Genomic DNA, 54,335 nt, shown 5'->3' on the forward strand with positions numbered 1-54,335 from the left:
GACCAAACGTAGCAGCGTGGTCATGGTCGCTTTCTCGAAGGAGACTCTCCGGGATTCTCGGCACTCGGCAATTTGTCGCAGCCCATGCAGTGTTCGCAGCTGAGCGTGCGGCACAACCAACCTTTGACCTGAAGCCAGTACGTGACCATGAAGATGTGACGCAGCCCGGCCAGTGCCAGAGACGCATGTAGCGTCAAGCCGGCGTTTGTCGGCCCGAAGAACAACGTTTGGTTGCGAGCCATAACGACGAAGCCGCTGATGGCGATCGCCGAATAAATCAGTTTGCCGAGGATGCCGTCTCTCACCTTCCCGCTCAGCACGCACCAGGTAGCCCATAGCGCGATAAGGCCGCAAGCAATGGAGTTGATCAGTTCGAAGTTCATGGTGGATTACCTCCGCCGAACCGCTGGCGAATCAGCGCCCAGAGGTCAGCGGCTTTGATGGCGCGGTTAATCGCCGACAGTAGGGAGCCGCCGAATGTGCCCAGCAGAAAGCCAACCCCGGCGACGATGTTCGGCTCGGTGACGCCGAGGTAGTTGCTAACCATGCCGGTCAGGTAAAGGGCACACGCGACGCCGGTGATCAGAAAGATCGCCCATGCTCGCCAGTCGGTTAGGTCATCCTTGTGCCACCAGCTGGCGACGATGGCGCCAATCAATCCTGCGATGAGCCATTCGGCTTTGTCGATCAGGCGATGCAGAAGATCCATGCGCTCGACTCCGACTCAGCATGACTTGATTAGGATCGGCTCCAGCAGCACTCCCAGCTCGGGGCAATGGGTGTGGTGGAGCCGAAAACGAAAAAACCCCGGCAAATGCCGAGGCTCGAAAGGGGTGAAAATACGACCGTGACAGTCACGCCAACCATGCAAAACGCTGCTTTTCCAGTCGTGGCAAAATAGCGGCTCAAATATTTGGAGAGCACCATGAAGGACGACGGTAGCAGCACAACAGTTGGTGAATTGCTCGACTCCCTGAAGGAATTACCAAGGGACACAAAAATACGATTCCAGGGTGGGCTGAATTTTTACCGCTTGAAGTGGCGCGCGCACGATCTAATACAGGTTGAATTCAATGAGCCTGTATCGGATGCGATGCGGTACTACTTCAAAACCCACAAGTAAATTTCAGGCATAAAAAAGCCCGACTCAGTGGTCGGGCTTTCGTGTTCGCATCCTAAAGACGCAGAACCGCAATGTGGAAAACTATATTCTCATTTTCTCGGGCGTTCAAGCTGCTTCCGCAATCAATTCCGCTTCGTTGAGAATCACCCAAGCCGAGGTGATTGCAGCATCACGCTCGGCCTCCAGCCATTTGCGGATATCCGACCGCCACCGGTAAAGCGTTTTTTCAGGGGTCGGCGTGTCCGCGTTATCCCAAGTATGCAGAACCATGAACGCCTCAGGCAGTCGCGGCGTCGCCCAGGCCGTGACGCACTTCGTCCTGAACAGGTGGTGGGACTTCCCGGGTGCCGAGCGCGCCAAGTGGGCGATGGCCGCAATCCGCTGCTGCTGGGTCGAGCCGTCCAGATCCACCATAAAGTGAGCCACCAGCACTTGCCAGTGATGAGACGCCAAGACCCGGCGCAGTAGCGACCGAGTCATGCTGTCCTGGGTGAGCTGGTCGAATCGATCCATTGGGCATGGGTTATCAGCGCGCTCCGCCTCCCAGGCTTCGGGCTTGTACTTGTTCTGCCAGCCAGCACCCTTGTGCAGTGAAATTGAGTCGACGTTCATCGCTCGCATTATGCCGTGCTCGGCACTTCGGTAGACCGTCATCAAGCAGCCCTCCGGATGCGGCGTGGTGGCGGGTTGTCGTCCAGGCCCAGCAAGTTGCGCAGCAGGCGGTCGGCGGCCTTGCTCTTGGCATTCCCTTCAGCCACCCACCGCTTGCAGTAATCGCCGAACCCGATGTTTACGCGAGTGGCGTGCCAACTGGCGACGATATCCAACAAGCATGCCATTGCAGCGGCACCGCCGATTTTCTCCTGGGCCAGGCCTTCACCGGCGATCTTCAAAAACTTTCGCTCGTGCTCGAGCAGGCTTTTGCGCGGCAATGCCGCTGTCACGTTACTCATTGCCGTCTCCTGGCTGGTTATCGGGGCTGATGCTGGCTGTGGCCTTGGAAGCCGTTTTGTTTAAAAACCTCCTCCCTTGGGATGGATGCTTATTTTCTCTAGAGGCCACGGATTCAATGGCCTGTACGCGATTTACTTCGTTCTTCTGTCCTCTATATGTCTCGGAATGCAGCACCGCGAAACCATGCTGATCGAGGTGCTGATGCCATGCCTCCAAGGCCTTGCGCTTCATACCCTCGGCGGTGGTGTGAATGTAGGTCGCGTCGAGATCCTTCATGGCGTGGTTCAACAGCATTTCACCCACCATGTAATCAACCCCAAGGTCTGCCCACGCGGTGCGGGCCACTTTGCGAAGGTCATGGCTCGACCATTCTCCTTTGCTCACACTGGCGAACACGGTGCACGCCTTGCTGGGGCTCAACGCAGATCCGTTACTGCCGGGGAACAGGAAAGGCCCGGTGTAGCGATTCGCTGCTTGCTTGGCGCGGTAACGCTGTAGGAGCGAACACGCCTGATCGGTCAACGGCAGGGTGTGCTCGGCTTTTGTTTTGGTGTCATCTACCGGGATGAACCACTGTCGCGTGGTGAGGTTGATGTTCCTCCATCGCGCTAGGCGGGTCTCCCCGAGCCGTGTGCCGTGACAAAGCATCATCATTGGCAACATGGCCGCCACCGGCACGGCTTCGAACTGCTCAGCGAATACCTGCAGGAGCGGAGGCAAATCATCACCTCGCAAGCGCGCTGGCTTTGGCCTGATCCGCGTCCGGACGAAGTCAGTGAACTTGAGGTCGGCCATCGGATTCGTGTCCAACAGCGCCAGGCGTGCGGCTTGCCGGAACGCAACCGCCAGCACTCCGTAGACCGAGCGCACGAACGACAGAGCGAACTGCTCCTGCATGGGCCACATCAGCAGACGATCAAGGGTAGGACGGTCAAAGTCTGCTAGGGTGATGTCCGCCAAATGTGGCACCAGGTGGCAACGCAGCGCTGATTGAGCACTGGCCTTCCGCTTGGCAGACAAACCGCGATCGCGACTCATGCGGTCGGTGTACCAAGCCAGCAAGTCGCCGACGGTCTTCCACGCGCTGATGGTAGAGGCTGCTTTCGGATCAGCCGACCGTCGAGTCAGGATGCTCGGCAGCGTGGCCAGCATTGCCCTGGTGCCGATTCCCGGATAATCACCAGCCTTGCCCCACCTGCCGGCGATGACGACGTGCCAAGCGCCTCTGCTGCGATCCACGGTCGAATAGCGAAAGCGCAATTCGCGGTACCGAGGATCACGCAGCTGGCGGATGTCCGTGTTGGCGTGTCGACGGATCTCGGCATCACTCAGGGCGACAGCCAATGTTTTCGGTGTAAGGGTCATGACCGCGCCCTCCCCTTGTACTGACTGGCAAACGGCCTCTGCATCTCTACCTCTTCGTTGGAAGGTTCGCGGCCGGCGAAATTAACGAAACGGGCGAACTGGCCTTGCTGCTGGACCAGGCACGAACTGACCGGCGCATGTCTGCACTTGGGCATGATCAATTCGGTAACGCCGTTCTGGCCCTCCTCACTGTCCATGTCGCGGTGAACCAGGATGATGCAGTGAGCGTCCGCCTCGATCTGACCAGAGTCGCGCAGGTCTGAAGCTATCGGCTTCTTGCTTGGGCGCTTGGTGGAGTCGCGGTTGAGCTGGGCCAGCAGAATCACTGGCACGTTGAGTTCCTTGGCGATGTTGACTATCCCCGTCGAGATCTTGCCCAGCTCGGCGGTGCGGTTGAACGCCTTACCGTCCGACCCAATCAGCCCGATGTAATCGATCACGACCACATCGAGCCCATGGGCGCGTTGAACCTGACGGCAGATGCTGCGGATCCGCGCGACCGTGAGGCCTGACTTGTCGCTGACGTACAGAGGGGCATCCATGAGTTTGCTGACTGCCGAAGTCAGTCGAGGCCAGTCCTCATCCTGCAGTTGCCCGTCGTCGAGTTTTCGCAAGTCGACGCCGCCAATCGATGCCAGCGCGCGGTTGCCCAACTCCTCCTCCGGCATTTCTAGAGAGAACACCATTCCAACACCGGCGCCAGAACAGGCGACGTGTTGGGCGATCTGCAGACCGAGCGTTGTTTTACCGCTGCCCGGCAGACCAGCCACGATGGTGACGGTCTTCTTGCGCAGCCCGCGGATCATTTTGTCCAGTTCCACCAATCCGGTGGAGAGCCCTGATTGCACCTCCCCGTTGAATTTGGCATCGATGATGTCGATATTTCGCGCCACCACTTCGTCCATGCGCTTGTAGTCTGGCTCGCCGGTGTCGAGGTCGCGCAAATCCGCCATAGCCTGCTGGGCGCTTGCGATGATCTCGGCCACGGGCTTGTTCTCGCTGGCAGAGTCGCGCACGGCATCAGCAGCATCCACCAGGCGCCGCAATACCGCCCGCTCACGGACAGTCCGCGCGTAGGCTTTCCAGTTAGCGGTGCTGGGGGTGTTCTTCGCCAACTCGCCGGCGTAGGCCAGGGTGATATTGCCGCTGGGCAGATACGGCTTGAAGCCGTGCAACGTCACCGGATCAATGGGCGCACCGGTGCTATGGAGTTCAATCATCACCTCGAACAGAGCGGCGTTTTCGGGGTCGTGAAAGTCTGCCGTGGCCACACTGGTGGTGATCGAATCGAACAGGTTGCCGTCCAGCATCAGGGCGCCAAGCAGAGCGTGTTCAGCTTCATCGCTGTACAGCTCGCGATAGTCGTTCATGCGCGCCTCCGCTCGGATTCCCAGGTGAACCCGGCCAGCAGCGCTTTGTTCTCGCGCAGCCGGTCAAGCGCTCGCTCGCCAATGTATTGGCCAAGCCCCTTGGCATCCATGTTCGACACCACCACCGTCGGCCTGAGCAACTGATACCGGCGATCAAATACCTCATGCAGCACCGCCAGTTCATAAGCGGTGCCGGCCTGGGCTCCGACCTCATCGATCACCAGCAGGTCGAAGTCGGCCAGCTCGGCAATCACTTCGCGCTCGCTGTAACCGGCATCGCGCGCCATCGATCCTTTGAACACCCGGATGATTTCGGCCGCCGAGGTGATGACCGCAACAGCGTCGAGATGGCGAGTAACCTGCTGGACGATACTGCTAGCCAGGTGCGTCTTTCCCGTGCCGACGTTGCCGCACAGCAGCAGATTGCGACCGTCGCGGTAGTGCTCACCGAAGTTGTCGGCATAGCCCTGGCAGATCACCAAGGCCTGACCCATGGTGGAGTTATCAACGCGGTAGTTGGCAAACATGCTGCCGGCAAAGCGTGGCGTAATGCCGGAGCCGATCAGCGCGGTGTTGATCCTCTCGGCAGCGGCGTGAGCTACCGCCTGCTTGTGCTCTTCGGTATCGACAGGCGAGATACGAAGGGCTTGCCACTGGCACGCCTTGCACGGGCGGACCTGCGTCGAGCCATCGAACTGCTCGACCTCCGAACGGCCGACATCGCCGTGCACCGGACACGTCCCAGAGAACAGGCGGGCCACGGGTTGGCGACGGAAATTAGAACGCTGGGCCATTGTCGCCTCCTTCGTACATGTCGGGGGTGTGGGTCGGCAGGTTGGTGTAGGACGATTGCTTGCCGGTGGAGGCCGGCTTGAGCACGTCAGACCATCGCTCGCCGTTGAGCCAGGTCGCGGCGTTCGGGATGTAGCGGCCGCCGTCCTTTGTCCAATCCCCGGAAAGGCAGTGATCGCCTAGAGCAGCAATCAGGGTTTGGCGTAATTCGACTTCAGGATTTAGCTTCGTCCAGGCCTTGAGTGCCTCCTTTCGGCTCTTTTTCTTCGGGTACAACTTCCAGAACTGTTCAAACCCCTCATCTGAAAACACTTTTCCATCACCAGATGCCGAAGGGGTTTTAATGCTCTTTGTATTGTTGCTGTGTGTATTGCTCCCCTGCGTGTTTTCCGAAGGGGGTTCGCCGTCTTTTCCGAAGGGGTTCGCAGCGTTCCCCGAAGGGGTATTCGGGAAACCGAAGGGGTCTACTAGTCGCAGTCGACGCTCCACTACTCGCTTGCCCTCGCGGATCAACTCCACCCGCAGATGTCCCTTATCAACAAGCCCGCTGATGATCTCCGATACCCGAGAGATAGACAGGTCGAAAAATTCGGCAAAGTGTGCATTGGTCGCGTAGCAGCCACGCGGACCGGTCTCCAGGCTGGATATCTCTCCCAGCATGACCTTCTCGGTTGGTGACAGAGTACGGTCCAGCCAACGCTCGGCCGGGATCCACACGCCTTGAAATTTGCGCGGTGTGTCGACGGTCATAGATCAAGCTCCCGGCAAACGCGGCGGATGAAGTCGTCATACCCTTCAACCATCACCAGTCCCTGGCTCTCCAGCGCCTCGCGGTAAGCCTTGGCACTGCCGTAAAGCACCCAGCGATCGCGCTCGGGCAGACTCTTGAAGTGTCCGTAGTAAGGCCAGGGGCCAGCGATTACCGACACCGGGCCTTTTTCGGCGGTTGTTGTATGCGGTCGGATGTTCATTGCATGGTCTCCCAAGCAGGGAGTTGCTCAACATCCGGCTCCAGCACCAACTTCTGTAGGCGGACCTGCATCACTGCTTTGCGCAGTGTTTCTGCATCCATGCCCGTGAGGCGCCGAAGAAGAACACGCAACGCAACGCAGGCATGTGCTACCTCGAACTTCGCATCGTGAAGGCTGTCTTCGCAGGACTCATCGTCAAAAAGGATCTCTTGTGCCAAGTCCACACCGATCCAAGCCTTGTAGGCCAACTGATCATCGGTGAATTGTTCCATGTGAGCGTCGTTGCTCTCCGTCGGCTCAGACGATTGTGGCGTTTTGTTTTCGCTCATGCGGAAGTCCTCAGGCGCAGCTTGAATCGGCCTTGCTCAATATCAGGATGGGTGGCTCGTTCTGCGGTGACGAAGGTGCACTCGGTGGCGAAACGGTCGAAGCGTCGGGTGATGTCGGCCTTGGGCCAGATCGCATAGGGCTGTCCGCCATCGTCAGCGTGCTTGCTGCGCACCATGGCGAACGGCAGCAGCGCGCCGTGGATGTCGCGCATTACGGCGTTGATGACCCAGGGCGGGATGCCGTGGCGCAGGTTGATGCGAGCCCGGATTGAGGTCATAGACTCGAAGCCGGCCGGCATTGAGTCTAGGTAGCGGACTTGCTCGACATTCGTCACGCGGTTTTCGATCCCGGCCACCACCCTATCTGTCTGATCCTGGCGTCGCTCCATGTCCACCAGCACCTGGGCGTTGGCCAGCAGTTGCTCGGCTGGAGACATCGGACGCTGATAGCTTCCGGTCTTTCGGATGGTCGGCAGCACATCAGCAACCACCCACTCCTCGAAGGCTTCGGCCGCCGGCATTTTCGAACGCATGACTAGGCGATAGACATCGCGCTCCGGCATGACCTTCGTCATCTGATCGCCGCCAGCAGAAGGGATGAGGATTTCCCTCACCCCTTTGCAATGGGTGCGAACAGCCTCGTGAGGATTGGCATACTCGAGCAGATCAGCGACATCCTTCGCGATGAACCAGGGTTCGCCCTGCCCGTCTGTGATGATCCGGATATCAGAGCCTTTGAAGTTGAATGGGATCAGGCTCATTGGACACCTCTGCCAACGCTCTCAGACTCAGCGATCAGCGAGGCAAACTCGTCGCCGCGGACCATGAGCTCGGTGCCAATCAAACGCAGGCCGGCGGCCAAACCACCGACGACGTAGCCATCGAGCGCTTGCTCGCAAAGTTCAGGGTCGTGAGCGCCGACAGTGCCGATAAACTTCGCCAGTGCGTCGACGAAGTAACCGGCCTGACTCATTGCCTCAGCCTCGATCTTGAGGCGGGCAAAAGGGATCAAGGTCATGGTTGCACCTCCACCGGAGTACGCGACACGTTTTGAATATTGGTGTTTTGTGTCGCGACCAAAGGCCCGTCGAGCTCTTTCTGCCAATCCTCAATCAGGCAGTCGAAGCTGTTTGCGTGATCCATGGCTACCAGTGCGCCAAGCGCTGCAAGCCGGGCTGTGTCCGAATGCGCCTGAGCACCTTTCTTGAGTGAGTTAAACAGCGACTCAAGCTGCTGAAGAGTTTCGCGAGCGCCACGCAACGCATCAAGGGCATCTTCTGCGATTGCTCCGGCCAATCGGATCGCGGCACTCATGCTTCACCGCCCTGGCGATTGCCGAACTCGACGCTAAGAGTTCCGGAGTCGACGAAGGCCTTGGCCGAATCGATCAAGTACCGAATGCCATAGATTTCGTTCGCATCCATGCCGCCTTCAAGCAGGCGGTCAAGGATGCTCGTTGCCGCCACCAGCAGGTTGCTTGAGGAGCTGAGGGCTTCGCTGACAGGCATTCCGGCACGAACTTCAAGCAGCCCATGCGATTTGTCCAAACTGTGAAAGGTGTGAAAAGGCGCTTTACTTGTAAGAAGGAGCTCTTGCGCCTTTGATGGCGTGGTGCTATTTTTTGGGTGCATGAATTCGTCCTCCACAGACGAAGAAGTACTAAACACTCCCGGCAAGGAGTGGATTAAAGAGCCCGCCGACGAAGCGGGCTTTTTTGTGCGTGTCGTTTAGGGGAACCCATCGTTCCACGTCACAAAAATATGCAACCCCCTCCCCTGAGAGGGTTATTCGCTACCCAGGACGGGCGAGCGGGATTGACGAGTACGAGCGCATAAAATGCTGTCCTTGAGTTGTCCTGATCCGATTGAAGCGGCAAGTGCCAGACAATGGAAGGCCCGGAAGAGGGCCTATTGCCGACAAGGTTGCCTTTCCAGAATTAGAGCAACCACTCAAAACGATGTCAGAAAATCCAGCGCTAATCACATTTCAAGCTCACTGGATGGATGAACAGATCCGTCAGACCCAGGTGCGGGCAGCGGCAATTCAGCGGAAGATTCACCTAGCTTGTGGCGAGCTTCGACCTGAGCGATCAGCTCACACAGCGAAGAGGCCTTGATGGCGCCGTGCGAAACGACCTCAGCAAGAAGCGCTTTTTCAGGGCTAACCTTTTGGGCTCCAGATAGCCAATAGGAAACTGTGGCCTGAGAGACACCAAGCGCCCTACCTGTCCTAGCCTGGCTACCAAAGTATTCGATAAGTGAAATTATTTTTTCAGCCACAAGAAAGGCCTCTGATAAGTCTTTTTATAGACTGCACAGAAGCAAACTTCTTTGCAACCCCATAAGTATTTTTATAGGATGAGCGGATGAATCTATCAGAACGCTTGAAACTCGCTCGGAAGAAGGCCGATCTGACACAGTCAATGCTTGCCGAGAAGGTCGGCATCGCACAGACCGCTATCAGCCAGCTCGAATCCGGTAAAACACTCAGGTCTTCGTACCTGATTCAGATCGCGCAGGCGTGTGGTGTTAATAGCGTATGGCTGCAATCTGGCGAGGGTGAAATGGAAGCGCCTGAAGACCAGACAGCATTAACTCACGCTGCGCTGAACGAGATATTCACCGGCGAACACGATGAGGATGCACATTTAAATTTTGCTATGCGCGAGAGAATTGAGGCCCTGAAGACAGCCAGCCGATACGCGCCATCAAACTCTCTACTCAATGTGGAAATACCGTACCTGATTGAGTTCGATGACCCCGGAATTCCAGGCCGGACGAAGGCTGAAGTGAGCGCTACCGCGAGTGTTCACCTGAGCGAAGATATCCTCAAAAAACAGGGCGTCGATAACGTCAATAGCATTGCCGTGGCCGTTTCTGGAAACGCAATGAGCCCAGTACTGAATGACGGAAGCACTGTCGTAGCCGATATGGGCGATACCATGATCGTGGACGGCAACATGTACGTTTTTGAGCATATGGGGCTGATTAAGGTTCGAGTTCTCTACCGACTCCCAGGGGGTGGGATCAGGGTCAGGAGTTACAACTCCGCTGAGCATCCGGACGAATTCTACTCCTACGAAGAAGTGATCAAGTCCCAGATCATCGTGATGGGCAGGGTTTTCTGGGGCGCCACGTTCTTCTGATACCTCGCACTGCACTCGAAAGCCCAGCCTTGCTGGGTTTTTTTTTGCCCGACTAACAGCATAACAAACCGAATTATAAAAATACTTCTTGCGCGAAAATATCAACGTGCTTATATTTTGACCCATCGCAACGCATCAATGGAGATGGGCATGAGCACGGTAATCAACTTCGGCAAGCTGCAGGGAACAACCGGCGTTCTTGCTGAACAAGAGCTGCGTGCTGCGCTCGCGGTCTGCGCGGGCCTCGCCAACAAGGAAATCGCCAGGGTTGTTGGGTGTGCTCCCGGCACCGTCAAAAAATCCATTGAGCGCATCTTTTACAAGCTTGGCGTAAGCAGCCGCTCGGCGATTCCCGCCGAACTCTTCTACCGTGGCATTGCGCGGCATTTGGTGGTGCTCGTCTGCGCAATCCTCACCGGCCATGCCGCGATTACTGACGACCACATGAGCCGTATCCGTCGCACAGGCGAGCGCCGTATCGAAACCCGTGTGGCTGTCCGCCGGATTGAGGTCGCTCTAACCGCTTAACCCAAAACCGATTTTTGCGAAAGCCAACAACGCGGCCGGGATTCGCTCGGCCTGGAAAAAAGGAGTAACCCCATGTTGATTCTCACCCGTCGAGTCGGCGAAACAATCCGCATCAACGACGACATCAGCGTCACTGTACTTGCCGTCACCGGCCAGCAAGTGCGTATCGGTATCACCGCGCCGGCCGCAGTCGAAGTTCACCGCGAAGAGATCTACCAGCGCATCCAGGCAGGTGTCCCACAGGTGAAAGGGGAAGCCCATGCCTAACTCACTCAAGCGACCGGTGATCGACCGAATCAGCATCGTGCTGCGCCCAGCTCATGGTCAGACACTGGAGCAGATCCAGCAGCACATTCAACTTGGTGCCCACGTTTCCATCGGCCGCGGATTGGCAGTAATAGCTGGAGCCAGCGACCGGGATGTGGTGACGCCAGCGATGGACGCTTCAGAGTTCTGCATCGACGATCACATCCAGATGGCTGTCGACGCAAACCGATACCGCTGGTTGCGTGACGGTGCGCTGGGTACTGGGTGCGCCAACGTGCCGATGGTGCGAATTGGGATGGGTGATCCGGTCGGCGGCGCCGATCTTGACCGAGAGACGGATGCGGCGCCTCTCAACTGGCCGATGGCGGATGACTTCGCGAATGAGGTGAGGGCATGAAGGTCTTGATCGTTTTCACCTTGCTACTCGCCTCCGGCCAAGCCAGCGCCTTCCAGGCCGAGCAAGTCATCAGCGTCCAGCACGACAGCCAGCGCGGCGTCACTTGCTGGATCGTGAACAACACCGGCATCAGCTGCTTGCCGGATAGTTCGCTCCCATAGAAGGCCACCCCATCAAGTGAGGCAGGCCGGGCTTCTCCGGTCAATTCAGCGTCGGACAAAGGCCAACCAGCGAAAACCCCGCTCCCACAGGATGAGAGGTTCCAGCTATGAGCGCGAGAGCACATAGGCCCACCGCCACGGGCAATGAGTTCGCCAGTTTGGGCGCGCGACTCGTCCGGCTCGGTCATGCGTTGCAGGAGCCAAGCACCACGGTACATGAGTTGGTCGCTTTGGCTATGGCGTGCGGCATCAAGCTAAAGATGCGTGCGATTGCTGAGTCGGAGGGGCGCAACGATGGCTAAGACAATTTTGCGGGTTCGCCAGGGCGCGATCGCCTACTACCTGAACGAGTCATCCACCGGCGCCAAGAACACTGGCCGGCGCTTCATCCTGAGCCGGACCAGTGACCATGGGAAGACGAAAGACGGTTGGGTCAAGGTCAACACTGGCGAGCACCAGGCGCTGGTGGATATTGCCGTAGATGCAGATCGGTTCGCCGCCTGCGCCTGCCTGTACGCAAGCAAGCCGCATCGTCCACACGTTGACCGTCACCACATCCGTGGACTGGCAGGCAAATGGGAGGGAGTGGCATTTCCAGCGCGCGTGACGCACGGTCGTGACGCGACACAAAACACGCATAACGAAAACGTGTCGCGACACGCAGGGGGTGACTGATGGGGGCTGCTGAAAAATTGCCCGAAGAGGACGGCCACGACAAGGTGACCGAGAAGCGGATGGCAGAGCTGGTGGGCACCACGGCGAAGGCGCTGCAGCGAAAGAGAGAGCGGAAGATTATTCCACAAGGCGTCTGGTCGAAGATTGATGGCCGGATCATGTACAGCAAAAGGAGATATGACGAATGGATAGAAAGCCTGTGGACCTGCCAGCCGGTGTTGAGCTTGTCGGCCGGTCAATCCGAATTCGCTTCTCCTGGAACAAGAAGCGTTGCTGCGAGACGCTCCCCTACCCTCAAACCCCGAAAGGAATCGCAGCTGCGGCGAGCCTTCGTACTCAGGTAAAGCAACTAGACAAGCTCGGCGCGCTGACCCCGCAGAAGTACGCCGAGATATTTCCGGGCACGCGCAGCTCAGAGGTCCAGAGCGTGCCGATTTTTTTCGACTATGCCCAGGACTGGCTCGACAGTCTCCAGATCGTCGAGAGCACGCGGAAAAATTACCGCTCGACTCTTCAAAACTATTGGGTGCCCTACCTGGCCGACAAGCCAATCGACAAGATCACGCCCGTGATCATGCGCAAGGTCGTCAATGACATTCAGTGGACTTCACCTGTCCGTCGAAAAAACGCAATCAGGTTGGTGACGACCATCTTCACCCAGGCCGTCCGCGACGAACTGATCGTCCGAAATCCGGCTGCTTCGATTCCGCCTACAAGAGTACCAAAGCGAGATCTCGATCCGTTCTCGCGCACCGAAGCTGATTTGATGATTGCCAAACTGTATGAACTGACGAGTGGTTTGCAGCAGATCTACGCCGTGTTTTTCGAGTTCTCCTTTTACACCGGCATGCGCCCGGGAGAGGCGATGGCTCTACGCTGGGCGGAAGTTGATATGCGCAAAAAAACTGCCCGCGTTTGTCGTATCCGCATATACGGAAAGATTCAAGAGCGAACCAAAACTAAGACATCGCGAGAAGTTTTATTGAACGATCGTGCATTCAAGGCGCTCGAAAAAGCCAGGCCACTTACAGCGGCGCGTTCTGATTATGTGTTCGCGCCGGAAGGATCGGGCGATAGAACAGAACTGTTCATCCGGTCTGAAACTGGTCCAAAACGCTACTGGTTGAGCGCGCTGCGAAAGTTAGGAATTCGGCATCGCAGGATGTATGACACGCGCCATACGTACGCAACGATGTGTTTGATGTCAGGCATGAACCCAGCATTCATTGCCGCGCAACTTGGACACAGCGTTCAAATGCTGCTTTCGACGTACGCCAAGTGGATCAGCTCGCCGAGCGATTGGGCAGAGCTTGAGAAGCTGGACAAAGTGGAAGGTGGTACAAAAACGGTACGAGCAAATCACCAGTAGCGACACACATGCCGAAATACAAAGGGCTTACAGTACATGTGCGGATTAGCTGGCGAGTTACGCTTTGATCAACAACCTGCGGACCTCGCGGCCGTTGAACGAATCACCCATCACCTGGCCCCTCGCGGTCCGGATGCGTGGGGCTTCCACAGCCAGGGGCCGATTGCCCTAGGCCACCGTCGCCTGAAAATCATGGACCTGTCGGACGGCTCGGCCCAGCCGATGGTCGACAACCAATTGGGCTTGTCCCTGGCCTTCAACGGCGCGATCTACAACTTTCCGGAACTGCGCACCGAGCTTGAAAGCCTCGGTTATGCCTTCTATTCCGGCGGTGACACCGAAGTGCTGCTCAAGGGTTATCACGCCTGGGGTGAAGCGCTGTTGCCGAAACTCAATGGCATGTTCGCCTTCGCCATTTGGGAGCGCGACGCCAAGCGTCTGTTTATCGCGCGTGACCGTCTCGGCGTGAAGCCGCTGTATCTGTCGCGCACCGGCCAGCGCCTGCGCTTTGCCTCGGCGTTGCCGGCGTTGCTCAAGGGCGGAGACATCAACCCGATCCTCGACCCGGTGGCGCTGAATCACTATCTGAATTTCCACGCGGTGGTTCCCGCCCCGCGCACTTTGCTGGCCGGCATCGAAAAACTGCCGCCCGCAACGTGGATGCGAATCGAGGCGGACGGCAGCACCGAGCAGAAAACCTGGTGGACCCTGCCCTACGGCCCAAACGCCGACGAGATGAACCTGACACTCGAAGACTGGCGCGACCGTGTACTCGACAGCACCCGCGACGCGGTGGCGATCCGTCAACGTGCCGCGGTGGACGTCGGCGTGCTGCTGTCGGGCGGTGTCGATTCGAGCATGCTGGTGGGCCTGTTGCGTGAAGTCGGCGTGGAAAACCTGTCGACCTTTTCCATCGGTTTCCAGGATGCTGGCGGCGAACGTGGCGATGAGTTCCAGTATTCGGACTTGATCGCCAAGCACTACAACACGCAGCACCACCAACTGCGCATCGACGAGAAAGAAATCATCGAACAGCTGCCAGCGGCGTTCCGCGCCATGAGCGAGCCGATGGTCAGCCATGACTGCATCGCCTTCTACCTGTTGTCCCGGGAAGTGGCCAAGCATTGCAAAGTGGTGCAGAGCGGCCAGGGTGCGGATGAGCTTTTCGCCGGTTATCACTGGTATCCGCAAGTCGATGGCGCTGACGATCCGTACGCTGCCTATCGCGATGCGTTCTTCGACCGCAGCTACGAGGATTACGCCGCCACCGTGCAACCGAAATGGCTGACGGCAAATGACGCTGCCGGCGACTTCGTGAAGGAACATTTCGCACAGCCCGGCGCCGATGCAGCGGTGGACAAAGCCCTGCGCCTGGACAGCACGGTGATGCTGGTAGACGACCCGGTCAAACGCGTCGACAACATGACCATGGCCTGGGGCCTGGAAGCGCGGACACCGTTTCTTGACTATCGCCTGGTGGAATTGTCAGCCCGGGTGCCCGGCAAATTCAAACTGCCGGATGGCGGCAAGCAAGTGTTGAAAGAAGCCGCGCGGCTGGTGATACCGAGTGAAGTGATCGATCGCAAAAAAGGCTACTTCCCGGTGCCTGGCCTGAAGCATTTGCAGGGCGATACGCTGAACTGGGTGCGCGAATTGCTGCTTGATCCAAGCCAGGATCGCGGCCTGTTCAACCCGGCCATGCTCGACCGCCTGCTGACCGATCCGCAAGGCCAGTTGACCCCGTTGCGCGGCTCCAAGCTGTGGCAATTGGCGGCCTTGAACCTGTGGCTCAGTGAACAAGGAATCTGATCGATGAAACCTCACGCCACGGCGTATAGCCAACGCCTGTTGCGCGGCCAGGCGCCCTCTTATGAACGCTTGCAGGCGCGCCTGGCCGAAGACGGCAGTGAACTGGGCGCGGCGCCGATTGCCGTGCATTGCGGCTGGGGTCGGTTGCTGATCGGCCATACATTTCCGGATCCGGCGAGCCTGGCCCAGGAGCTGCTCAACGAGCAGACCGGTGAGCGCGACATCGCCTTGTACGTTGCGGCGCCCCAGCAAGTGTTGGGGCTGGAGCCGGCTCAACTGTTTCTCGACCCCTCCGACACCTTGCGTTTGTGGTTCAGCGATTACCGTCAGTCAACCCGGGTTTTCCGCGGCTTTCGTATTCGCCGGGCCCAAAGCGAGACTGACTGGCAGGCGATCAATCAGCTGTACCAGGCGCGCGGCATGTTGCCGATCGATGCGAATCTGCTGACCCCGCGACATCAGGGCGGCCCGGTGTATTGGCTGGCCGAAGATGAAGACAGCGGCGCGATCATCGGCAGTGTCATGGGCCTCAATCATCACAAGGCGTTCAACGATCCGGAGAACGGCAGCAGCCTGTGGTGCCTGGCGGTCGATCCGCACTGTTCGCGACCCGGTGTCGGTGAAGTGCTGGTGCGGCACTTGATCGAGCACTTCATGAGCCGTGGGCTGAGTTACCTCGACCTGTCGGTTTTACACGATAACCGGCAGGCGAAAAGTCTTTACGCCAAGCTCGGCTTTCGCAACCTGTCGACCTTTGCCATCAAGCGCAAGAACGGCATCAATCAGCCGCTGTTTCTGGGCCCTGGCCCTGAAGCCGAGTTCAATCCGTATGCGCGGATCATTGTCGAGGAAGCCCATCGACGCGGGATTGATGTGCACGTCGATGACGCCGACGCCGGGATGTTCACCCTCAGTCATGGTGGGCGTCGGGTGCGTTGCCGCGAATCCCTGAGCGACCTGACCAGTGCCATCAGCATGAGCCTGTGCCAGGACAAAAGCCTGACGCACAAGGTGCTCAAGGCCGCCGGTTTGAACCTGCCCTCGCAGCAATTGGCCGGCAACGCCGATGAAAATCTTGCGTTTCTCGACGAACACGAGCAGGTGGTGGTCAAGCCACTGGATGGCGAGCAGGGTCAAGGCGTTGCGGTGGATTTGCAGACCATCGAAGACGTCCAGCAAGCGATCGAAACCGCCCGCCAGTTCGACAACCGTGTGCTGCTGGAAAGCTTCCACGAAGGTCTCGATTTGCGGATTGTGGTAATCGGTTTCGAGGTGGTCGCCGCGGCGATTCGCCGGCCCGCCGAAGTGGTGGGAGATGGTCAGCATTCCATCGGTGCCTTGATCGAAGCGCAGAGTCGGCGCCGGCAGGCAGCCACCAGCGGTGAAAGCAAAATCCCGCTGGACCATGAGACCGAGCGCACGTTGCAAGCGGCGGGTTATGACTACAGCAGCATTCTGCCGGCCGGAGAGCATCTGTTCGTACGGCGCACGGCGAATCTCCATACCGGTGGCGTACTTGAGGATGTCACGGCGATTTTGCATCCGACCCTGGTCGATGCCGCCGTGCGGGCTGCGCGGGCGCTGGACATTCCGATGGTCGGGCTCGACCTGATGGTGCCTGCCGCCGATCAACCGGAGTACGTGTTTATCGAAGCCAACGAACGCGCCGGACTGGCCAACCATGAGCCGCAGCCGACGGCTGAGCGGTTTGTGGATTTGTTGTTTCCGCATAGTCAGCCGGCGGGTTAGCTCCCTCCATGATCATTCCCACGCTCCCGCGTGGGAATGCCTCACCGGACGCTCCGCGTCCGCTCTTGGGACGCGGAGCGTCCCTGGCTGCATTCCCACGCAGAGCGTGGGAACGATCAGCGCTCAACTCATCAGGAGTTTCCATGACCCGCAAAATCCCGGAACCAGATCTCAACTACCTGCAAAAAGTCCTGCTGGAAATGCTCGCCATTCCCAGCCCGACCGGGTTTACCGACACCATCGTGCGCTACGTTGCCGAACGTCTCGAAGAGCTGGGCATCCCCTTTGAGATGACCCGGCGCGGCACAATCCGCGCGACCCTCAAGGGCAAGAAAAACAGCCCGGACCGGGCGGTTTCAGCTCACCTTGACACCATCGGTGCGGCGGTTCGCGCGGTGAAAGACAATGGACGCCTGACCCTCGCCCCGGTCGGTTGCTGGTCCAGCCGTTTTGCCGAGGGCAGCCGCGTCAGCCTCTTCACCGACAACGGTGTGATTCGCGGCAGCGTGTTGCCGCTGATGGCTTCCGGGCACGCGTTCAACACCGCCGTGGATGAAATGCCAATCAGCTGGGATCACGTCGAGTTGCGTCTGGACGCTTACTGCGCCACCCGCGCCGACTGCGATTCCCTGGGGATCAGCGTTGGCGATTTCGTCGCCTTCGACCCGCTGCCGGAATTCACTGAAAGCGGCCACATCAGCGCCCGTCACCTTGACGACAAGGCCGGCGTTGCGGCGCTGCTGGCGGCGATGAAAGCGATCGTCGACAGCGGTGAAGAGTTGATGATCGATTGTCATCCGCTGTTCACCATCACCGAGGAAACCGGCAGCGGCGCGGCCGCCGCCTTACCGTGGGACGTCAGCGAGTTCGTCGGCATCGACATCGCACCGGTTGCGCCCGGCCAGCATTCCAGTGAGCACGCTGTGAGCGTGGCAATGCAGGACTCCGGCGGTCCTTACGACTATCACCTGTCACGGCACCTGCTGAGATTGGCCAGTGAAAACGAGTTGCCGGTGCGCCGCGATCTGTTTCGCTATTACTTCAGCGATGCGCATTCGGCGGTCACCGCCGGGCACGACATTCGCACCGCCCTGCTCGCTTTCGGCTGCGATGCCACCCACGGTTACGAACGTACGCACATCGACAGCCTGGCGGCCTTGAGCCGTCTGCTCGGTGCCTACATCCTGAGCCCGCCGGTATTTGCCAGTGATGCGCAGCCTGCGAAAGGTTCGCTGGACCGGTTCAGTCATCAGATCGAGCATGACACGCAGATGGAAAGCGATACGCGAGTGCCTTCGGTGGATAGTCTGGTAGGCCAGCGAACAGATAGCTGATCCACGTATTGCGTCGCTTGGGCGATCGCCATCGCGGGCAAGCCCGCTCCCACAGGTTTAGCGTCCATCTGGACATAGTGATCGGCGCAAAACCTGTGGGAGCGTGGCTTGCCCGCGAAGACGTCAGATCAGGCAACACATCAGCTTGATGCTAGCCGCAACCGATCATTCGCCGTAGCATCGCGACATTGTTTAGCCGAGGTGCCTATGCTGATTCCCTACGACCAACTTGAAGTCGACACCCTGACCCGCCTGATCGAGGATTTCGTGACCCGCGACGGCACGGACAACGGTGACGACACGCCGCTGGAAACCCGCGTATTGCGTGTTCGCCAGGCATTGACCAAGGGTCAGGCGCTGATTGTTTTCGATCCGGACAGCGAGCAATGCCAGTTGATGCTCAAGCATGATGTGCCAAAGCACCTGTTCGACTGAGGCGCTCAGCGACCTTTGGTTTTCGCCAGTTTGATCTGGATGCGGTCATAGACTTCGGCCCGATGCACATTGACGTTTTGTGGCGCTTCGACGCCGAAGCGCACACTGCCGCCGTTGACGGCGATGATGCGCACTGAAATGTTGTCACCGATGGAAATCATCTCGCCCACAACGCGACTGAGTACAAGCATGGCATTCATCCTTCAGGGTTAACGGCCCTTGAAGATGCCCGTCACACAGCCGCGCTTCAATGCAACGACGGCAAATCAGTCCCGCCCTACAGCGCAGGACGACCCCCCCTTACGGAAACGTCTGACAATTCCTTTGAATACCGCTTCAGGATGCTGAGAAACGCGGGCCGAACAGAATCACGCTGGCCCCGATCACGCACAGCGCCACGCCCAGCCAGTCCGAGCCCAAGGGACGAATGCGCTCGACCACCGCCAGCCAACCGATCGACGCGACGATGTAAATGCCCCCATAGGCGGCATAGGCGCGACCGGCATAAGTCGCCTCGACACGGGTCAGTAACAGCGCGAACAACGTCAGGCTGAGCAGCGCCGGCACCACCCACCAAACGCTTTTACCTTGGCGCAGCCACATCCAGAACGCGAAGCAGCCGGCGATTTCGAACAGCGCCGCGAGAAAAAACCACAGGTAATTGAGCATGCAGACGTCTCGTGAGGATGGCCGGTTGCGGCCACCCTAACGACGGTGTTGCGCACGGGCAAGTTCAGCCTGCGTTTTGTTTGGCCTTGGCGCGCATTTTGTCGGCCATGGTGGTCATTTCGTTGTAGAGCAGTTGCGGGTTTTTCTGCTTGAGCGCCCAGGCCATGCGGCCCTGTTCATGGGGCAGGATCATGAATTCACCGGCGGCGACATGCTCATAGATGTAATCGGCAATGTCGGCCGCGGTGATCGGCGAACTTTCCAGCAACTTGCCAACCTGGGCTTTCATGGCCGGGGTCGGGCCACGGAAGGAATCCAGCAAGTTGGTCTGGAAGAACGACGGGCAAACCACGTGCACGCCCACTTCCTGCTGCGCCAGTTCGACCAGCAGGCTTTCGGACAAGGCCACCACGCCCGCCTTGGCCACGTTGTAGTTGCTCATGGCCGGGCCTTGCATCAGGGCGGCCATCGACGCGATGTTGATGATCTTGCCTTTGCTTTTTTCCAGCAGCGGCAGGAAGGCCTTGCAGCCCTTGACCACGCCCATCAGGTTGATTGCGATCTGCCAGTCCCAGTCTTCCAGGGACAGTTCACTGAAGAACCCACCCGAGGCCACGCCGGCGTTGTTGACGATGACATCGATGCCGCCAAGTTTCTCTTCGCACGCCTGAGCGAAAGCCGTCAGCTGGCTGTAATCGCGTACGTCGCAACGCTGGATAAAACCGTCGCCACCCGCGTCACGAACCAGTTTCAGGGTTTCCTGCAGACCGGGCTCGCTGACATCCGACAAGGCCAGCTGCCAGCCTTCACGCGCCCAACGCAGCGCGATTTCGCGACCCAGGCCTGAGCCCGCGCCAGTGATCATCATGCGATTTTGCATAGCAAACAGCCTTGTTGTTCCGGGGAAGATGCGCTGAGTGTAGCGAAGGACATTGCGCGACCCACGCTCCATCAGATTGCTGAATGGTCCGAGCAAACCACGGGAGCGCCCGAATCAACTAACACTGCAAAAAACGAAATAAAGGTTTCTTCGAAAAACATTAAAAAAACTTGGAATTTTCTGACACTCGCGAGAGTCGGATTTTGTAAGCGGCTCGGGATTATCACCGTCCAGCTGACAGTTAAAAGCTAGGTCAATCCAGAACACTTCCAACAAGGAAATAGACATGGGCACAATTCTTATCGTAATTCTGATTCTCCTGCTGGTAGGTGGTTTGCCGGTCTTCCCACACTCCAGAAGTTGGGGTTATGGCCCGTCAGGTATCATTGGCGTGGTGTTGGTGGTGCTGTTGATTCTGCTGTTACTTGGCAAGATTTAAAGGTTTAACACGCAAAAAAAAGAGGCCCTTGAAGGGCCTCTTTTTTATTGCGCCGAAAACTTAGTCCGGCTTGCCGTCAACCACACCGGCGGTGTTGTCGATCAGGCTTTTGGTGGCCGTCTGAATGAACGACTCAAGCTTTTGCTTCAGCGCCGCTTCGTCAGCCGACGCCGGAATCACTTCACCTTTCGGATTGGCACCCAGCTCGTACTGATAAAGCTTGGGCGGCATTTCCTTAGGCAGTACCAACACACGATCCGCGGTCAGCAACGCTACGGTTTGATCGCTACCCGATGGCTTGATCACGCCGAAGCCCTTGTCGCCTTCCGGTAGGTTCAGCAAGTCACGACCCCAGCACTGGTGAATCACGTCGCCGCCGATTCGACCCATGATGGTCGGCACAATGTCGATCTGAGTGCCCACGGTGTGGTCAACCTGACCGAACTTGTCTTGCACGCTCGGCCCGATCAGCAACATCGGTACGTTGAAACGGCCCAGGTCCATCTCGGTGATTTGCTGCTCGTTGCCGAAACCATGGTCGCCGACCACCACGAACAGGGTTTCCTTGAAGTACGGCTCTTTACGCGCCTTCTCGAAGAACTGACCCAGCGCCCAGTCGGAGTAACGCATGGCGGTCAAATGTTCGTTGAGGCTGCCACGGTCGGTCACGCGCTCGACCGGCAAAGGCGTCGGCAAGGCGTACGGCGTGTGGTTGGACAGGGTTTGCAGCAAGGCATAGAACGGTTTTTTGTCCTTGCCATCGCGGGCTTTCAACTCTTCCAGACCCCGGTTGAACATGTCCTGGTCGGACACGCCCCAGGTCGGGTCGGAGAACACCGGGTTAACGAAGTCGTTACGCCCGATGAAGTTGGTCATGCCCTGGTTGCTGAAGAAACCCGACTGGTTGTCCCAGGCGAAGTCGCCGTTGTAGACGTACACATCGTCGTAGTCACGGGCGCTGAGCAACTGTGGCAGGCCGGACAGTTTGTGGCTGCCTTCCGGGGTCTGCATCAGGTATTCGAAACCTGGCAGGTTCGGGAAGCAGGCCATGGTGGCAAACATGCCCTGGTGGGTGTGGGTGCCGTTGGAGAAGAAGCGATCGAACAGCAGACCTTCTTTCGACAGTTTGTCGAAGTAAGGCGTGACGTTACCCGGACGACCCAGCGCGCCCACCGAATGACCGGCGAAGCTTTCCATCAGGATCACAACCACGTTCTTGATCGGCAGGGTCTTGTCAGCGGCCGGGGAGTAGTTACGACGCACGGCCGCGGTTTCGCCATCCACCAGTTTGTCGCTTGGGGTCAGCAACATATCGCGGACGGTCTGCTGGGCCAGTGGCTGTTCTACTGTGGCTTTCCAGATGTTGTCGCGTTCTTCGGACATCCGGCTCTTGGCCGCCGCGATCAGTGACAGCGTGCCGTTAAGGCCCAACTGGTTGGCGAAGTTCGAGTCGGTGGTGTAGACGTCACCCCAACGCATCGGCGGGCCCTGACGCAGGGTGCCACGAGCAGCGACTACGCAGACCAGCAGGCAGACTATGAATACGACGCTGCGCGCATACCACGGGGCGATCTGGCGCGTGCCGATGCTGCCGCCGCTGAACGGACCGCGTGGACGGGTCGCACGGTCGGCGCCCTTGAATGCGAGGGTCAGGATCAACGTGCCGAACGCCCAGGCCAGCAGGTAGCGAACCACGGGAAAACCATACCAGAGCATGCTCATCACGGTTTTCGGGTCTTCCTTCACGTACTGGAAGACCAGGCCGTTGAGGCGCTGGTGAAACTCGCGGTAGAAATCCATCTCCATCAGGCCGAGGAACAGCGCGATGCTCGAGGCAATGGTCAGCCAGAAGCGGAAGAACCCGCGAGCGGCCATGGCCCGGGCGCTGAACAACGCCAGAATCAACGGAATGCTGAGGTAGACCACCAGGCGCAGGTCGAAACGCAGGCCATTGGCGAACGCCTCAAAAAAGGTCGAGGCCGGTGTGTCGAGGATCATCTCGCGGTTGTAGACCAGCAGCGCGACGCGCAGCAGGCTGAACATGACCATCATGACCAAGGCGCACAACAGCGTGTAGGCCAGATGCGATTTGACGGTCGGTTGCAGCAGGCGACTAGAGGCTCGCTGCTGATTCAGGGCGTCCGGGATTGCCATGTCGTTTTAGGACCCATTGGAAGTTGAAGTTTCAAAAGTAAAGCGGCGCCCTGCCCTCTGTTGGCCATTTCTCGGCCCCGGGGCTTGCGCGGTGCGCAAATGTTGCACGATCACCCGCAGCATTGCCATTGATAAGTGCCCGCAATGCTGACGCGGGCGAATTGTCTTGGAGGCATTGTGAAAATTTCGTGCAACGCATATCCGGAAACAAAATAAACCGCCGCCCCTCATAGAAAACGCAAACGCCCCGAAAGATCGGGGCGTTTGATGAAACAGCGCGCGGTTACTTCTCGGCGCGTTCTTTCAGGGCTTTGAGCGTGTTGAAAGGCGCATCGACCACGAATTTGTTGGCGACCATCGATGGGATGCTGCCGCCTGGCTCGGTGTGCACCTGGTAGGTCACCTCGACCTGGTCACCCTTGGGGACGAACTTCCAGAAACCGTCGACCTTGGTGACCCGCACGAAACCCTTTTCCTCAGGAATGTACTTCGGCACGCCTTCGAGCTTGCGGGTCAGGCTGCCATCCGCACCTTCGGTGGTGGTGATATGCAGCACCGAATCACGAGGAGTGACCGGCCACGGGGTGTTGAATTGGGTGTAGGTCCAGTTCTGATCACCTTCGTGCTTGAGCAGCTTCTGGGTCTTGCATTCGTGAATCCAGGCGCAGGCGCCAGACACGTCTTCCTGCAGCGCGCGCAATTTGGCCATGGTGGTCTTCATCAGGGTAACGCCCTGGTAGGCCTTGTAATCGGAACCGGCCACTTCGCTCAGGGACACCTTGATGCCGTCTTCATTCTTGGCAACTTTCCAGTCCTCGGCCTGGGCGGCCGTGGCGGCCAGCACGACCGTCAAACCACACAGCACAGCCATACGATGCAGCGAACCCATAGTGTTATTCCTTATTGTTGAAGTTCCGTTCGTAGAACACATCACGCAGCCGTCATTTGCTCCCACCAACCCAACAGCTTGATCGCTTCGTCACCGCTGCTTCCGCAGACTTCGACGTCGGCCTCAAACGCCGAGCACACGGCAGGACGTTTTGGATCGCCGAAAATGCTGCACAGGTTATCGACAGACAGTTGGACGCAACGTTCTCCAGCGGCTTTGCCACCGGGCATACCGGGAATCGGTGAACTGATGGAAGGGGCAATGCAACAGGCGCCACAGCCTTCACGGCATTTCATGACGACGAGCTCCTCGCGACGGGCGATGTGTTGATAGACGAGGCACAGAGTAACCGCTAAAACAGTTGTTTAAAATTACCTGAGCCGGGGTTTTTTCGCCGAAACGGACGTGACTGACCAGTCTCCGACAAAGCGTCTGGCCAGCAGGTCACAGATGGGAAGAAATTACCGCTTGAACTCGAATTCCAGCGCCGCGCCTTCGACTTCACGGCGCTCTTCGTTTCGCAGTTGCAACTGCATTTCGTTGCTGATCAGCCTTCCATTGAGCTGAAACGGCGCGCTCTTGTCACCGAACATTTGTGGCAACACAGCGTCGCGCCGTGGCAATGGGACCGTACCGATCGGTTTTAGCTCCTCCGCCATGTCCTGGGGCAGACTCAAATCCAGGTCGACCGTAGGAAGCTTGGTTTTCACGACCTCACTGGCGGGTTTGGACTTGGAGGCAATCGGCGGTCGTTTTTTCCCCACTGCTGCTTTCTTTTTGACCGGCGCGGTGTTCTTTTTGACCGCAGCGGCTTTCTTGACGACCGCTGATTTTTTCGAGGCTTCGCTGCTGGCTGCCGGTTTTTCCTGAGTGGAAGCCGCCATGACGCCTTGGGCATGAACGGTCATGAAGAGACAGATCGATAGGCAGACGGCAGGAAAAATCGGTTTCATGGACCCAACGACGCTAACGGCAGAGGGCCATATGCTCGCCTGTTGTACGCAACAAGACAAGCACGTGTACGAAACGACCAGCCGTTCTGTCAGAAGCCGCCGGCCATCTCCTGGCAGAGCTGGGTGGCCAGCATCCCCAACGTCATCAATGCGCGTTCGGCTTCACGGTTCCAGGGCGTGCCGCAGTTCAGGCGAATGCAGTGATTGAACTGCTCGGTGTTACTGAAAATCAGCCCCGGCGCGATGCTTATACCCTGCTGCAACGCCCGTACATGCAATTCCTGAGTGTTGACCCGCCCCGGCAAACTGACCCACAGAATGAAGCCGCCCGTGGGCCGGGTCATCTGCGTGCCTTCCGGGAAATACTGCTGAACGGCCAGCTGGAAGGCGCTGAGGTTCTTGCGGTATTCCTGACGGATGTAACGCAGGTGACGGTCGTAACCGCCATTCTCCAGGTAGGCGGCGATGCCCATTTGCGTGACGCTGCACGCCGAATGCGTACTGAACGTCTGCAAACGCTGAATCTCTTGCTGGTATTTGCCGGCGATCATCCAGCCAATCCGCACGCCGGGTGACAGGGTTTTGGAGAAGCTTGAGCAATAGATCACCCGATCCAGCCTGTCGTAGGCTTTAAGCGATTTGGTCCGGCCTTGTTCGAACATCAACTCGCCGTAGATATCGTCCTCAACGATCTGGATATCGAAATCCGAGGCCAGGCGCAGCAGTTGTTTCTGCCGCTCCTCAGGCATGGTGCCGCCCAGTGGATTACTCAGACGAGTGGTCAGTACCAGCGCCTTGATCGACCACTGGTTGGCCGCCAATTGCAGGGCTTCGAGGCTCATGCCGGTGGCCGGATCGCTGGGGATCTCGATGACTTTGAGACCCAGCAGGTCGGCCAGTTGCAGCAAACCATAATAAGTCGGCGACTCGGCGGCGATCAGGTCGCCCGGCCGGGTCAGCACACGAAGCGACATCTGCAGTGCATCGACACAGCCGTGGGTGATGACCACTTCGGACGGATCGACCACCACGCCGGCATCACGCATGCGAATCGCCACTTGTCGGCGCAACGGTTCAAAACCGGGGCTGAACATGTAGCTGAAGGCACGCGGGCTATGGAAGCGGGTGACCTTGGCCAATTGCTGATGCAAGGCGCGAACCGGCAGATAGTCGACGCTCGGCACCGCTGCGCCCAATGGGAAAACGCCTTCGCGACGGGATTCGACCAGCACTTGCTGAATAATGCTGCTGCGGGTGACCAGACCGGGCCGCTCGACTCGGGCAATGTCCGGCGTTGGCGCCGTCAGGGCCGGCGTCTGGTGCACGTAATAACCCGACTGCGGTCGGGCGCGGATCAACCCTTGATCCTCAAGATTGGCGTAGGCCTGCAAAACGGTCGCGTGGCTGACGTTGAGCTGCGAGCTCATCTTGCGCACCGAAGGCACACGTTCCCCCGGTTGATAGACACCACGACGGATGTCTTCGGCCAGTTGCTGAGCAATACGTTGGTAGAGCAATAGATTGGTCATGACGCAGCACTCGATTTCACGGGCATTTTATTCTTGTGTGAAACAATACCGGAACAGTTTAGAAGTGTACTGGGACAGTTGCCACAATAGTCGACCGTACAGTGCAGTGTCAGCAAAAACTGTACTGCTTTTATTGGCATGGCGAGAGGCAATTGGCAGGTACAAAAAAACCCGGCACTGTCGGGCAGGCCGGGTTTTCCAGTAACGCAGCCCTTATCGGGCGGCGCCGAGCTGGCCTTTTTCGTCGGAGAACACAATTTCCACCCGACGGTTCTGTGCGCGACCACGCTCGGAAGCGTTCACGTCCACCGGGTATTCATCGCCGTAACCTTCGACTTTGATACGTTTGTCGTCGATACCCAGATCGATCAGCACGTCTGCCACCGATTGCGCACGGTCACGGGACAGTTTGAGGTTGTCCTGCTTGCCGCCCGTGCTGTCGGTGTAGCCCTCGATCCGGACCACACGCTTGGGATTGAGCTGCAGGAACTGAACGATCTTCAGCACCACGCGGTTCGCCGAACTCTTCAGCTCCGCTTCGCCGGTGTCGAACAGCACATCGCCCAGAGTCATCACCAGACCACGGTCGGTCTGTGTGGTTGCCAAGGCAACAATCTGTTCTTCGAGCCATTTGCCCTGCTGCTGCACGCTGAGCAACTTGGACTCGCGCAGGGCCAGTTGCAGGCGCTGACGTTCCAGTTCGAGCTTCGCCGCACGCTCTTCGTTGAGTACCTGATTGGTGTGCTCACGGGCGATTTCGCTGTAGCGCTGGCTCAGGTAGGCGTAATGCACCACATCCGAGCCGCTGCCCCAATAGCTGGAAAGGCGATCGGCGCGGGCCAGGGACTCGCCGGCACGGATCACGTCCTTGGGCGCGATTCGCAGCACATTGGAGTCTTCCTTGACCTTCTGGAAATCAGTTCCGGCCTGTTGCAGCACGGCCTCGCTGTGTTGGCCGGCGCAGCCGTAAAGGCTAGCGCAACCTGCCAGGATCAAACCGCTGAGTGCTTTGGACTTGAGGCTCATTGGGCATCTCCCAGTTGCTTGCGCAGACGAGTGATGCGGGTGTTGAGCACGTTCAGCTGCTCCTCGCTCTTGAGGGTCAGCACCTTGGCTTCGGCCAGGCGCGCGTCCAGTTCGGCTTGTTCGGCACGCATACGCGCATGTCTGTAGGACTGATCCGTCATGTCGCCCTGGGCACGGGAAAACTTGTCTTCGGCCAGTTTCATCTCCGGCACTTCTTCGGAGGTGGCGCCCACGGCTTTGGCTTGTACGAGCGCCTGTTCGGTCAAGCGTATTTGTTCATTCGGCGCCGGATCGGCTGCACAACCCGCCAGAGCCAGAACGGCCAGGGCAGCGAAAAGAGGTCGAATACTCACTAAAAATCCCTACTGTTTTGGGGTACTGACGGGTAGTTGCGGTGGCTGCTGTTGCTGCTGCGCTTTCCAGCGTTCGATATTGCGTTGCAGCACGGCCTCCGTCAGTCCGGACGCGGGCAATTCTGTCATCTTTTTGGCCAGCTGTCCGCGCAACCACGGATCGTTGCAAGCGGAGTTATGGGAAACCGCGAGGAACAGGCCGGGTTTGTCGACCGGTTGGGGGCGAGCGATCAGGTCGTTGGCCATGCTCAGGGTTTGCGCGGCGGCCATGCCCGAGTAGCGTCCCGCGAGGACAAATTCCACCTCGCCCAACAGCAATTTCTGAAAGGCCTGGGTCAGGTTCGGCGTACGCAAGAGGGTCAATTGCTGCTCGGCGAAAGTGCCGAATGCCTGGGTCATTCGAGACTTTTCCGACACGGCACCGGGATGGCCGTGGAGGTCTTGCACTTCGTTGTAGAGCAATGCTGAGTCTTTTCGAGTCCAGACCAGATAATCGTTTTCCAGCAGCGGCGGATGGATGTAGTCCAGGGTGGCCAGCTCGCTGACAGTCAACGGCGCATCAGCAAGCATGTCCATGCGCCCGCTGCGCACCTCGTCCAGGGCCTGGGCGCGTTTGCCGGCGTAAAGCAGTTCGACCTTGATGCCCAGCTCACCTGCCACGTGTTGCAACAGGTCAGCACTGGCACCGATCAACTGCTTGGGGTTTTGCGGGTCTTGCCACAAGTACGGCGGCGCGTCCGGGCTGCCGGTCACCACCAGGCGTTCGCACTTGCCGGCGGCCACGGCCAACGCCGGCAGCACCGTCAGCCCCAGCAGTAATGACCAGCCACACACGCGGCGCAAATCCATGGCGACACTCTCCCACTCAAATCCGGAACAAAAAAAAGCCCGACCAAAAGGTCGGGCTCTTTATAAGTCAAGCGACTGGATTAGACCAGCTTCTCGAACTCGGGGATGGCTTCGAACAGGTCTGCCACCAGGCCGTAATCGGCCACCTGGAAGATCGGCGCTTCTTCGTCCTTGTTGATCGCAACGATCACTTTGGAGTCTTTCATGCCGGCCAGGTGCTGGATCGCGCCGGAGATACCGACGGCGATGTACAGCTGTGGAGCAACGATCTTGCCGGTCTGACCGACCTGCATGTCGTTGGGTACGAAACCTGCGTCGACCGCGGCGCGGGAAGCACCGACGGCAGCGCCCAGCTTGTCGGCCAGGGCGTACAGGTGTTTGAAGTTGTCGCCGTTCTGCATGCCGCGACCGCCGGAGACGACGATTTTGGCAGCGGTCAGTTCCGGACGATCGGACTTGGCCAGTTCTTCACCAACGAAGCTCGAAATACCCGCATCGTGAGCAGCAGCAACCGCTTCAACAGCGGCCGAACCACCTTCAGCAGCAACCGGGTCGAAACCGGTGGCACGCACGGTGATCACTTTGACCGCAGCGTTCGATTGAACGGTCGCGATCGCGTTACCGGCGTAGATCGGGCGCTTGAAGGTGTCAGCGCTTTCAACCGAGATGATCTCGGAGATCTGGTCAACGTCCAGCTGAGCGGCAACGCGCGGCAGGATGTTTTTGCCGTTGGAAGTAGCGGCAGCCAGGACGTGGCTGTAGCCCTTGCCCAACTCTGCAACCAGCGGCGCGACGTTTTCCGGCAACTGGTGAGCGTAGGCGGCGTTGTCGGCCACCAACACTTTCGTCACGCCAGCGATTTTCGCAGCGGCTTCAGCCACGGCGCCAACGCCCAGGCCTGCAACCAGAACGTGGATGTCACCGCCGATTTTGGCGGCAGCAGCCACGGTGTTGAGCGTGGCCGGGGCCACTACTTTGTTGTCGTGTTCAGCAATAACCAAGATAGTCATTTAGATTACCTTCGCTTCGTTTTTCAGTTTCTCGACCAGTTCAGCCACCGACTTGACCTTGATACCCGCGCTGCGTGCAGCAGGCGCTTCGACTTTCAGGGTCTTGTTGGTGGAGGCGGTAGAAACGCCCAAAGCGTCCGGAGTCAGCACTTCGAGAGGCTTCTTCTTGGCTTTCATGATGTTTGGCAGGGACGCGTAGCGCGGCTCGTTCAAACGCAGGTCGGTGGTGACGATGGCCGGCAGTTTCAGGGAAACCGTCTGCGCGCCGCCGTCGACTTCGCGAGTCACGGCAACGGTGTCGCCGCTGATTTCGACTTTCGAAGCGAAAGTGCCCTGACCGTAGCCGCTCAATGCAGCGAGCATCTGGCCAGTCTGGTTGTTGTCGCTGTCGATGGCTTGTTTGCCAAGGATCACCAGCTGAGGCTGTTCCTTGTCGACAACAGCTTTCAACAGCTTGGCAACGGCCAGCGACGTCAGGTCTTCGGCGGATTCGACGAGGATGGCGCGATCAGCACCCAGAGCCAGCGCGGTGCGCAGTTGCTCTTGAGCGGTGGTCGGGCCGATGGAGACGACGACGATTTCAGTCGCAACGCCTTTCTCTTTCAGGCGTACGGCTTCTTCCACTGCGATTTCGCAGAACGGGTTCATCGACATCTTGACGTTGGCGAGGTCGACGCCGGAATTGTCCGCCTTGACGCGAACCTTGACGTTGTAATCCACAACGCGTTTGACAGCTACAAGAACCTTCATGGATTCCTCGTTACTCTCCGGTGAAAAGAAAGTCGCCTAGGCGAACCTGGCGGTTTGATGCTCATCGGCGCAAGGGCACCTCTAAAAACGCTGGCAGGTGTATCGGGTGAACCTTGCTCACGAGGCGAATGACCGTTCGTCAGAGGTGACCGACAAGTCATTCATGATCGCGGCGTGTAAACTGCGCACCAAACCTGCGCGGCGCATCACCTTGTACTGCCATCGCCCTGTCTTTAGAGGTGCTCTTGAAACCTACAGTCAGCCTACGGCGAGCGCAAAACCGACCGTATCTTGACCGGAACGCCTATTCCGGTCAATACGGCAAAATAGCCGTTCATAAGCCGCGTGACTTTGATTTCTCTGGCCTTGAGCCAATTCAAACAAACGTTTGTATTGGACGCTAGGAGTGGTGTAGATATAATGCGCCACCCAGAGAGAAAGGTGGTCTATCGATTGTCCTGTTCCGCGCATTGCGCAGGAATTCATGGATGCGACACCAAACCTCCAATCAGAAAAAAAACTGTTGAGCCTTGAGTAGGAGATAGCCTGTGGAACGCGAATACATGGAATTCGACGTGGTCATCGTCGGTGCCGGCCCCGCGGGTCTTTCCGCCGCCTGCCGCTTGAAGCAGAAGGCTGCTGAAGCCGGCAAGGAAATCAGCGTCTGCGTGGTCGAAAAAGGCTCCGAGGTCGGTGCGCACATTTTGTCCGGCGCGATCTTCGAACCCCGCGCCCTGAACGAATTGTTCCCGGACTGGAAAGAACTTGGCGCGCCGCTGAACACGCCGGTTACCCGCGATGACATCTTCGTGCTGAAAAACGCCGACAGCGCGCAAAAAATTCCTGACTTCTTTGTGCCCAAGACCATGCACAACGATGGCAACTACATCATCTCCCTGGGCAACCTGTGCCGCTGGCTGGCTCAGCAGGCCGAAAACCTGGGCGTAGAAATCTACCCTGGCTTCGCCGCTCAGGAAGCGCTGTTCGACGAGAACGGTGTGGTTCGCGGGATCATCACCGGCGATCTGGGTGTTGACCGCGAAGGCAATCCGAAAGAAGGCCTGTACACCCCGGGCATGGAACTGCGCGGCAAGTACACGCTGTTCGCCGAAGGTTGCCGTGGCCACATCGGCAAGCAACTGATCAAGCGCTTCAACCTCGACAGCGAAGCCGACGCCCAGCACTACGGCATCGGCCTGAAAGAAATCTGGGAAGTCGACCCGGCCAAGCATCAGCCAGGCCTGGTCGTCCACACTGCCGGTTGGCCGATGGACATTATGGGCACCGAGAACACCGGCGGCTCGTTCCTCTATCACCTGGAAAACAACCAGGTTGTAGTCGGTCTGATCGTCGATCTTTCCTACAGCAACACGTACCTGTCGCCGTTCGATGAGTTCCAGCGCCTCAAGCATCACCCGGTGCTCAAGCAGTACCTGGAAGGCGGCAAGCGCATCAGCTACGGCGCACGCGCCATCTGCAAAGGCGGCCTGAACTCGCTGCCGAAAATGGTCTTCAAGGGCGGCGCGCTGATCGGTTGCGACCTCGGCACCCTGAACTTTGCCAAGATCAAAGGCAGCCACACCGCGATGAAGTCCGGCATGCTCGCCGCTGAATCCGTGGCCGAGGCGCTGTTCGCTGAAAAGGACGGCACCGAAGAGCTGACCACTTACGTCGACGCGTTTAAGAAGAGCTGGCTCTACGACGAACTGTTCGCCAGCCGCAACTTCGGCCCGGCGATCCACAAGTTCGGCGCCATCGTCGGCGGCGGTTTCAACTGGCTGGACCAGAACATCTTCGGCGGCAAACTGCCGTTCACCTTGCACGACAACAAGCCGGACTACGCGTGCCTCAAGCTCGCGGCCGACTGCAAGAAGATCGACTACCCGAAACCGGACGGCAAGATCAGCTTCGACAAACTCAGCTCGGTGTTCATCTCCGGTACTAACCACGAAGAAGAACAGCCGTGCCACCTGAAGCTGACCGATCCTAGCATTCCGATCGCCAAGAACCTGCCGATGTACGATGAGCCTGCCCAGCGTTACTGCCCGGCCGGCGTGTACGAAGTAGTGACCAAGGAAGACGGCGAGAAGCGCTTCCAGATCAACGCCCAGAACTGCGTTCACTGCAAGACCTGCGACATCAAGGACCCTGCACAGAACATCACCTGGGTGGCACCGGAAGGTGCTGGCGGCCCGACTTACCCGAACATGTAAGCCGAACGCCTGAACATCAAGGCTCCCGGAATGGGGGCCTTTTTGTTGCCCGAAATTAATGATCACACACCACCTCTGTAGGAGCCGGCTTGCTGGCGATAGCGGTGTAGCAGTCGAAATAAATGCTCTCTGTCACACCGCTATCGCCAGCAAGCCGGCTCCTACAAGGGTCCATCGGCGTGTCAGGCAGCGCGCTCATCCCCGGGATTACGCTCGAAGTAACGCTTGTACTCGCGGCTAAATTGCGACGTGCTCTGATACCCCACCCGATGCGCCACCTGCGCCACGCCCAAACCCTCGGTGACCAGCAACGTCTGCGCCTTGAGCAAACGCAGACGCTTCAAATACTGCACCGGCGACAACAACGTGCTGCGCTTGAAATGCTCATGAAACGTCGACGCACTCATGTTTGCGCAACTGGCCAGGATTTCCACATTCAACGGCTCGGTGAAATGCCCGTGCAGATGGTTGAGCGAAGCTGCAATTCGGGCGAACTGCCCCTGCTGCTCCACCAGCGCACGCAACACATCGGCTTGCGGACCGCGCAATGCAACGAACAACAATTCCCGAAGCCGTGCCGGCCCCATGATCTGGCATTCCAGCGGATCGTGCAGGCAACGCAACAGCCGCTCCACGCAACCGCGCATCCCGTCGTCGAGCACCGCTGACGTCATGGATTCCGGCGTTTGCGCAGGAATCGTGCGCCCCGGCAGCACCAGCCCCATGGCCAACACCAGCTCCCCGAGCAGCACTCGGTCGATGGCAATGGACACTCCGAGCATTGGCCCACCCGGCGCCGAAAACGTTTCGCACTCAAAAGGCACCGGCAATGCTTGAATCAAGTAGTGACCGGCGCCGTACTCCAGCGTACGAGGCCCCAGATACGCCAGTTTGCTGCCTTGGGCGATGATGACCAGGCTTGGCTCGTAAATCTGCGGGCCACGGGCCACATCGCAACTGGCCCGTAAAACCTGCACGCCCGGCAACGCCGTAGGGGCGAAACCGTCGCGAGTGGTCAAAGGTTCAATCAGCGAAACCAGCGTGGCATTGGCATCGAGATGACGAGTTAACAACATGAGAGCTCTTCACAAAAAAAGTCACGAAAAATGGGATGAAAGCATCATCGCAGGTCTGATCGCCCATTTGATCAATCGAACGCTGTTGCCGGAGGATTAGGCATGACACCCGGAGGAATCGCCATGGCGGGTGGCGGATACGGCGCCCAAAATGCACCGCCTCACTTGCCACTGCTTCTGCGAGGTTCATCATGTACACCGCCATCGGATACGCCGCCCAGTCGGCCACCACTCCCCTCGCCCCCGTGAAATTCGAACGCCGCAGCCCACGGGCCGACGACGTTGCGATCGATATTCTCTACTGCGGCGTCTGCCATTCCGACATCCATCAGGCCCGCAACGAATGGGGCATTGCCGTTTACCCGCTGATGCCTGGCCACGAGATCGTAGGCAAAGTGACCGCCATCGGTGCGAATGTTACCCGGCACAAGGTCGGCGATCTGGTCGGTGTCGGTTGCATGGTCGATTCCTGCCGCAGCTGCGAAGCCTGCCAGGCCAACCTCGAGCAATACTGCCTCGAAGGTCCGACCATGACTTACGCCACCCCGGACCGGGTCGATGGCAGCAACACAATGGGCGGCTACTCCGACAGCATCGTGGTCAGCGAGCACTTCGTGGTGCGCATCCCCGAGAAACTCGACCCGGCCAGCGCCGCGCCGATTCTTTGTGCTGGCATCACCACTTACTCGCCGCTCAAGCATTACGGCGTGAAGGCCGGCGACAAGGTCGGGATTCTCGGCATGGGCGGCCTCGGCCACATGGGCATCAAGTTCGCCAAGGCGATGGGCGCCGAAGTCACGCTGTTCACCCGTTCGGCGAGCAAGGCTGAAGAAGGTCGTCGTCAGGGCGCGGACCACGTGATCGTGTCCACCGATGCTGATCAGATGAAGGCGGCGGCGGGACATTTCGACTTTCTGCTGGACACCATTCCGGTGCAGCACGACCTCAATCCCTACCTCGACACCCTGCGTTTTGATGGCGTGCACATTCTCGTGGGTTTGATTGAACCGGTCGATCCACCAGTCCACGCGGCCAAATTGGTGCTGGGCCGTCGCGTACTGGCCGGCTCCTTGATTGGTGGCATCGCAGAAACCCAGGAAGTGCTGGATTTCTGCGCCGAGCACAACATCACCTGCGACATCGAAATGCTCGACATCCGCCAGATCAACGAGGCTTACGCGCGCATGATCGCCGGTGACGTGAAGTACCGCTTCGTGATCGATATGGCGACGCTGAAGGTTTAAACCTTAAGTCCCAGTTCCGCCGACAGCCGGGCCGTGACCCCTTTGATCAGGGGAATCAGCTCGGCCATTTTTTCCAGCGGCATGTACGGCACCGTGCTGGCGATGCTGATGCCGGCAACGATGCGCTTGCTGGCATCACGGATTGGCGCCGCGACACAACGGATCGACGGTTCGTTGTCTTCCAGGTCGAAGGCGTACCCACCCGCTACATACTCGACCATGCGCTGCTGAAACTGCTCCCAGGACTGCTCCGGGTGCTGCGGCCAGAACAGATTTTTCCCACCGGCCGGCAGGCTGACTTCGTACAGCCGTTGCCATTCTTCCTGCGTGTCATCGAGCATCAGCGCCTTGCCGATCCCGGTGCGCGCCAACGGCATGCGATGGCCGACCCGCGAACGCATTTCCGGGCCGTTGCGCCCCGGATTCTTGTGCAGGTACAGCACCTCGTCGCCCTCACGAATCGCCAGGTGAATGGTGTCACCGGTCAACGCCGACAACTCATCCAGATACGGCCCGGCCAGGGTCACCAGCGGCAATTCTTCACGCGCCTGGAAACCCAGCTCGATCAGCTTCGGCCCCAACAAGTAACCAACTTGCGGCACTACGCGCAGGTAACGCTCGTCCACCAGGCAACTGGCCAGACGATGGGTGGTGCTGCGCGTCGTGCCGATCAGTCGGGCGATTTCCTTGAGATCGCGGGCGCCACTGGCCACGGCCTGAACCACACCCAGGCCACGAAGCAGTGTCTGGGTGCCGGTCGGTGCGGCGTCCTTGGCGATTTTTGGGGCGTCTTCCTGCATATCCAGCCTTTACCGTTGAGCGAGTGAACGGGCGGCATTATGGTCGCCCGATGGCGGCTACTACAACTTGATACGCTCGACCTTGCCGACCAGCAAGATGTAGGAAAGCGCACCGATCAACGCCAGAACCGAGATGTAGGTGATCGCCGGGGCAAACGAATCACCGGTCGCCAGGAAACCGATGACAATCGGCGTGGTAATCGCTGACAGGTTGCCAATGAAGTTGAACACCCCACCGGTCAATCCGAGCAATCGCGCCGGGGCCAGGGTTGAGACCAGCGACCAGGTGATCGAAGCCAGCCCGTTACCGAAGAACGCCAACGCGAGGAAGGCGATCACCAGCGGCGTCGATTCAACGAAATTGGCGCCGATGATCGAGGTGGAAATCAGCAGGCCGCCAATGATCGGCAACTTGCGGGCGAAGCCCACCGTGTAGCCGCGACGGATCAGGAAATCGGAGAAAAACCCGGAACACAGCACGCCGATGAACGCTGCGAGAAACGGCAGCGACGCCAGCAGGCCAGACTTGATGAAGTCCATGCCGCGGTATTTCACCAGGTAGGTGGGGAACCACGTCAGGAAAAACCACAGCGTCGAATTGAGGCAGAACTGGCCGAGATAGATGCCCCACAACTTGCGTTTGGTCAGAACGATGCCGAGGTCGGTCCAGCTGAATTTCGCTTTCACTTTGGCTTGTTCGGCCTGGATATCCACCAGCCCCCCGCCTTCACGGATCAGCTCGATTTCGGCGTCGTTGGCGCCCTTGAAATCCCGTGGCTCGCGATACACCGCGTACCAGATCACAGCCCAGAGAATGCCCACCGCACCGGTGCTGACAAACACCATGTGCCAGCCATATTGATGCTGCAGCCAGGCCAATACCGGCGTCAGGAACGCCAGACCGACGAATTGCCCGGAGGTATAGAAACCGATGGCCGTGGCGCGTTCGCGCTCCGGGAACCAGGTGGTGACCACCCGGCTGTTGATCGGATACGCCGGCGCTTCCAGGGCACCGACCGCCATGCGCAAGACGAACAACGCGATGAAGCTGGCGGCAAAACCGAGCATCACCGTGGCGATCGACCACAGCAGCAAGGCAACGCTGTAAAGGATGCGCGGCGGCACCCGATCGACCAGCCAACCGCCAGGGATTTGCATAGCGGCGTAGGTCCAGCCGAAGGCCGAGAAAATCAGCCCGACATGGATCGGGTCGATGCCCAGTTCGCTGGTCAGTGCCGGGGCGGCAATGGAGAGGTTGCTGCGGTCGAGGTAGTTGATCACCACGGTGATGAACAGCAGCACCATGATGAAAAAACGCTTGCGGCTGGGCGCCACCAACGACGCCTGCCCGGTAAGGGTTTGCGGTTGCATGGGGAATGCCTCTTCTTATGTTTATTGAGGTCGTGATCGTTCCCACGCTCCGCGTGGGAATGCAGCCAGGGACGCTCCGCGTCCCAAGAGCGGACGCAGAGCGTCCGGTGAGGCATTCCCACGCGGAGCGTGGGAACGATCACCGTAGAGGGGTCAGAGAGGACTCACCACTCGGCAAAACTGCCATCGGCATGGCGCCAGATCGGGTTGCGCCAGCGGTGGCCTACAGCGGCGCGTTCGATCACGTATTCCTCGTTGATCTCGATCCCCAGGCCCGGGCCATTGGGGATTTTCACGAAGCCTTTGTCGTAGTCGAACACCCGCGGATCCTTGACGTAATCCAGCAGGTCGTTGCTCTCGTTGTAATGGATGCCCAGGCTCTGCTCCTGGATGAACGCGTTGTAGCAAACTGCGTCCAGTTGCAGGCATGCCGCCAAGGCAATCGGACCCAACGGGCAATGCAGCGCCAGCGCAACGTCGTACGCTTCGGCCATGTTGGCGATCTTGCGGGTTTCGGTGATGCCACCGGCGTGGGACGCGTCCGGCTGGATGATGTCGACGTAACCTTCGCTGAGCACACGCTTGAAATCCCAACGCGAGAACAACCGTTCGCCGAGGGCAATCGGGGTGCTGGTCAGCGGCGCCAGTTCCTTCAGCGCTTCGTAGTTTTCGCTGAGCACCGGCTCTTCGATGAACATCAGTTTGTACGGGTCGAGTTCCTTCATCAGCACTTTGGCCATGGGCTTGTGCACCCGACCATGGAAGTCGACACCAATGCCGACGTTCGGGCCCACCGCGTCACGCACGGCGGCGACGTTGGCCAGGGCCAGGTCGACTTTCTCGAAGGAATCGAGGAATTGCAGTTCTTCGGTGCCGTTCATTTTCACCGCAGTGAAACCACGCTCGACCGCTTCTTTCGCCGCGCGAGCAGTGTCCGCCGGCCGGTCGCCGCCGATCCACGAATACACACGAATCTTGTCGCGCACCTGCCCACCGAGCAGATCGCTGACCGACACACCCAGGGCCTTGCCCTTGATGTCCCACAACGCCTGATCGATACCGGCCAATGCACTCATATGGATGGCGCCGCCCCGGTAGAAGCCGCCACGGTAGAGCACGGTCCAGATGTCTTCGATGTTGCGTGGGTCTTTGCCGATCAGGTAGTCAGACAATTCTTCAACGGCAGCCGCCACGGTGTGCGCGCGGCCTTCGACCACGGGCTCGCCCCAACCGGTCACGCCTTCGTCGGTTTCGACCTTGAGGAAGCACCAGCGCGGCGGAACGATGAAGGTGGTGAGTTTTGTGATTTTCATCTTTTTGTCTCTCTTATAGATGCAGCGCGCTCGGCGCCAAAAAGTCTTAACGCAGAGCGTTCCATGCAGCCACATACGCCTTGGCGTTCACAGCCACTTCTTCAGGTGTCATACCCGGTTTAAACAACCCGGAACCCAGTCCGAAACCTTTGACCCCAGCGTCGATAAACACCTGCATGTTGTCCGGTGTGATCCCGCCGACCGGCACCAGAATCGTTCCGGCCGGCAGCACCGCGAGCCAGGCTTTGACGACGGCCGGCCCCATCTGCTCGGCGGGGAACATCTTCAGCACATCCGCGCCTTCGGCCAGTGCGGCAAAGGCTTCGGTCAGCGTGGCAACGCCCGGCGACAGGTACAACCCCGCCGCCTTCGCCGCACGCAACACCTTGGGATCGCTGTGGGGCATGACGATCACCTGCCCACCCGCCGCTTTCACTTGCTCGACCTGTTCCGGCGTCAGCACCGTGCCCGCACCGATCAGGCAATCGGCGGGCAAGGTACTGCGCAGGATGCGAATGCTTTCGTACGGTTCAGGGGAATTGAGCGGCACTTCGATGACGCGAAATCCGGCGGCGTACAGGACTTCGCCGATGGCGGCCGCTTCTTGCGGGCGCAGGCCACGCAGGATCGCGATCAGACCGTTTTGCGCCAGAGCTTGCTTGAGCATGTCAGACCTCCAGTCAGGTTTAACGGGGTGGGTGTGCGGCGATCAGTCCGGCGGCGACGGCCAACTGCCACAACCCGCGTTCGGTGGCTTGTTCGGCGAGGGTCACGCGGGCAAAACCGCAGGCGTCGAGGGCCCGGCTGTAGCGGGCACAGAGTTGGGAATTGCCGATAAGGATGATCGACGGCAGATGAACGCTGTTGCGTCGGCGTCGCTGAACACTCGCCAGCGCTGACAGCTCATGGCCGATCAGCAGGCCGGACAAGTAATCCGGTTGGGCGCTCGCGCCGAGTTCACCGGTCAGCCCCAGGCTGCGGGCGCTGAACAGCGTCGACAACGGACCGATCTCGCCCTCCGCCGACAGCGCCACTTGCACGCCACGGTCAAACGCGTGGCCATCGAAGGACGCGCCTTTTTGCTGGGTGCGCCCCAGAATGCTGTGTTCGCTGAGCACGGCGAAGATCTCGCCGGTCATAAAGGTATCGAAATGCACGATGCAACCGGCGGCCACTTCCACCCATTTCGAATGACTGCCCGGCAGGCCGATCAACAGATCACGGCCCTGCTCGATCGGCAGATTCTGCAGGACACCCAGCACCTGGGTTTCTTCGCCGCGCATCACGTTTGGCAAGCGCGAACGCTGAATCACCCCCGGCACGATGTGCACATCGACACCGCGAAGACTGCGGATGGTTTGTAGGGAAATTCCGAGATTGGCGACGTTTGCTGGCGTGTCGCAGTAGGCCGCTTCGCGCCAGCCCTGGGCACTGCCGACCATGCCACAGGCAATCACCGGCAAATCGGGCTGCACGTCGAGCCAGTCACCGCACGCCTCATCGAAGGCCAGTTCAAAACCGTCGTCGCACTCCTGACCGTTGATGATTCGCGGCGTCCGGGGCAACTGCATGATCCCGGAAGACAGCGAACGCTGCTCCAGCACCTGGCCACCCGCGGCGAGTTTGTAAGCACGTAATGAGGTCGTCCCCCAATCGAGCGCGATCAATTGCGCCAGCATCGCTTCACCTGTTCTGTTTATTGGCAGTGAGTGAGCTGGACTATAAACCTTGAAGCGCAGAAATCTCAATATATAAATATCACTCCCATATTATGGGATTTGCAAGTGTGACAGGATTTCCTCTGCCAACGCTTTAAAATGCCGAGCCATCGGAACGGCACCCCGCCCTCAAGGAAGAAAAATGAAGATTGCTTTAAAGACGCTGCTGTTTTGCAGTGCACTCTGGTCTGCCGCCACGCTCAGCGCATCGAAAGAACTGAAAGTAGGCGATACCTGGTCTACAAAAACCGGCCGGGTGAGGATGGATCGACACTAACGATCCTGAAAATCGAGAACTATCCGAAGTTGGGTAAGGTCGTTCATATCAGAGTGGACGGCTTTCGGCTGATCAACCCGGTGACTGGAAACGAGTTCAATGAAATGCCTCACCTGCCCTTTCAGGCAAAAGCCATAGAACGCAGCATCACACATCGTGTGGGTAACACCTCTGAAATTCCGGATTTCAGTCAGGGTTATGCGGCATGGAGAGCGGCCTTTGATGAGGGGAAGGCCGGGGCTTTCAAGATTACCGTTCGACAAGTCCTCGACGGATTGATCAATAGTAATTGGAAAGCCAATGAATGAGTGAGGCTGCTTTCTCTCGGCAGACAACCTCGCATGACCTAGGCTTGTTTTACTGTTTAGAAACAGCCTTCAATAGCTCTGCGGTCGGCACGCGCATGATTTTGGAGAAGTATGTATTGTACTTGGTAGTATGAACTCGAAACACGCACGAAATAAAATCACGCTTCTTCAATAACGGAACCAGAGCTTCTCCATCCAAATAATCCTCTCCTCCTTTCCCACTTTCTGATTCACTAAAAATGACATTTGCTCGATAGAGCATTGGTCCCAACTCAATCTCTTTTTCTACCAAGCCAAAACCGGAACGCTTTATATGGTGCGCTTCGGTAAAATCCAGATCATCTTCTAATGAACAGACAAGCCCCTCACCTATTCGCGACTTGAATAATCCAAGAAGTTCCACATCGGAAGTGAAATAAATCTGGTAAAGCCCGGTACTACGAAGTTCTTTTACACTGGAGTATTCAAGTGTTGCGATAGGTCTTCCATGATTTAGAGAACAAGATGCACTCATCAAGATTGTTAAAAACAAAAAAATCTTATGCATCCAGAATCACTCCCTGAAGTAGCTCAAAATCGACTCATTGAATATTTGCCGCGCAGACTTGCCACCAGGCAATGTCTGCAAAAACATCCTGTCGGCATCGGCATGGTTGACATCCACCCGGCCCATGACATTAGGCCCCTGTGTTACTTCCCACTGCTCACCAAAGTCCGCGACCAGATCCGATACATTCCAGTCGACCGCTGCTGCCCGAATATTAACCCAGTAGTCAGCCTTGGGGATTGGCTCTCGTCTATAGATATTTGAGATGCCGTAGACGACTTTCCCTTCACCTACTGGATCCAGTGTAATCAGCATTTTTACTTTGAAGCCTTTGGCTGCCAACACACTGGAAAGGTGGGCGCCATTCCAACCACCGAGACTGTGACCAACAATGTAAATCGCGGTAGAGCAATGAGGTATTCGACTCAACACATTGCGCTCAAGGTCATCATTACTGATAAACGAATTGTAACTTAGTGCCCACGACGGACAGCGCTTCAAAATCTCCAATTGTTTTGCGTCATCAACTGTAACCTTGCGCACATAATCAATATTATTATTTGGCCCTGTACCGTAATAACTTTCCTGATCACCCGCGCCACCAATAAAAAATATCACCAAGTCTCGCAAGGCAACAGGCACCTGTTTAACAGACTGGTCCGTCTTACAGGTCAATGTATGGGTTTTTACTTCTCTTTTAGGTAACTCTTGTTTCACCACTGCATCACCAGCCATGGCAATCACTCCACAAACAATTTAATGGTCTCAGCCAGATGAGAACTGACGGTGTGAGTAAACCCGGACGCATCCGTAACGCCATGCTCTTCGCTGCCGTCACCACGCTGAATGGTGTAGGGGTGATAAGGAATCGGCTCACCGGTCGCGTCATTCACCACTTGTAATCTGTCGGTGAAATGCACCGGCATCGGAAGCAGTCCACTAATAGGCGGCTCCGCCACCGCTTTGCCCGATGATAACGGTCCCGGAACCGCCGATGACTACGTTGCCATGCCCACCCGTACTATCGAGGGTTGCAGCGTTGAGACCATTGATGAATACCGTACCCGAAACAGCGCCGGTAATTGGGCTGCCACAGGCAGATTTGTCCGTCATGCGAGCAGCGGCCAGACCATCGAAGAAAACATCTGGCGATCCAGAAACAATTGGATTGGTGCCATGTCCTGGCAACGGGCATGAAGTGGGGTCGGTAACGCGTGCAGCAGGTTTTCCACTCAAGTCAAAGCTCCTTGCTTTTGAGTTTTAAAGCGATGGCGCCAAACCTTCAGGGTGCAAAAGAAATGCACCAACAACGTTCAACCAAACCGGAGAGTCGATGGCGATCGTGACGGATGTCGGGAGATGAAGATGCCGTAGGCATTGCAGGTGTCATCCGTGAGCGCGCAAAGGCGCACAGGATGACGAACTAGACCGGTGGCGACAACCGGATTCAGCGATAGGGCAAAACGTGCATCAACTCCCCTCGGCAAACTCGCGCAACACCGCCCCATCCATCCGGTACCGAACCCACTCTTCCTGCGGTTGCGCACCCAACGATTTATAAAACTCGATCGCCGGTTTGTTCCAGTCCAGCACGCTCCACTCGAAGCGTCCGCAGTCATTGGCGCAAGCGATTTTCGCCAGGTGGCGCAGCAACGTTTTACCTGCGCCGCCGCCGCGCTGTTCGGGGGTGATGTAGAGGTCTTCGAGGTACAGGCAGTTGCTGCCGAGCCAGGTGGAATAGCTGAAGAAGAACACCGCGAAACCGATCGGCACGCCGTCGCGCAGGCAGATCAGGCCGTGGGCGGTGGCGCCTTCGCTGAACAGGCTGCGTTCGATGTCGGCGACGCTGGCGATAACTTCGTGGCGGGCACGTTCGTAGTCGGCCAGTTCGGTGATGAACCCGAGGATTTGCGGTGCATCGCTGGGGGTCGCCGGGCGGATGTCGATCGTCATGGACGGGCCTTTGTCGAAAGTTGAAAACGCCATACTAAGTCGGCGCGTGACGCTCGTCACACTGGAAATTCAAAGCTGATCCATGGAGCATGTGTAGCAGCTGGCGAAGCCTGCGTTCGGCTGCGCAGCAGTCGTGAAATCAGACGGTGCGGTGTTACAGGAAAATTGCGTGTTGAGGTTTCACGACTGCTTCGCAGCCGAACGCAGGCTTCGCCAGCTGCTATGTATGGACTCGCCCCCACTGTCTACCCGCTTTTGAAAAACCGCCGCCCCGTTGCATCTATGTATTAGGCCTATTCGAGGAAGCCGTCTTCGGCTTCTGGCCAAAATTGGAAGAGCTCGTGGTATGCCGATTACAGTCAGGCCTCGAAGGCCAGTAGCAGCTAAGGCATCAATCCACGCCGGTCTTACCTGGGGTCAATGTTTTTCAGCAAAGGGTCGGACAGTTGGTACCTCGGTGGCAGAACTCTGTCGCTCAGTGGCTCATCGTCGCTTGCTGGCCATCACCCGCCTGGCGACGATAAGTCTGGTCATTCTGTAGAAGCACCCAGACGATTCGCAGGTTGCGGTTGGCCAACCTGATCGCAGCCTCCTTACGACCCAGCCGGCTCATCCAGCGCAACAAGCGGCGGTCATCGGGTTGCTGGGAATCAGGTCGTAGTTGTTGCAGTACCGCGTGGGCTCCCTGGATCATCAGGCTGCGTAAATAAACATCGCCTCGCTTGGTCATGTCCCCCAGCCGGACCGTCTGCCCGCTGCTGTGCTGGTCTGGCACCATGCCAAAGTACGCGGCAAACTTGCGGGCATTGGGAAATCGCTCAGGCTTGGTTTCCTTGGCCACCAGTGCCGTGGCAGTGACTGGGCCGATGCCGCGCACAGTCATCAGTCGCTTCGCCGTCATGTCGGCGTTGGCGGCCACTTCCAGGCGCCCCGTCAGCACGCTGATGCGTTCGCCCAAATGGCGCCACTCGGCCAACAGTTCGTCGATCAGTTCACGCAGCAGGCCCGGCACCGGCTGGGTGGCATCTTCCAGTACCCGCGGAATTTTCTGGCTGATCGCAACATCGCCCTGCGCCAAGGCCACGCCATGCTCGAGCAGCAGGCCGCGCATCTGATTGCTCACCGCCGTGCGTCGACGCACATAGCCTTGGCGGGCCCGATGCAACGCCTGCATTGCCAGCGCCGCAACGCTTTTGACCGGCACTGCGTAGATCTTTTCATCGCGACCAGCCCGCAGAATCGCCAGCGCATCGTTGCGATCATTTTTAGGCCCGCTACGATGTGTGGCCACCAAACGGGCTGGAAGAATCCGCGCCAGATTGCCTTGGTCTTGCAGCTGCCGGGCCCAGGCTTGAGCACCCGGACCGGTCTCCATCAGAACCACGACATGAGGCGGCAACTGGCGTAGAAACTCATAAAACGCCTCGCGCGACTTGATCCGCTGCTCGTAGTGCACCTGGCCGAGGACATCTTCCCCGGCGACCTGAAAGACCTGCTTGGCCAAATCGACCGCTACGGTTGTGCAGGCCGACAAATCGGAAGAAGACAGGGATTGATCAACCGAAGTATGCTTTTTCATGGACTCGCCCTCGCTGTCGTTGGCTGTTTAGACTGCCATCGTGGCGCATTGACGCCTCGACTTGGGCGAGTCCATCCAATTACAGGGTTGTGTCGCTGACAAGAACGTTTTCACTTAACAGGATGTTTATGACCACTGATGCTTTTGCGCCGCTGCAAACTCTCGCCGCGCAGCTACTGCCCCACGCACTGGAGCCATCAGAAGATGGCGCCCACGATCTGTCGCATTTGCAGCGCGTCTGGCACAACGTACGCACGCTTCACGCTGAAGAAGGCGGCGACCTTGAAGTGTTGCTGGCAGCGGTGCTTTTGCATGATTGCGTGGCGGTGGAGAAGAATTCGTCGTTGCGCTCGCAGGCGTCAAGACTGGCCGCCGAGAAGGCGTGTGCCGTGTTGGCCGACATGGATTGGCCAAGCGCAAAAATCAGTGCGGTTACCCACGCCATTGAAGCTCACAGCTTTTCCGCCAACATCCCCCCGAACTCGCTCGAAGCGAAGATCATGCAGGACGCCGACCGGCTCGACTCCCTCGGCATGCTCGGTGTCGCGCGCACGTTTTATATCGCCGGACGCATGGGCAGCGCGCTATACGACCCGCAAGACCCGGAAGCGAAAGCGCGGGACTACGATGACAAGCGCTTTTGCCTCGATCACTTTCAGACCAAGCTGCTGCACCTGGCGGACGGTTTCCAGACGTCAACCGGCCAACGACTGGCGCGGATCAGGCATGAGCGCTTGAAGGGTTTCATGGAGCTGTTCAAGGAAGAAATCGGTATCGGCTGAACCCATTACTCCGGCCCGCACTTACCCTGGCATCGATAACCTCGGACCTAACGTTGACGACGTGCATGGTAGATAGAGGATTAGCGCTTTTATCGGGTCAAGGAACCGCGTCATGTCTACCGCAACACCCCACGTCTCAAGCAGGTTGTTCGGCCTGTTTTGCCTCGCCAGTTATTTGCTGTCGCTGTCTTACGGCTCGACGTTTTTGTTGTCGCTGTTGATCGGCTCGCGCGGCGGCAACGAACACGATGCCGGCAGCGTGATTTCGGCGGCAATGCTCAGTACGTTCGCGGCGGTGATTTTCTCCGGACACCTGTCCGATTTGCTCGGCGCCGCGCGTTCGATTGCGCTGTTTGGCGTGCTGTTGGTGGCCGCCAGTCTTGGCTTCGCACTGACGCCAGGGTTCGGCAATCTGTTGCTGTTTTTCGGACTGCTGCTGGGGCTGGGTTGGGGCGTGTTCTACACCTTGGGGCCGATTATCGTTGCGAGTCTGGTAACGCCCGCCCAACGCGCCAAGTACTTCGCGCTGCTGTCCGGCAGCATGATGACAGGGATCGGCAGCGGCCCGTTGCTGGGCCGTGCGGCCAGTGCGCTGGGCTATCCAGTGACCTCCGCGTTTTACCTCGCGGCGCTGGCCAGTCTGATCGGCGTGTTGCTGTTTTGGCGGCTGGATTCACAGCTGAAAAAAGCGCCCTCGCCTACCACCACCGTCGCGCGTATTTCCTGGTGCACCATCGCCCAGGTGCTGTCGTCCAAAGCGCTGTTCCCGATCATCATGGTCGGCCTCGGCGGGTGCGTATTCGGTGGTCTGTCGAGCTTTCAAACCAGTTACGCGGCGTCTCGTTCGCTGGACTACTCACTGTTCTTTTTCGGCTTCATGGGCGCGGCGATCAGCAGCCGAATGTTGATTGCCGGCTTCGTGGTCAAGCGCGATCCGTTGCGCGCATCCTGCCTGCTGTCGGGGCTGATGATGGGCTCGATTGTGCTGTTCGGTTTCGTGGTCGACACCGGCTTCAGCTACGTGCTGGCAGCGATGATGCTCGGGGTCGGTTACGGGTTGACGTACTCGGTGATCAATGGCCTGGCGGCGAACGACGCGCCGCACGGCACCACCTCACAAGCGCTGCTGCTGTTTAGTCTGTCGTACTTCATCGGCGTGTTCGGTTTTCCGTTACTGGCCGGGAAGATCATCGTCGAACACGGAATGACGGCACTTCTGCTCACCGTTCTCACCGTAGCGCTGTTGAACTGGCTGATCACCGTGGGCCGCTTGATCTGGCGTCGGGTCGTCGTCGCCAGATCGCTGCAGCAGGCCTAGACCGTTCGTCGTTCATCAGGCACCAATCCAAATCGGGGGCTGACCAATAGGTGGTAAGGACTCTAATTGAATGGAGACGACACCATGATCACGTCCCGCTTGACTGCCCTCGCTCTCGCCACGCAGTTGTCCTCTGCCGCGTTCGCGGCGACCACCGCCACCGGTGGCTCGGGTTCGGAAGGCGGTGCCAGCCAATAGTTCGCCCATGCGATCTATCCACATCCATGAAGAGGTAACCATGAACGTCGATAAAAACCTTGAGAAAGAAGTCCTGACCCGTCTGTTGCACGCCCATCCAGGTGGCTTGGGCAAGGAGGTCCTGGACAATTACCGGGGGGAGAAAGTCGTGGCCAGCACCCTCGCCACGCTGCAGGATCGCGGGCTGATTCAGCACGGGCATGTGACCTGTAACGAAGCCGGCGAACACTCGCTGCAACTGCCGATCAAACTCAGCGCGGCTGGGGTCGAGGCGGCGCGCAAGCTGGACGCTTAGCCAGATGAATCAGGTCGCAGTCGTAAGCGGCTGCGACCGTTTGACCGACTCTAAAAGCAACAGGCGTTGATTGAGTCGCTGCGCAAGGCTGGCTAAGAATCAGAATGGATGCTGTATCTTATGACCCCTTCGCGGGCAAGCCCGCTCCCACAGTGATCGAGGGCGTTCACTATTTTTGTGTACACCCCAAAACCCTGTGGGAGCGGGCTTGCCCGCGAAAGCGTCAGTTCAAACGCCGAAGTTCTTCCTGACTAAAGCATCCACTTCATCGATTCCAGGCGAAGTCGCCGGCCCCCAGCGAGTAACCGCCAACGCCGCAGCAGCATTCGCACGCCGCGCCGCTTCACCCGCCGACAACCCTTGCGCCAACCCCGCCAGAAACACCCCGGCATGGGCATCACCCGCGCCATTGCTGTCCACCGCTTCAACCTTGAAACCGGGCACATGCTGTCGGTCGCCGCGCTGACTGATCCAGCACCCTTGCGGGCCATCGCGGACCACCATCAACACCTCGGCCGGCAGATGATCGGTCAGCCTGTCCAGCGCCTCAGCAATGTCCGATGTCCCGGTAAACCGTAGCGCCTCAACGCTGTTGCTGGTCCACAGATCAATGCGCGGCAACAACGCCTGCATCAGAGGCTGATCCGGCGAATCCACCAACGGTCCCGGATCGAACACCACGTTGATCGCTTTCGGTAACCCCAGCACCCACTCCACCAGCGCCTGAGCCTTGCCGGTGTGCAGCAGGCTGTAACCGCTGACGTAAACGTAGTCGCCCGCCTCGGCCGGCACGTTCGCCAGGTCCTCGGCCGTCAATTCGCCCTCAGCACCGATGTAGGAAATGAAACTGCGCTCGGCCGATGCATCGGTCACCGCAACGCACAACCCGGTATCCCGTTCGGCCTTGTGTGCGATGCCGATCCGAATGCCTTCAGCCTTCATCGCCTCACGGGCCAGGTCGCCGAAACGACCGGTGCCATGCCGGCCAAGGTAGACCACCGGCAGCCCGTTACGCGCAGCGGCGGCCATCACGTTAAACCCGCCGCCGGCTTCGAAACTGGCGGATTGCGCCAGCACGTCGCCGCCCGCTTGAGGCAATTTATCCACGGCCATGACCAGGTCGATGATGACCTGGCCGGTGTGCAGCAATCTAGGCATGAGCGTTCTCAGTCAGCGCGGCGCGACGATCCCTCGCCCCACCGAGCACCCAGTAAATCCCGCCAGCCACCAGGAACGTCACGATCCAGCCAAGGCCGTTATGGCCCAGCCACGAATCAGAGAGGAAACCGCAGAACCAGACGTTTTGTTCGGTGGTGCCAATGGTGGTGAAACTGAAGCCCAGCACGATCGCCAGCGCCCACGCACCAAACGCGCGCCACTCGATACCGCCGCTGTACCAGTAGGCGCTGGTCGGGCTGACGTCCAGCAGGTCTTTGGGGCTGTAGTAATGACGATGAATCAGGTCGACGACGAAGATCCCGACCCACGCCGTGATCGGCACCGCCAGCAGCGAAATGAAGGTAATGAACGGACCGTAGAAACTGTCGGCGATCAGCATGAAGTAGATCGAACCGGCGAAAATCGCAACGATATCCACCACCACGGCGTAGACGCGTTTGACCTTGAGGCCGAGGGTCAGCGTGGTCAAACCGGCGGAGTACACCGACAGGTTGTTCGACAGCAGCAAGCCGCCGAACGCGGTGATCAGGTATGGCACGGCCATCCAGGTCGGCAGCATGTCGCGGATCGCGATGATCGGGTCAGTGGCCGACGCCAGGTCGTTGTTGCCTACCGACAGCAGGCCGCCGAGGGTGATCAGCAGCACCAGCGGAATCCCCGCACCGAATGCCGCTGACGCCACCAGGCGCACGGCTTTGACGCTGCGGTGCTGATAGCGCGACATGTCTGCGCCGGCGTTGGCCCAGCCGATCCCGGTGCCGGCGGCCATGGTGCCGACGCCAATAATCATCGCGCTCAACGGTGCAGGCGTGGCGTTGAACACCGCGCTCCAGTCGATGGTGGCGCAGAGGAAGCCGCCGACCAGAATGTTCAGCGCGCCGAACACGTAAGTCGCCCACTTCTGGATCACCAGCAACGTGGCGTGACCGAGGCCGGACACTGACAAGGTCAGCAGCACGAAAATCGCGATGAAGATCAGGGTCAGTACCGGCGCGCTTTTCGCTTCTACCGGAGAACCGAACAGGATCGAGCACAGCGACAGCAGCACGAAGGCGGCGGTGGTGGTGTTGACGGTTTCCCAGCCCAGCCGCGACATCAGCGAGACCAGGGTCGGGCCGATATTGCCGCGCACACCGAAGATCGCTCGCGACAGTGTCAGGCTCGGCGCCCGACCACGGCGACCGGCGATGGAGATGATCCCGACCACCGCGAAAGAACCCGCCGCGCCGAGGATCGCGACGATGATCGCCTGCCAGATCGCCAACCCGCGAAACGCCACCAGCGTGGCACCCAGCGGCAGGCCGAGGATGGAAATGTTGGCTGCGAACCAGACCCAGAACAGTTGCAGCGGATGACCGTTGCACTCCGCTTCCGGCACCGGTTCGATGCCGCGTGTTTCCAGTTGCCCGGCGCTTTGCCCGGCGTTCGATGAACTCATGAAAAATGCTCCTGTTGCCTTTGTTGTGGTTGTGGGCAATGACGGAAGACGAAAACAGCAGCCCGGCTATCCTGGCCAAGTCCGTGCGATCCATTGCGGGGTTATCAATTCAAACAGGCGGCGCGGCCATCGCGGGCAAGCCCGCTCCCACAGGGATGGTGCAAACCTTAAGGTACACGCCGTACCTGTGGGAGCGGGCTTGCCCGCGAAGAGGCCGGTCCAGTCAACGCAAAGCTAAAAGCCCTTTTACCAAAGGCTCCAGCTCCAGATCGTTAACGGTTTTGATTTTTTCGATCATGTCCACCGGCCAACTCCCAAGCCCCAGGCAGGCCCCGAGCATCGCGCCGAGTATCGCCGCGATGGTGTCGGTGTCACCGCCCAGACTCGCGGCCATGCACACCGCTTCGAAGGCATTCATTTCACCGATGGCCACTTGTTGTGCCAAGGCAAATGACACCACCACCGATTCCTGCGACGCCACCGAAGTGCCGATCACGTCATACATCAAATCCGCCAGCAACGCTTTGTCGCTGTCGACGCTGATGGTCCGCGCCCAACTGATGCGCGAGGCAATCCGTCCGCCCGCCACCCAGTGACCATGGCTTTCAGCTTGCTGGGCGATTTGCTGGCCGAGGTTCAAGGCTTCGCCCAGGTCCATGCCATTGATGCCGGCCGAGACCACCGCCGCCACCGCCGCTGCGCTGGAAATCCCCAGCGTGGTGTTGTGGGTGACCTGGCAGGCTTGCACCACGGCGCTGATAAACCGCTCAGGGTTGGCGACATCCGCGGCGATGCCCACCGGAGTGATGCGCATCGCCGCGCCATTGGTGGTGCCGTAGCGACCGGCCTCTTCTGGAGATTGGCCGGCGAGGATCATCTCAATCGCGCGTTTGGTCGAAGGCCCGAGTAAATCCTGCGAGCCCTTGGCCTGCATTTCGGCTTCCCATTCGATCAGCCGTTGAGCGAGTACGGCCGGATCGATCCGGCCTTCACCGTCCACCAGCAACTGACCGACCAGAATCGCCTGTTCGGTGTCGTCGGTGATCGAGCCCTTGGGCATGTTGGCGGCAATCGGTTGATCGGGGCCGGCGTCTTGCAGATCGGTGATCGCACCGAAGCGCGTCTTGATGTCGGCGCGGCTCAGGGATTGCGTCGGCATGCCCAGCGCATCGCCCAGGGCCAGTCCGTAGAACGCGCCCAACGCACGGTTGAGCGCGGTCACTTTGATTCTCCAAATTGCAGGTGCAGGCGAAAGTGCACCGGGTCGAGCAAGCTTTCGACCTGTTCCATGAAGCGGTTCTGGCGGTCGTACGTGGTGCGCAAGGCTTTGAGGAAGACTGTGCCGACCGGGCGCCCGAGCAACTCGGCGTCTTCGGCGCTCAAGGGTTCTGCGCCGATCCATTGATCGCCGCGCTCGCCGATGTAGCCGTAGGCGGCCAGGGTGATGGTCAGGGAGTTGTCGATCAGACCGACACGCGGCAGGCTTTCCAGGCCTCCGGTGGCGGGCATCAATGAGCGTTCGAGGGAAACCAGTTTGCCGTCGGTGGAACGACGGCGCCGGTCGAGGGTGATGAACTGGTCGGTGCCGAAGCGCGGCAGCAGGTCAGGACGCGTCACCGCTTCCAGTCGCAGCACTTCGGTATTGATCAGCGCCCCGCTGTCGGCCAGCGCCTGCGCCCAGCCGCTGCGCTGATCGAGCACCACACCGTCGAAGGTGACGATGGAGCCCACGCCGCTTTGGGTCGCGATGTAGTTGCGTCGTTTCAACTCGGCCAGGGCCTCACGCAGCGTGCCGCGGCTGACTTTGAATTCTTGAGCCAACTGATGCTCGCCCGGCAACAGAAAGCCGTCCTCCATGAGGCCGCTTTCGATGCGCCGGATGAGTTCGTCGACCACCCGTTGTTTCTTGTCAAATCGTACCTGTCTAATCATGTACAACGTGATAACCGAAACAGGGTATTTCGAGCAAGGGATATTTCAGGGAGGTGACGGGAGGCGTGGGTATTGGCTATAGCGATGTGAATCAGATAGACCGCCATCGCGGGCAAGCCACGCTCCCACAGGTTTTTTGTCGTTCGCATAATCCGGGTACGACATAAAACCTGTGGGAGCGTGGCTGAACTGGCCTAATAATTCCGGACACCTCTTAAGGGCGATATGATTTCGCCAATTTGGAGGTTCCATGAACGAAAGAAAGGTCTATTCCCGCGAATTCAAGCATCGTGCAGCCAGCATGGTAATTGACGATAATTGCCCCGTTCCAGATGTCTGCGCGTCTTTAGGTATTGGACCTACCGCCCTGCGGCGGTGGGTCGAGCAGGTTCGCAAGGAGCGCAAAGGGCAACCCGTTCAGGGCACCAAGGCAATTACTGAGGATCAGCGCCAGATTCAGGAATTGAAAGCCAAGATCAAACGCCTGGAACTGGAAGCCGAAATCTTAAAAAAGGCTACCGCTCTCTTGATGTCGGACCCCGATCGTTTTCGATGATCGCGGAGCTAAGAGAGTCATTTCCGACCGCCACCCTGTGTCGCGTTTTCGATGTGAAGCGCAGCAGCTTTTATGAATGGATGCAGCGGCGCGCCAAGCCAAAGATCAGACGCGAAGAACTCAAAGAGAAAGTGGTCGAGTTGCACAGCGAAAGTCGGGAAGCCCTGGGCTCCAGAGCGATCAGCAAAAACCTGAAGGCACTAGATATATCTGCCGGAAGAAGCCTTGTTAGAGCATTGATGAGAGAGGCCAACATTGTCAGTAAACAACGCCAGCCGCACCTATTCAGATCCAAAGGGGTTGAAGCATTCGTCGCACCCAATTTGCTCAAGCGCAATTTCAAACCGACCGCAGTCAATCAGGTCTGGTGTGGCGATGTTACAAGCCTGATGGTGGGTAAACGTTGGGTTCATCTGGCCATCGTGATCGACTTGTATGCACGCCGGGTCATCGGTTGGGCATTCTCTCTGGTCAACGACGCGAACCTGGTCAGCAAGGCGCTACGGATGGCGACAGAGCTTCGTAAATGCCCGTCAGGAGTAATGTTCCATTCGGATCAGGGTTGTCAGTACACCAGTCGCAAGTTTCAAGAAGAGCTGAGACGCCATGACATTTTGCAAAGCATGAGTCGTCGCGGGCAGTGCTGGGACAATGCGCCGACAGAACGCTTTTTCGGCACGCTAAAGTCAGAATGGGTCCCTCGTAACGGCTACAGCACGGTCAAGGAAGCCGAAACTGATATGACGCGTTTCTTCATGTACTACAACCGCACCAGGCTCCACAGCTACAACAACTACCTGTCGCCACTAGCTATGGAGCAAAAAGCGGCATAAGCACCGTAACCGGTGTCCGGATTTACTTGACCAGTTCAGGCTTGCCCGCGATGGCATCAACAGGATCAGCGCAATCTCAGCGTTGTTTCAGGCGGTCGATGACGACAGCCAACAGTAAGATCGAACCGCGAATCACGTACTGGTAGAAGGTGTCGATATTCTTCAGGTTCATCGCATTCTCGATAATCGCCAGAATCAACACCCCGGCAATCACATGCCGAATCATGCCGATCCCGCCGCTCAGCGACACCCCGCCCAGCACGCAAGCCGAAATCACCGTCAACTCAAAACCCTGGCCAATCATCGGCTGCCCGGAGGTCATGCGCGACGCCAGAATCACCCCGGCCAATGCGCCGATCACACCGTGTACGGCAAAGATAAGGATCTTGGTCCGGTCAACGTTTACCCCGGCTAACAACGCCGCTTCCTGGTTGCCGCCGATGGCCATGGTGTTGCGCCCGTAGGTGGTGTAATTCAGCAGCCAGCCAAAAAACAGGAAGCACACGATGGTGATCAGGATCGGCACCGGCACACCAAACAACTGACCGTTACCGAAGACGAAGAACGACTCCTGCGACACGCCGACCGCTTTGCCATTGGCGAAAATGTAAGCCAGGCCACGAACAATCTGCATGGTCGCCAGGGTGGTAATCAACGCGTTCACTCGAAGCTTGGCGATCACGATGCCGTTGATCAGCCCGACAATCAGCCCCATCACCAACGCGGCACTGACGCCGAGAAACACGCTGTCGGTGTCGCGCATCACGACCGCCGCGACCACGCCGGAACAGGCAATCACCGAGCCCACCGACAAGTCGAAATGCCCGGACGCCAGGCAATACAACATGGTGCAGGCCGCAATCCCGGTCGTCGAAATCGCCAGGCCCAGACCGCGCATGTTCAGCGGCGACAGGAAGTTGTCGATCAACAGCGTGCAGGCCACGAAGATCCCGACGGCCGCCAGCAACATTACCCAGTCATCGAGAAAGCGCCGCAGGTCCAGAGGTTTGCGCTGGGTCGGCAGAGCGTTGTTTTGGATTGTCATAGTCACCTCTCAGTTCGCCACGCCGTCAGCGCGTTGGCGCGGCAAAGCCAGTTGCAGCAAGTTGGATTCATTGGCCTCTGCGCGAG

65 protein-coding genes and 1 pseudogene (2 of these 66 cut by a window edge) are annotated in these 54,335 nt (G+C 58.6%); 20 read left to right on the forward strand and 46 right to left on the reverse strand.

Annotation, left to right across the window (positions count from 1 at the left end):
- From ACYZT8_RS21250 to ACYZT8_RS21325, 16 genes are all read right to left on the reverse strand, one after another.
- Positions 1-24 carry the 5' portion of a DUF2514 family protein gene (locus ACYZT8_RS21250; protein WP_461975682.1) on the reverse strand. 486 nt of this gene lie to the left of the window's left edge, so the window shows 24 of its 510 coding nt (coding positions 1-24); the start codon lies at positions 22-24; the stop codon falls past the left edge of the window.
- The gene (locus ACYZT8_RS21255; protein ID WP_461975684.1) at positions 21-383 is read right to left on the reverse strand and encodes a hypothetical protein; all 363 of its coding nucleotides are present in this window, start codon (positions 381-383) and stop codon (positions 21-23) included. The genes ACYZT8_RS21250 and ACYZT8_RS21255 overlap by 4 nt, the downstream gene beginning before the upstream one ends.
- Positions 380-709 carry an MFS transporter gene (locus tag ACYZT8_RS21260; RefSeq protein WP_461975686.1) on the reverse strand — a complete coding sequence of 110 codons (330 nt, stop codon included), beginning with the start codon at positions 707-709 and terminating at the stop codon, positions 380-382. Before ACYZT8_RS21260 ends, ACYZT8_RS21255 begins: the two co-directional genes overlap by 4 nt.
- A gap of 519 nt (positions 710-1,228) precedes the next feature.
- Positions 1,229-1,780: a hypothetical protein gene (locus tag ACYZT8_RS21265; protein ID WP_461975688.1), complete on the reverse strand. Its 552-nt coding sequence runs from the start codon at positions 1,778-1,780 to the stop codon at positions 1,229-1,231.
- The gene (locus ACYZT8_RS21270) at positions 1,777-2,076 is read right to left on the reverse strand and encodes a hypothetical protein (RefSeq protein WP_461975690.1); all 300 of its coding nucleotides are present in this window, start codon (positions 2,074-2,076) and stop codon (positions 1,777-1,779) included. Before ACYZT8_RS21270 ends, ACYZT8_RS21265 begins: the two co-directional genes overlap by 4 nt.
- Positions 2,069-3,442, reverse strand: coding sequence for a tyrosine-type recombinase/integrase (locus tag ACYZT8_RS21275; protein ID WP_461975691.1), 1,374 nt, complete (start codon positions 3,440-3,442; stop codon positions 2,069-2,071). Before ACYZT8_RS21275 ends, ACYZT8_RS21270 begins: the two co-directional genes overlap by 8 nt.
- Positions 3,439-4,812 (reverse strand): replicative DNA helicase, encoded by a 1,374-nt coding sequence (locus ACYZT8_RS21280; protein ID WP_461975693.1) that lies wholly within the window; start codon positions 4,810-4,812, stop codon positions 3,439-3,441. The genes ACYZT8_RS21275 and ACYZT8_RS21280 overlap by 4 nt, the downstream gene beginning before the upstream one ends.
- A complete protein-coding gene (locus tag ACYZT8_RS21285; protein ID WP_461975695.1) occupies positions 4,809-5,606 on the reverse strand; it encodes an ATP-binding protein in 798 nt (265 codons plus the stop codon). Before ACYZT8_RS21285 ends, ACYZT8_RS21280 begins: the two co-directional genes overlap by 4 nt.
- Entirely contained in the window at positions 5,590-6,354 is a 765-nt protein-coding gene (locus ACYZT8_RS21290; protein ID WP_461975697.1) for a helix-turn-helix domain-containing protein, read from the reverse strand. Before ACYZT8_RS21290 ends, ACYZT8_RS21285 begins: the two co-directional genes overlap by 17 nt.
- Positions 6,351-6,575, reverse strand: coding sequence for a hypothetical protein (locus tag ACYZT8_RS21295; protein WP_461975699.1), 225 nt, complete (start codon positions 6,573-6,575; stop codon positions 6,351-6,353). The genes ACYZT8_RS21290 and ACYZT8_RS21295 overlap by 4 nt, the downstream gene beginning before the upstream one ends.
- Positions 6,572-6,904 (reverse strand): hypothetical protein, encoded by a 333-nt coding sequence (locus tag ACYZT8_RS21300; protein ID WP_461975701.1) that lies wholly within the window; start codon positions 6,902-6,904, stop codon positions 6,572-6,574. Before ACYZT8_RS21300 ends, ACYZT8_RS21295 begins: the two co-directional genes overlap by 4 nt.
- Positions 6,901-7,665: a BRO-N domain-containing protein gene (locus tag ACYZT8_RS21305; RefSeq protein WP_461975703.1), complete on the reverse strand. Its 765-nt coding sequence runs from the start codon at positions 7,663-7,665 to the stop codon at positions 6,901-6,903. The genes ACYZT8_RS21300 and ACYZT8_RS21305 overlap by 4 nt, the downstream gene beginning before the upstream one ends.
- A complete protein-coding gene (locus ACYZT8_RS21310) occupies positions 7,662-7,922 on the reverse strand; it encodes a hypothetical protein (protein WP_461975705.1) in 261 nt (86 codons plus the stop codon). Before ACYZT8_RS21310 ends, ACYZT8_RS21305 begins: the two co-directional genes overlap by 4 nt.
- Positions 7,919-8,218, reverse strand: a complete 300-nt coding sequence (locus ACYZT8_RS21315; protein WP_461975707.1) for a hypothetical protein — start codon at positions 8,216-8,218, stop codon at positions 7,919-7,921. Before ACYZT8_RS21315 ends, ACYZT8_RS21310 begins: the two co-directional genes overlap by 4 nt.
- Entirely contained in the window at positions 8,215-8,535 is a 321-nt protein-coding gene (locus tag ACYZT8_RS21320) for a DUF3077 domain-containing protein (RefSeq protein ID WP_461975709.1), read from the reverse strand. Before ACYZT8_RS21320 ends, ACYZT8_RS21315 begins: the two co-directional genes overlap by 4 nt.
- 348 nt (positions 8,536-8,883) lie before the next feature.
- Positions 8,884-9,183: a Cro/CI family transcriptional regulator gene (locus ACYZT8_RS21325; RefSeq protein ID WP_461975711.1), complete on the reverse strand. Its 300-nt coding sequence runs from the start codon at positions 9,181-9,183 to the stop codon at positions 8,884-8,886.
- An 86-nt stretch (positions 9,184-9,269) separates the two neighbouring features.
- Between ACYZT8_RS21325 and ACYZT8_RS21330 the strand changes: the two genes are divergently transcribed.
- From ACYZT8_RS21330 to ACYZT8_RS21380, 11 genes are all read left to right on the forward strand, one after another.
- Complete coding sequence (locus ACYZT8_RS21330; RefSeq protein ID WP_102594660.1) at positions 9,270-10,049, forward strand: XRE family transcriptional regulator; 780 nt, start codon at positions 9,270-9,272, stop codon at positions 10,047-10,049.
- 150 nt (positions 10,050-10,199) lie between these two features.
- Positions 10,200-10,577, forward strand: a complete 378-nt coding sequence (locus ACYZT8_RS21335; protein ID WP_461975713.1) for a LuxR C-terminal-related transcriptional regulator — start codon at positions 10,200-10,202, stop codon at positions 10,575-10,577.
- 72 nt (positions 10,578-10,649) lie between these two features.
- On the forward strand, positions 10,650-10,844 hold the full coding sequence (csrA, locus tag ACYZT8_RS21340; RefSeq protein WP_102594662.1) for a carbon storage regulator CsrA: 195 nt from the start codon (positions 10,650-10,652) through the stop codon (positions 10,842-10,844).
- Positions 10,837-11,241, forward strand: coding sequence for a hypothetical protein (locus ACYZT8_RS21345; protein ID WP_461975716.1), 405 nt, complete (start codon positions 10,837-10,839; stop codon positions 11,239-11,241). Before csrA (ACYZT8_RS21340) ends, ACYZT8_RS21345 begins: the two co-directional genes overlap by 8 nt.
- The gene (locus ACYZT8_RS21350; RefSeq protein WP_461975718.1) at positions 11,238-11,402 is read left to right on the forward strand and encodes a hypothetical protein; all 165 of its coding nucleotides are present in this window, start codon (positions 11,238-11,240) and stop codon (positions 11,400-11,402) included. The genes ACYZT8_RS21345 and ACYZT8_RS21350 overlap by 4 nt, the downstream gene beginning before the upstream one ends.
- A 294-nt stretch (positions 11,403-11,696) precedes the next feature.
- Positions 11,697-12,077: a hypothetical protein gene (locus ACYZT8_RS21355; RefSeq protein ID WP_461975720.1), complete on the forward strand. Its 381-nt coding sequence runs from the start codon at positions 11,697-11,699 to the stop codon at positions 12,075-12,077.
- 184 nt (positions 12,078-12,261) lie between these two features.
- Positions 12,262-13,446, forward strand: a complete 1,185-nt coding sequence (locus ACYZT8_RS21360) for a tyrosine-type recombinase/integrase (RefSeq protein ID WP_461975722.1) — start codon at positions 12,262-12,264, stop codon at positions 13,444-13,446.
- Between the two features lie 36 nt (positions 13,447-13,482).
- Positions 13,483-15,255 carry an N-acetylglutaminylglutamine amidotransferase gene (locus ACYZT8_RS21365; RefSeq protein ID WP_461975724.1) on the forward strand — a complete coding sequence of 591 codons (1,773 nt, stop codon included), beginning with the start codon at positions 13,483-13,485 and terminating at the stop codon, positions 15,253-15,255.
- Positions 15,256-15,258: 3 nt separating this feature from the next.
- Entirely contained in the window at positions 15,259-17,004 is a 1,746-nt protein-coding gene (gene ngg / locus ACYZT8_RS21370) for an N-acetylglutaminylglutamine synthetase (protein ID WP_461975726.1), read from the forward strand.
- 143 nt (positions 17,005-17,147) lie between these two features.
- Entirely contained in the window at positions 17,148-18,338 is a 1,191-nt protein-coding gene (locus ACYZT8_RS21375; protein ID WP_461975728.1) for an osmoprotectant NAGGN system M42 family peptidase, read from the forward strand.
- 207 nt (positions 18,339-18,545) lie between these two features.
- Complete coding sequence (locus tag ACYZT8_RS21380) at positions 18,546-18,773, forward strand: YheU family protein (RefSeq protein ID WP_010461751.1); 228 nt, start codon at positions 18,546-18,548, stop codon at positions 18,771-18,773.
- A gap of 5 nt (positions 18,774-18,778) precedes the next feature.
- Here ACYZT8_RS21380 and csrA (ACYZT8_RS21385) read toward each other — a convergent pair whose 3' ends face one another.
- The 3 genes from csrA (ACYZT8_RS21385) to ACYZT8_RS21395 all read right to left on the reverse strand — a co-directional run bounded on the left by csrA (ACYZT8_RS21385) (position 18,779) and on the right by ACYZT8_RS21395 (position 20,322).
- The gene (gene csrA / locus ACYZT8_RS21385) at positions 18,779-18,964 is read right to left on the reverse strand and encodes a carbon storage regulator CsrA (protein WP_131061343.1); all 186 of its coding nucleotides are present in this window, start codon (positions 18,962-18,964) and stop codon (positions 18,779-18,781) included.
- A 145-nt stretch (positions 18,965-19,109) separates the two neighbouring features.
- The gene (locus tag ACYZT8_RS21390) at positions 19,110-19,442 is read right to left on the reverse strand and encodes a YnfA family protein (protein ID WP_131061342.1); all 333 of its coding nucleotides are present in this window, start codon (positions 19,440-19,442) and stop codon (positions 19,110-19,112) included.
- 64 nt (positions 19,443-19,506) lie between these two features.
- Positions 19,507-20,322, reverse strand: a complete 816-nt coding sequence (locus tag ACYZT8_RS21395) for an SDR family oxidoreductase (protein ID WP_461975730.1) — start codon at positions 20,320-20,322, stop codon at positions 19,507-19,509.
- A gap of 280 nt (positions 20,323-20,602) precedes the next feature.
- On the opposite strand from ACYZT8_RS21395, the gene ACYZT8_RS21400 reads away from it, so the two are divergent.
- On the forward strand, positions 20,603-20,761 hold the full coding sequence (locus tag ACYZT8_RS21400; RefSeq protein WP_169858239.1) for a DUF3309 family protein: 159 nt from the start codon (positions 20,603-20,605) through the stop codon (positions 20,759-20,761).
- Positions 20,762-20,821: 60 nt separating this feature from the next.
- Here the strand turns inward: ACYZT8_RS21400 and ACYZT8_RS21405 are convergent, their stop codons facing one another.
- The 10 genes from ACYZT8_RS21405 to ACYZT8_RS21450 all read right to left on the reverse strand — a co-directional run bounded on the left by ACYZT8_RS21405 (position 20,822) and on the right by ACYZT8_RS21450 (position 30,274).
- A complete protein-coding gene (locus ACYZT8_RS21405) occupies positions 20,822-22,915 on the reverse strand; it encodes an LTA synthase family protein (protein ID WP_461975731.1) in 2,094 nt (697 codons plus the stop codon).
- Between the two features lie 283 nt (positions 22,916-23,198).
- On the reverse strand, positions 23,199-23,804 hold the full coding sequence (locus ACYZT8_RS21410; protein WP_461975732.1) for an START domain-containing protein: 606 nt from the start codon (positions 23,802-23,804) through the stop codon (positions 23,199-23,201).
- 41 nt (positions 23,805-23,845) lie between these two features.
- Complete coding sequence (locus ACYZT8_RS21415) at positions 23,846-24,100, reverse strand: YkgJ family cysteine cluster protein (protein ID WP_461975734.1); 255 nt, start codon at positions 24,098-24,100, stop codon at positions 23,846-23,848.
- 165 nt (positions 24,101-24,265) lie between these two features.
- A complete protein-coding gene (locus tag ACYZT8_RS21420) occupies positions 24,266-24,757 on the reverse strand; it encodes a translation initiation factor 2 (protein WP_461975736.1) in 492 nt (163 codons plus the stop codon).
- An 89-nt stretch (positions 24,758-24,846) separates the two neighbouring features.
- Complete coding sequence (locus ACYZT8_RS21425; RefSeq protein WP_028620632.1) at positions 24,847-26,286, reverse strand: aminotransferase-like domain-containing protein; 1,440 nt, start codon at positions 26,284-26,286, stop codon at positions 24,847-24,849.
- A gap of 213 nt (positions 26,287-26,499) precedes the next feature.
- Complete coding sequence (locus ACYZT8_RS21430) at positions 26,500-27,312, reverse strand: OmpA family protein (protein WP_461975738.1); 813 nt, start codon at positions 27,310-27,312, stop codon at positions 26,500-26,502.
- Positions 27,309-27,665, reverse strand: a complete 357-nt coding sequence (locus ACYZT8_RS21435; RefSeq protein WP_461975740.1) for a DUF4398 domain-containing protein — start codon at positions 27,663-27,665, stop codon at positions 27,309-27,311. Before ACYZT8_RS21435 ends, ACYZT8_RS21430 begins: the two co-directional genes overlap by 4 nt.
- A gap of 9 nt (positions 27,666-27,674) precedes the next feature.
- Positions 27,675-28,514, reverse strand: coding sequence for a substrate-binding periplasmic protein (locus ACYZT8_RS21440; protein WP_461975742.1), 840 nt, complete (start codon positions 28,512-28,514; stop codon positions 27,675-27,677).
- Positions 28,515-28,594: 80 nt separating this feature from the next.
- Positions 28,595-29,524 (reverse strand): electron transfer flavoprotein subunit alpha/FixB family protein, encoded by a 930-nt coding sequence (locus ACYZT8_RS21445; RefSeq protein WP_461975744.1) that lies wholly within the window; start codon positions 29,522-29,524, stop codon positions 28,595-28,597.
- Positions 29,525-30,274 carry an electron transfer flavoprotein subunit beta/FixA family protein gene (locus tag ACYZT8_RS21450; RefSeq protein ID WP_461975746.1) on the reverse strand — a complete coding sequence of 250 codons (750 nt, stop codon included), beginning with the start codon at positions 30,272-30,274 and terminating at the stop codon, positions 29,525-29,527.
- 548 nt (positions 30,275-30,822) lie between these two features.
- Between ACYZT8_RS21450 and ACYZT8_RS21455 the strand changes: the two genes are divergently transcribed.
- Positions 30,823-32,487 carry an electron transfer flavoprotein-ubiquinone oxidoreductase gene (locus ACYZT8_RS21455; RefSeq protein WP_461975748.1) on the forward strand — a complete coding sequence of 555 codons (1,665 nt, stop codon included), beginning with the start codon at positions 30,823-30,825 and terminating at the stop codon, positions 32,485-32,487.
- A 182-nt stretch (positions 32,488-32,669) separates the two neighbouring features.
- On the opposite strand, the gene ACYZT8_RS21460 is transcribed toward ACYZT8_RS21455, so the two are convergent.
- The gene (locus ACYZT8_RS21460; protein ID WP_461975750.1) at positions 32,670-33,563 is read right to left on the reverse strand and encodes an AraC family transcriptional regulator; all 894 of its coding nucleotides are present in this window, start codon (positions 33,561-33,563) and stop codon (positions 32,670-32,672) included.
- A 191-nt stretch (positions 33,564-33,754) separates the two neighbouring features.
- On the opposite strand from ACYZT8_RS21460, the gene ACYZT8_RS21465 reads away from it, so the two are divergent.
- A complete protein-coding gene (locus tag ACYZT8_RS21465; protein ID WP_461975752.1) occupies positions 33,755-34,807 on the forward strand; it encodes an NAD(P)-dependent alcohol dehydrogenase in 1,053 nt (350 codons plus the stop codon).
- Here ACYZT8_RS21465 and ACYZT8_RS21470 read toward each other — a convergent pair.
- The 5 genes from ACYZT8_RS21470 to ACYZT8_RS21490 form a co-directional block, all read right to left on the reverse strand.
- Positions 34,804-35,607: an IclR family transcriptional regulator gene (locus ACYZT8_RS21470; protein ID WP_461975754.1), complete on the reverse strand. Its 804-nt coding sequence runs from the start codon at positions 35,605-35,607 to the stop codon at positions 34,804-34,806. The genes ACYZT8_RS21465 and ACYZT8_RS21470 overlap by 4 nt on opposite strands.
- Before the next feature lie 60 nt (positions 35,608-35,667).
- Complete coding sequence (locus ACYZT8_RS21475) at positions 35,668-36,978, reverse strand: MFS transporter (protein WP_131061328.1); 1,311 nt, start codon at positions 36,976-36,978, stop codon at positions 35,668-35,670.
- Positions 36,979-37,142: 164 nt separating this feature from the next.
- Positions 37,143-38,291 carry a galactonate dehydratase gene (dgoD, locus tag ACYZT8_RS21480; protein ID WP_008152275.1) on the reverse strand — a complete coding sequence of 383 codons (1,149 nt, stop codon included), beginning with the start codon at positions 38,289-38,291 and terminating at the stop codon, positions 37,143-37,145.
- 46 nt (positions 38,292-38,337) lie between these two features.
- On the reverse strand, positions 38,338-38,958 hold the full coding sequence (locus ACYZT8_RS21485; protein ID WP_461975756.1) for a 2-dehydro-3-deoxy-6-phosphogalactonate aldolase: 621 nt from the start codon (positions 38,956-38,958) through the stop codon (positions 38,338-38,340).
- Positions 38,959-38,977: 19 nt separating this feature from the next.
- Positions 38,978-39,970, reverse strand: a complete 993-nt coding sequence (locus ACYZT8_RS21490; RefSeq protein ID WP_461975758.1) for a 2-dehydro-3-deoxygalactonokinase — start codon at positions 39,968-39,970, stop codon at positions 38,978-38,980.
- Between the two features lie 138 nt (positions 39,971-40,108).
- Between ACYZT8_RS21490 and ACYZT8_RS21495 the strand changes: the two genes are divergently transcribed.
- Positions 40,109-40,594 (forward strand): hypothetical protein, encoded by a 486-nt coding sequence (locus ACYZT8_RS21495; RefSeq protein WP_461975760.1) that lies wholly within the window; start codon positions 40,109-40,111, stop codon positions 40,592-40,594.
- Between the two features lie 49 nt (positions 40,595-40,643).
- On the opposite strand, the gene ACYZT8_RS21500 is transcribed toward ACYZT8_RS21495, so the two are convergent.
- From ACYZT8_RS21500 to ACYZT8_RS21520, 5 genes and pseudogenes are all read right to left on the reverse strand, one after another.
- A complete protein-coding gene (locus ACYZT8_RS21500) occupies positions 40,644-41,141 on the reverse strand; it encodes a hypothetical protein (protein ID WP_461975762.1) in 498 nt (165 codons plus the stop codon).
- A gap of 6 nt (positions 41,142-41,147) precedes the next feature.
- Positions 41,148-41,876 (reverse strand): alpha/beta hydrolase, encoded by a 729-nt coding sequence (locus tag ACYZT8_RS21505; protein ID WP_461975764.1) that lies wholly within the window; start codon positions 41,874-41,876, stop codon positions 41,148-41,150.
- A gap of 5 nt (positions 41,877-41,881) precedes the next feature.
- Positions 41,882-42,377: pseudogene (locus ACYZT8_RS21510) on the reverse strand (PAAR domain-containing protein).
- 234 nt (positions 42,378-42,611) lie between these two features.
- A complete protein-coding gene (locus ACYZT8_RS21515) occupies positions 42,612-43,094 on the reverse strand; it encodes a GNAT family N-acetyltransferase (protein WP_461959364.1) in 483 nt (160 codons plus the stop codon).
- Positions 43,095-43,569: 475 nt separating this feature from the next.
- Positions 43,570-44,628 (reverse strand): IS110 family RNA-guided transposase, encoded by a 1,059-nt coding sequence (locus ACYZT8_RS21520; RefSeq protein WP_461982392.1) that lies wholly within the window; start codon positions 44,626-44,628, stop codon positions 43,570-43,572.
- A gap of 173 nt (positions 44,629-44,801) precedes the next feature.
- On the opposite strand from ACYZT8_RS21520, the gene ACYZT8_RS21525 reads away from it, so the two are divergent.
- From ACYZT8_RS21525 to ACYZT8_RS21535, 3 genes are all read left to right on the forward strand, one after another.
- Positions 44,802-45,455, forward strand: a complete 654-nt coding sequence (locus ACYZT8_RS21525) for an HD domain-containing protein (RefSeq protein ID WP_461975766.1) — start codon at positions 44,802-44,804, stop codon at positions 45,453-45,455.
- 112 nt (positions 45,456-45,567) lie between these two features.
- Positions 45,568-46,773 (forward strand): MFS transporter, encoded by a 1,206-nt coding sequence (locus ACYZT8_RS21530; protein WP_461975768.1) that lies wholly within the window; start codon positions 45,568-45,570, stop codon positions 46,771-46,773.
- Positions 46,774-47,011: 238 nt separating this feature from the next.
- A complete protein-coding gene (locus tag ACYZT8_RS21535; protein ID WP_461975770.1) occupies positions 47,012-47,266 on the forward strand; it encodes a hypothetical protein in 255 nt (84 codons plus the stop codon).
- Positions 47,267-47,494: 228 nt separating this feature from the next.
- Here ACYZT8_RS21535 and ACYZT8_RS21540 read toward each other — a convergent pair whose 3' ends face one another.
- The 4 genes from ACYZT8_RS21540 to ACYZT8_RS21555 all read right to left on the reverse strand — a co-directional run bounded on the left by ACYZT8_RS21540 (position 47,495) and on the right by ACYZT8_RS21555 (position 51,815).
- Positions 47,495-48,424, reverse strand: coding sequence for a PfkB family carbohydrate kinase (locus tag ACYZT8_RS21540; protein ID WP_461975772.1), 930 nt, complete (start codon positions 48,422-48,424; stop codon positions 47,495-47,497).
- The gene (locus tag ACYZT8_RS21545; protein WP_461975774.1) at positions 48,417-49,883 is read right to left on the reverse strand and encodes a purine-cytosine permease family protein; all 1,467 of its coding nucleotides are present in this window, start codon (positions 49,881-49,883) and stop codon (positions 48,417-48,419) included. The genes ACYZT8_RS21540 and ACYZT8_RS21545 overlap by 8 nt, the downstream gene beginning before the upstream one ends.
- 223 nt (positions 49,884-50,106) lie before the next feature.
- Positions 50,107-51,105, reverse strand: a complete 999-nt coding sequence (locus tag ACYZT8_RS21550; RefSeq protein ID WP_461975776.1) for an ADP-ribosylglycohydrolase family protein — start codon at positions 51,103-51,105, stop codon at positions 50,107-50,109.
- Entirely contained in the window at positions 51,102-51,815 is a 714-nt protein-coding gene (locus ACYZT8_RS21555) for a GntR family transcriptional regulator (RefSeq protein ID WP_131062709.1), read from the reverse strand. The genes ACYZT8_RS21550 and ACYZT8_RS21555 overlap by 4 nt, the downstream gene beginning before the upstream one ends.
- A 250-nt stretch (positions 51,816-52,065) precedes the next feature.
- Between ACYZT8_RS21555 and ACYZT8_RS21560 the strand changes: the two genes are divergently transcribed.
- Both ACYZT8_RS21560 and ACYZT8_RS21565 read left to right on the forward strand, forming a co-directional pair.
- The gene (locus ACYZT8_RS21560; RefSeq protein ID WP_461973777.1) at positions 52,066-52,371 is read left to right on the forward strand and encodes a transposase; all 306 of its coding nucleotides are present in this window, start codon (positions 52,066-52,068) and stop codon (positions 52,369-52,371) included.
- On the forward strand, positions 52,368-53,204 hold the full coding sequence (locus ACYZT8_RS21565; protein ID WP_461973779.1) for an IS3 family transposase: 837 nt from the start codon (positions 52,368-52,370) through the stop codon (positions 53,202-53,204). Before ACYZT8_RS21560 ends, ACYZT8_RS21565 begins: the two co-directional genes overlap by 4 nt.
- Before the next feature lie 76 nt (positions 53,205-53,280).
- Here ACYZT8_RS21565 and araH read toward each other — a convergent pair whose 3' ends face one another.
- Both araH and araG read right to left on the reverse strand, forming a co-directional pair.
- Positions 53,281-54,249 carry an L-arabinose ABC transporter permease AraH gene (gene araH / locus ACYZT8_RS21570; protein WP_461975778.1) on the reverse strand — a complete coding sequence of 323 codons (969 nt, stop codon included), beginning with the start codon at positions 54,247-54,249 and terminating at the stop codon, positions 53,281-53,283.
- Between the two features lie 9 nt (positions 54,250-54,258).
- Positions 54,259-54,335: the 3' end of an L-arabinose ABC transporter ATP-binding protein AraG gene (gene araG, locus ACYZT8_RS21575; RefSeq protein WP_461975780.1), read on the reverse strand. 1,468 nt of this gene lie beyond the right edge of the window; only the last 77 of its 1,545 coding nucleotides appear in the window; its start codon lies off the right edge, out of view; the stop codon is at positions 54,259-54,261.

Source organism: Pseudomonas sp. LB3P93 (genome assembly GCF_054898025.1).

Coding starts and splice junctions, on each gene's coding strand:
- ACYZT8_RS21420 (WP_461975736.1), bottom strand. CDS start 24,757: ATGAAACCGATTTTTCCTGCCGTCTGCCTATCGATCTGTCTCTTCATG.
- ACYZT8_RS21270 (WP_461975690.1), bottom strand. CDS start 2,076: ATGAGTAACGTGACAGCGGCATTGCCGCGCAAAAGCCTGCTCGAGCAC.
- ACYZT8_RS21470 (WP_461975754.1), bottom strand. CDS start 35,607: ATGCAGGAAGACGCCCCAAAAATCGCCAAGGACGCCGCACCGACCGGC.
- ACYZT8_RS21285 (WP_461975695.1), bottom strand. CDS start 5,606: ATGGCCCAGCGTTCTAATTTCCGTCGCCAACCCGTGGCCCGCCTGTTC.
- ACYZT8_RS21320 (WP_461975709.1), bottom strand. CDS start 8,535: ATGCACCCAAAAAATAGCACCACGCCATCAAAGGCGCAAGAGCTCCTT.
- ACYZT8_RS21440 (WP_461975742.1), bottom strand. CDS start 28,514: ATGGATTTGCGCCGCGTGTGTGGCTGGTCATTACTGCTGGGGCTGACG.
- csrA (WP_131061343.1), bottom strand. CDS start 18,964: ATGCTTGTACTCAGTCGCGTTGTGGGCGAGATGATTTCCATCGGTGAC.
- ACYZT8_RS21255 (WP_461975684.1), bottom strand. CDS start 383: ATGAACTTCGAACTGATCAACTCCATTGCTTGCGGCCTTATCGCGCTA.
- ACYZT8_RS21525 (WP_461975766.1), top strand. CDS start 44,802: ATGACCACTGATGCTTTTGCGCCGCTGCAAACTCTCGCCGCGCAGCTA.
- ACYZT8_RS21460 (WP_461975750.1), bottom strand. CDS start 33,563: ATGTTGTTAACTCGTCATCTCGATGCCAATGCCACGCTGGTTTCGCTG.
- ACYZT8_RS21295 (WP_461975699.1), bottom strand. CDS start 6,575: ATGAACATCCGACCGCATACAACAACCGCCGAAAAAGGCCCGGTGTCG.
- ACYZT8_RS21350 (WP_461975718.1), top strand. CDS start 11,238: ATGAAGGTCTTGATCGTTTTCACCTTGCTACTCGCCTCCGGCCAAGCC.
- ACYZT8_RS21410 (WP_461975732.1), bottom strand. CDS start 23,804: ATGGGTTCGCTGCATCGTATGGCTGTGCTGTGTGGTTTGACGGTCGTG.
- ACYZT8_RS21390 (WP_131061342.1), bottom strand. CDS start 19,442: ATGCTCAATTACCTGTGGTTTTTTCTCGCGGCGCTGTTCGAAATCGCC.
- ACYZT8_RS21505 (WP_461975764.1), bottom strand. CDS start 41,876: ATGGCTGGTGATGCAGTGGTGAAACAAGAGTTACCTAAAAGAGAAGTA.
- ACYZT8_RS21515 (WP_461959364.1), bottom strand. CDS start 43,094: ATGACGATCGACATCCGCCCGGCGACCCCCAGCGATGCACCGCAAATC.
- ACYZT8_RS21540 (WP_461975772.1), bottom strand. CDS start 48,424: ATGCCTAGATTGCTGCACACCGGCCAGGTCATCATCGACCTGGTCATG.
- ACYZT8_RS21500 (WP_461975762.1), bottom strand. CDS start 41,141: ATGCATAAGATTTTTTTGTTTTTAACAATCTTGATGAGTGCATCTTGT.
- ngg (WP_461975726.1), top strand. CDS start 15,259: ATGAAACCTCACGCCACGGCGTATAGCCAACGCCTGTTGCGCGGCCAG.
- ACYZT8_RS21330 (WP_102594660.1), top strand. CDS start 9,270: ATGAATCTATCAGAACGCTTGAAACTCGCTCGGAAGAAGGCCGATCTG.
- ACYZT8_RS21405 (WP_461975731.1), bottom strand. CDS start 22,915: ATGGCAATCCCGGACGCCCTGAATCAGCAGCGAGCCTCTAGTCGCCTG.
- ACYZT8_RS21300 (WP_461975701.1), bottom strand. CDS start 6,904: ATGAGCGAAAACAAAACGCCACAATCGTCTGAGCCGACGGAGAGCAAC.
- ACYZT8_RS21345 (WP_461975716.1), top strand. CDS start 10,837: ATGCCTAACTCACTCAAGCGACCGGTGATCGACCGAATCAGCATCGTG.
- ACYZT8_RS21415 (WP_461975734.1), bottom strand. CDS start 24,100: ATGAAATGCCGTGAAGGCTGTGGCGCCTGTTGCATTGCCCCTTCCATC.
- ACYZT8_RS21365 (WP_461975724.1), top strand. CDS start 13,483: ATGTGCGGATTAGCTGGCGAGTTACGCTTTGATCAACAACCTGCGGAC.
- ACYZT8_RS21395 (WP_461975730.1), bottom strand. CDS start 20,322: ATGCAAAATCGCATGATGATCACTGGCGCGGGCTCAGGCCTGGGTCGC.
- ACYZT8_RS21315 (WP_461975707.1), bottom strand. CDS start 8,218: ATGAGTGCCGCGATCCGATTGGCCGGAGCAATCGCAGAAGATGCCCTT.
- ACYZT8_RS21530 (WP_461975768.1), top strand. CDS start 45,568: ATGTCTACCGCAACACCCCACGTCTCAAGCAGGTTGTTCGGCCTGTTT.
- ACYZT8_RS21375 (WP_461975728.1), top strand. CDS start 17,148: ATGACCCGCAAAATCCCGGAACCAGATCTCAACTACCTGCAAAAAGTC.
- ACYZT8_RS21305 (WP_461975703.1), bottom strand. CDS start 7,665: ATGAGCCTGATCCCATTCAACTTCAAAGGCTCTGATATCCGGATCATC.
- ACYZT8_RS21545 (WP_461975774.1), bottom strand. CDS start 49,883: ATGAGTTCATCGAACGCCGGGCAAAGCGCCGGGCAACTGGAAACACGC.
- ACYZT8_RS21475 (WP_131061328.1), bottom strand. CDS start 36,978: ATGCAACCGCAAACCCTTACCGGGCAGGCGTCGTTGGTGGCGCCCAGC.
- ACYZT8_RS21560 (WP_461973777.1), top strand. CDS start 52,066: ATGAACGAAAGAAAGGTCTATTCCCGCGAATTCAAGCATCGTGCAGCC.
- ACYZT8_RS21430 (WP_461975738.1), bottom strand. CDS start 27,312: ATGAGCCTCAAGTCCAAAGCACTCAGCGGTTTGATCCTGGCAGGTTGC.
- ACYZT8_RS21445 (WP_461975744.1), bottom strand. CDS start 29,524: ATGACTATCTTGGTTATTGCTGAACACGACAACAAAGTAGTGGCCCCG.
- ACYZT8_RS21335 (WP_461975713.1), top strand. CDS start 10,200: ATGAGCACGGTAATCAACTTCGGCAAGCTGCAGGGAACAACCGGCGTT.
- ACYZT8_RS21360 (WP_461975722.1), top strand. CDS start 12,262: ATGGATAGAAAGCCTGTGGACCTGCCAGCCGGTGTTGAGCTTGTCGGC.
- ACYZT8_RS21275 (WP_461975691.1), bottom strand. CDS start 3,442: ATGACCCTTACACCGAAAACATTGGCTGTCGCCCTGAGTGATGCCGAG.
- ACYZT8_RS21355 (WP_461975720.1), top strand. CDS start 11,697: ATGGCTAAGACAATTTTGCGGGTTCGCCAGGGCGCGATCGCCTACTAC.
- ACYZT8_RS21280 (WP_461975693.1), bottom strand. CDS start 4,812: ATGAACGACTATCGCGAGCTGTACAGCGATGAAGCTGAACACGCTCTG.
- ACYZT8_RS21555 (WP_131062709.1), bottom strand. CDS start 51,815: ATGATTAGACAGGTACGATTTGACAAGAAACAACGGGTGGTCGACGAA.
- ACYZT8_RS21260 (WP_461975686.1), bottom strand. CDS start 709: ATGGATCTTCTGCATCGCCTGATCGACAAAGCCGAATGGCTCATCGCA.
- csrA (WP_102594662.1), top strand. CDS start 10,650: ATGTTGATTCTCACCCGTCGAGTCGGCGAAACAATCCGCATCAACGAC.
- ACYZT8_RS21310 (WP_461975705.1), bottom strand. CDS start 7,922: ATGACCTTGATCCCTTTTGCCCGCCTCAAGATCGAGGCTGAGGCAATG.
- ACYZT8_RS21380 (WP_010461751.1), top strand. CDS start 18,546: ATGCTGATTCCCTACGACCAACTTGAAGTCGACACCCTGACCCGCCTG.
- dgoD (WP_008152275.1), bottom strand. CDS start 38,291: ATGAAAATCACAAAACTCACCACCTTCATCGTTCCGCCGCGCTGGTGC.
- ACYZT8_RS21290 (WP_461975697.1), bottom strand. CDS start 6,354: ATGACCGTCGACACACCGCGCAAATTTCAAGGCGTGTGGATCCCGGCC.
- ACYZT8_RS21565 (WP_461973779.1), top strand. CDS start 52,368: ATGATCGCGGAGCTAAGAGAGTCATTTCCGACCGCCACCCTGTGTCGC.
- ACYZT8_RS21495 (WP_461975760.1), top strand. CDS start 40,109: ATGCCGAGCCATCGGAACGGCACCCCGCCCTCAAGGAAGAAAAATGAA.
- ACYZT8_RS21535 (WP_461975770.1), top strand. CDS start 47,012: ATGAACGTCGATAAAAACCTTGAGAAAGAAGTCCTGACCCGTCTGTTG.
- ACYZT8_RS21465 (WP_461975752.1), top strand. CDS start 33,755: ATGTACACCGCCATCGGATACGCCGCCCAGTCGGCCACCACTCCCCTC.
- ACYZT8_RS21450 (WP_461975746.1), bottom strand. CDS start 30,274: ATGAAGGTTCTTGTAGCTGTCAAACGCGTTGTGGATTACAACGTCAAG.
- araH (WP_461975778.1), bottom strand. CDS start 54,249: ATGACAATCCAAAACAACGCTCTGCCGACCCAGCGCAAACCTCTGGAC.
- ACYZT8_RS21490 (WP_461975758.1), bottom strand. CDS start 39,970: ATGCTGGCGCAATTGATCGCGCTCGATTGGGGGACGACCTCATTACGT.
- ACYZT8_RS21485 (WP_461975756.1), bottom strand. CDS start 38,958: ATGCTCAAGCAAGCTCTGGCGCAAAACGGTCTGATCGCGATCCTGCGT.
- ACYZT8_RS21425 (WP_028620632.1), bottom strand. CDS start 26,286: ATGACCAATCTATTGCTCTACCAACGTATTGCTCAGCAACTGGCCGAA.